This is a genomic window from Segatella sp. (assembly GCF_977051555.1).
This window is the reverse complement of record NZ_CDRSSE010000006.1, coordinates 1-57,671: the sequence shown is the minus strand read 5'-3', so window position 1 is coordinate 57,671 and position 57,671 is coordinate 1. Positions and strand designations below refer to the sequence as shown.

At 44.7% G+C, this 57,671-nt stretch carries 41 protein-coding genes and 1 rRNA gene (1 of these 42 running past the window's edge); 22 read left to right on the top strand and 20 right to left on the bottom strand.

The window, feature by feature from the left end:
• On the bottom strand, positions 1-1,590 hold the 5' portion of the coding sequence (locus tag ACWJAO_RS02485; protein WP_287859498.1) for a nucleoside kinase. It extends 72 nt beyond the left edge of the window; the window shows 1,590 of its 1,662 coding nt (coding positions 1-1,590); the start codon lies at positions 1,588-1,590; its stop codon lies off the left edge, out of view.
• A 170-nt stretch (positions 1,591-1,760) separates the two neighbouring features.
• Here ACWJAO_RS02485 and ACWJAO_RS02480 point away from each other — a divergent pair, with 170 nt between their 5' ends.
• From ACWJAO_RS02480 to ACWJAO_RS02425, 12 genes are all read left to right on the top strand, one after another.
• Entirely contained in the window at positions 1,761-3,470 is a 1,710-nt protein-coding gene (locus tag ACWJAO_RS02480; RefSeq protein ID WP_449139157.1) for a Na/Pi cotransporter family protein, read from the top strand.
• A 253-nt stretch (positions 3,471-3,723) separates the two neighbouring features.
• Positions 3,724-4,719, top strand: a complete 996-nt coding sequence (locus tag ACWJAO_RS02475; RefSeq protein WP_449139156.1) for an NAD-dependent epimerase/dehydratase family protein — start codon at positions 3,724-3,726, stop codon at positions 4,717-4,719.
• A complete protein-coding gene (locus ACWJAO_RS02470) occupies positions 4,710-5,729 on the top strand; it encodes a phosphatase PAP2 family protein (RefSeq protein ID WP_449139155.1) in 1,020 nt (339 codons plus the stop codon). Before ACWJAO_RS02475 ends, ACWJAO_RS02470 begins: the two co-directional genes overlap by 10 nt.
• Positions 5,730-5,782: 53 nt before the next feature.
• Positions 5,783-7,117, top strand: coding sequence for a tRNA (N6-isopentenyl adenosine(37)-C2)-methylthiotransferase MiaB (miaB, locus tag ACWJAO_RS02465; RefSeq protein ID WP_022110614.1), 1,335 nt, complete (start codon positions 5,783-5,785; stop codon positions 7,115-7,117).
• 124 nt (positions 7,118-7,241) lie between these two features.
• Positions 7,242-9,095: an ABC transporter ATP-binding protein gene (locus ACWJAO_RS02460; protein ID WP_287819550.1), complete on the top strand. Its 1,854-nt coding sequence runs from the start codon at positions 7,242-7,244 to the stop codon at positions 9,093-9,095.
• 77 nt (positions 9,096-9,172) lie between these two features.
• The gene (locus ACWJAO_RS02455; protein WP_449139154.1) at positions 9,173-10,096 is read left to right on the top strand and encodes a lysophospholipid acyltransferase family protein; all 924 of its coding nucleotides are present in this window, start codon (positions 9,173-9,175) and stop codon (positions 10,094-10,096) included.
• Positions 10,097-10,127: 31 nt separating this feature from the next.
• A complete protein-coding gene (locus ACWJAO_RS02450; protein WP_449139153.1) occupies positions 10,128-11,852 on the top strand; it encodes an ATP-binding protein in 1,725 nt (574 codons plus the stop codon).
• A gap of 333 nt (positions 11,853-12,185) precedes the next feature.
• Positions 12,186-13,505: an ATP-binding protein gene (locus ACWJAO_RS02445; protein ID WP_449139152.1), complete on the top strand. Its 1,320-nt coding sequence runs from the start codon at positions 12,186-12,188 to the stop codon at positions 13,503-13,505.
• A gap of 112 nt (positions 13,506-13,617) precedes the next feature.
• On the top strand, positions 13,618-14,676 hold the full coding sequence (locus ACWJAO_RS02440) for a CDP-glycerol glycerophosphotransferase family protein (RefSeq protein WP_449139151.1): 1,059 nt from the start codon (positions 13,618-13,620) through the stop codon (positions 14,674-14,676).
• Positions 14,677-14,763: 87 nt separating this feature from the next.
• Positions 14,764-15,837, top strand: coding sequence for a pyridoxal-phosphate-dependent aminotransferase family protein (locus tag ACWJAO_RS02435; protein ID WP_449139150.1), 1,074 nt, complete (start codon positions 14,764-14,766; stop codon positions 15,835-15,837).
• Between the two features lie 41 nt (positions 15,838-15,878).
• Positions 15,879-17,225: an adenylyltransferase/cytidyltransferase family protein gene (locus ACWJAO_RS02430; protein WP_449139149.1), complete on the top strand. Its 1,347-nt coding sequence runs from the start codon at positions 15,879-15,881 to the stop codon at positions 17,223-17,225.
• A gap of 147 nt (positions 17,226-17,372) precedes the next feature.
• The gene (locus ACWJAO_RS02425) at positions 17,373-18,938 is read left to right on the top strand and encodes a DUF6056 family protein (protein ID WP_449139148.1); all 1,566 of its coding nucleotides are present in this window, start codon (positions 17,373-17,375) and stop codon (positions 18,936-18,938) included.
• Positions 18,939-18,992: 54 nt separating this feature from the next.
• Here the strand turns inward: ACWJAO_RS02425 and ACWJAO_RS02420 are convergent, their stop codons facing one another.
• Genes ACWJAO_RS02420 through ACWJAO_RS02405 form a run of 4 tightly spaced genes read right to left on the bottom strand, consistent with a single transcriptional unit; the run spans position 18,993 to position 23,342 of the window.
• Positions 18,993-19,793, bottom strand: coding sequence for a glycosyltransferase family 2 protein (locus ACWJAO_RS02420; RefSeq protein ID WP_449139147.1), 801 nt, complete (start codon positions 19,791-19,793; stop codon positions 18,993-18,995).
• 11 nt (positions 19,794-19,804) lie between these two features.
• On the bottom strand, positions 19,805-20,593 hold the full coding sequence (locus tag ACWJAO_RS02415; protein ID WP_337501475.1) for a glycosyltransferase family 2 protein: 789 nt from the start codon (positions 20,591-20,593) through the stop codon (positions 19,805-19,807).
• Positions 20,590-21,363, bottom strand: a complete 774-nt coding sequence (locus ACWJAO_RS02410; protein WP_449139146.1) for a lipopolysaccharide kinase InaA family protein — start codon at positions 21,361-21,363, stop codon at positions 20,590-20,592. The genes ACWJAO_RS02415 and ACWJAO_RS02410 overlap by 4 nt, the downstream gene beginning before the upstream one ends.
• The gene (locus ACWJAO_RS02405) at positions 21,360-23,342 is read right to left on the bottom strand and encodes an RNA-binding domain-containing protein (protein ID WP_449139145.1); all 1,983 of its coding nucleotides are present in this window, start codon (positions 23,340-23,342) and stop codon (positions 21,360-21,362) included. Before ACWJAO_RS02405 ends, ACWJAO_RS02410 begins: the two co-directional genes overlap by 4 nt.
• A gap of 217 nt (positions 23,343-23,559) precedes the next feature.
• On the opposite strand from ACWJAO_RS02405, the gene ACWJAO_RS02400 reads away from it, so the two are divergent.
• Positions 23,560-24,546, top strand: coding sequence for a glycosyl transferase family 90 (locus ACWJAO_RS02400; RefSeq protein ID WP_449139144.1), 987 nt, complete (start codon positions 23,560-23,562; stop codon positions 24,544-24,546).
• 808 nt (positions 24,547-25,354) lie between these two features.
• Here ACWJAO_RS02400 and ACWJAO_RS02395 read toward each other — a convergent pair.
• Together ACWJAO_RS02395 and ACWJAO_RS02390 are read right to left on the bottom strand one after the other, a co-directional pair.
• The gene (locus ACWJAO_RS02395; protein WP_449139143.1) at positions 25,355-27,022 is read right to left on the bottom strand and encodes an RNA-binding domain-containing protein; all 1,668 of its coding nucleotides are present in this window, start codon (positions 27,020-27,022) and stop codon (positions 25,355-25,357) included.
• 126 nt (positions 27,023-27,148) lie between these two features.
• Positions 27,149-28,303, bottom strand: coding sequence for an AAA family ATPase (locus ACWJAO_RS02390; protein ID WP_449139142.1), 1,155 nt, complete (start codon positions 28,301-28,303; stop codon positions 27,149-27,151).
• Between the two features lie 587 nt (positions 28,304-28,890).
• Here ACWJAO_RS02390 and ACWJAO_RS02385 point away from each other — a divergent pair.
• Positions 28,891-30,189, top strand: coding sequence for a hypothetical protein (locus ACWJAO_RS02385; protein WP_449139141.1), 1,299 nt, complete (start codon positions 28,891-28,893; stop codon positions 30,187-30,189).
• An 88-nt stretch (positions 30,190-30,277) separates the two neighbouring features.
• On the opposite strand, the gene ACWJAO_RS02380 is transcribed toward ACWJAO_RS02385, so the two are convergent.
• Both ACWJAO_RS02380 and ACWJAO_RS02375 read right to left on the bottom strand, forming a co-directional pair.
• A complete protein-coding gene (locus tag ACWJAO_RS02380; protein ID WP_449139140.1) occupies positions 30,278-31,423 on the bottom strand; it encodes an AAA family ATPase in 1,146 nt (381 codons plus the stop codon).
• 153 nt (positions 31,424-31,576) lie between these two features.
• The gene (locus ACWJAO_RS02375) at positions 31,577-33,538 is read right to left on the bottom strand and encodes an LTA synthase family protein (protein WP_449139139.1); all 1,962 of its coding nucleotides are present in this window, start codon (positions 33,536-33,538) and stop codon (positions 31,577-31,579) included.
• Between the two features lie 141 nt (positions 33,539-33,679).
• Between ACWJAO_RS02375 and ACWJAO_RS02370 the strand changes: the two genes are divergently transcribed.
• A complete protein-coding gene (locus tag ACWJAO_RS02370; RefSeq protein WP_449139138.1) occupies positions 33,680-35,386 on the top strand; it encodes an ArnT family glycosyltransferase in 1,707 nt (568 codons plus the stop codon).
• Between the two features lie 106 nt (positions 35,387-35,492).
• Here ACWJAO_RS02370 and ACWJAO_RS02365 read toward each other — a convergent pair whose 3' ends face one another.
• Both ACWJAO_RS02365 and ACWJAO_RS02360 read right to left on the bottom strand, forming a co-directional pair.
• Positions 35,493-36,422 carry a glycosyltransferase family 2 protein gene (locus tag ACWJAO_RS02365; RefSeq protein ID WP_233401928.1) on the bottom strand — a complete coding sequence of 310 codons (930 nt, stop codon included), beginning with the start codon at positions 36,420-36,422 and terminating at the stop codon, positions 35,493-35,495.
• Between the two features lie 115 nt (positions 36,423-36,537).
• On the bottom strand, positions 36,538-38,655 hold the full coding sequence (locus ACWJAO_RS02360) for a helix-hairpin-helix domain-containing protein (RefSeq protein WP_449139137.1): 2,118 nt from the start codon (positions 38,653-38,655) through the stop codon (positions 36,538-36,540).
• A 191-nt stretch (positions 38,656-38,846) separates the two neighbouring features.
• Here ACWJAO_RS02360 and ACWJAO_RS02355 point away from each other — a divergent pair, with 191 nt between their 5' ends.
• Positions 38,847-39,485, top strand: coding sequence for a DUF4294 domain-containing protein (locus tag ACWJAO_RS02355; protein WP_006848148.1), 639 nt, complete (start codon positions 38,847-38,849; stop codon positions 39,483-39,485).
• A 286-nt stretch (positions 39,486-39,771) separates the two neighbouring features.
• On the opposite strand, the gene ACWJAO_RS02350 is transcribed toward ACWJAO_RS02355, so the two are convergent.
• The 3 genes from ACWJAO_RS02350 to ACWJAO_RS02340 all read right to left on the bottom strand — a co-directional run bounded on the left by ACWJAO_RS02350 (position 39,772) and on the right by ACWJAO_RS02340 (position 43,090).
• On the bottom strand, positions 39,772-40,800 hold the full coding sequence (locus ACWJAO_RS02350) for a M28 family peptidase (protein ID WP_006848149.1): 1,029 nt from the start codon (positions 40,798-40,800) through the stop codon (positions 39,772-39,774).
• Positions 40,801-40,804: 4 nt separating this feature from the next.
• On the bottom strand, positions 40,805-42,553 hold the full coding sequence (locus ACWJAO_RS02345; RefSeq protein ID WP_449139136.1) for a membrane dipeptidase: 1,749 nt from the start codon (positions 42,551-42,553) through the stop codon (positions 40,805-40,807).
• A 69-nt stretch (positions 42,554-42,622) separates the two neighbouring features.
• A complete protein-coding gene (locus ACWJAO_RS02340; RefSeq protein ID WP_006848151.1) occupies positions 42,623-43,090 on the bottom strand; it encodes an Lrp/AsnC family transcriptional regulator in 468 nt (155 codons plus the stop codon).
• A gap of 565 nt (positions 43,091-43,655) precedes the next feature.
• Here ACWJAO_RS02340 and ACWJAO_RS02335 point away from each other — a divergent pair.
• The 4 genes from ACWJAO_RS02335 to ACWJAO_RS02320 all read left to right on the top strand — a co-directional run bounded on the left by ACWJAO_RS02335 (position 43,656) and on the right by ACWJAO_RS02320 (position 46,451).
• The gene (locus tag ACWJAO_RS02335; RefSeq protein WP_449139135.1) at positions 43,656-43,841 is read left to right on the top strand and encodes a hypothetical protein; all 186 of its coding nucleotides are present in this window, start codon (positions 43,656-43,658) and stop codon (positions 43,839-43,841) included.
• 826 nt (positions 43,842-44,667) lie between these two features.
• On the top strand, positions 44,668-45,078 hold the full coding sequence (locus ACWJAO_RS02330) for a hypothetical protein (RefSeq protein ID WP_287839735.1): 411 nt from the start codon (positions 44,668-44,670) through the stop codon (positions 45,076-45,078).
• Between the two features lie 31 nt (positions 45,079-45,109).
• The gene (locus ACWJAO_RS02325) at positions 45,110-45,673 is read left to right on the top strand and encodes a hypothetical protein (protein WP_449139134.1); all 564 of its coding nucleotides are present in this window, start codon (positions 45,110-45,112) and stop codon (positions 45,671-45,673) included.
• 94 nt (positions 45,674-45,767) lie between these two features.
• The gene (locus ACWJAO_RS02320; RefSeq protein WP_449139133.1) at positions 45,768-46,451 is read left to right on the top strand and encodes a hypothetical protein; all 684 of its coding nucleotides are present in this window, start codon (positions 45,768-45,770) and stop codon (positions 46,449-46,451) included.
• A 463-nt stretch (positions 46,452-46,914) separates the two neighbouring features.
• Here ACWJAO_RS02320 and ACWJAO_RS02315 read toward each other — a convergent pair whose 3' ends face one another.
• From ACWJAO_RS02315 to ACWJAO_RS02300, 4 genes are all read right to left on the bottom strand, one after another.
• Positions 46,915-49,290 (bottom strand): glycoside hydrolase family 3 C-terminal domain-containing protein, encoded by a 2,376-nt coding sequence (locus ACWJAO_RS02315; protein WP_449139132.1) that lies wholly within the window; start codon positions 49,288-49,290, stop codon positions 46,915-46,917.
• A 212-nt stretch (positions 49,291-49,502) separates the two neighbouring features.
• The gene (locus ACWJAO_RS02310) at positions 49,503-50,477 is read right to left on the bottom strand and encodes an FKBP-type peptidyl-prolyl cis-trans isomerase (protein ID WP_449139131.1); all 975 of its coding nucleotides are present in this window, start codon (positions 50,475-50,477) and stop codon (positions 49,503-49,505) included.
• 36 nt (positions 50,478-50,513) lie between these two features.
• Entirely contained in the window at positions 50,514-51,389 is an 876-nt protein-coding gene (locus tag ACWJAO_RS02305) for an FKBP-type peptidyl-prolyl cis-trans isomerase (RefSeq protein WP_117587468.1), read from the bottom strand.
• Positions 51,390-51,474: 85 nt separating this feature from the next.
• Positions 51,475-52,077, bottom strand: coding sequence for an FKBP-type peptidyl-prolyl cis-trans isomerase (locus ACWJAO_RS02300; protein WP_006848156.1), 603 nt, complete (start codon positions 52,075-52,077; stop codon positions 51,475-51,477).
• A 174-nt stretch (positions 52,078-52,251) separates the two neighbouring features.
• On the opposite strand from ACWJAO_RS02300, the gene ACWJAO_RS02295 reads away from it, so the two are divergent.
• Positions 52,252-52,950: an NAD-dependent deacylase gene (locus ACWJAO_RS02295; RefSeq protein ID WP_287819578.1), complete on the top strand. Its 699-nt coding sequence runs from the start codon at positions 52,252-52,254 to the stop codon at positions 52,948-52,950.
• A 107-nt stretch (positions 52,951-53,057) separates the two neighbouring features.
• Here ACWJAO_RS02295 and ACWJAO_RS02290 read toward each other — a convergent pair whose 3' ends face one another.
• Positions 53,058-54,773 carry a Na/Pi cotransporter family protein gene (locus ACWJAO_RS02290; protein ID WP_287819579.1) on the bottom strand — a complete coding sequence of 572 codons (1,716 nt, stop codon included), beginning with the start codon at positions 54,771-54,773 and terminating at the stop codon, positions 53,058-53,060.
• Positions 54,774-55,104: 331 nt separating this feature from the next.
• Between ACWJAO_RS02290 and rnr the strand changes: the two genes are divergently transcribed.
• Positions 55,105-57,402: a ribonuclease R gene (gene rnr, locus ACWJAO_RS02285; RefSeq protein WP_449139130.1), complete on the top strand. Its 2,298-nt coding sequence runs from the start codon at positions 55,105-55,107 to the stop codon at positions 57,400-57,402.
• 193 nt (positions 57,403-57,595) lie between these two features.
• On the opposite strand, the gene rrf is transcribed toward rnr, so the two are convergent.
• Positions 57,596-57,671, bottom strand: a 5S ribosomal RNA gene (gene rrf / locus ACWJAO_RS02280); the annotation flags it as partial.

Below are 57,671 nucleotides of genomic sequence, written 5' to 3'. Positions count from 1 at the left end.
ACCCTTGAAATATTTCAGGAACTTAAGCAACCGGTAAGCCTCAGCATATTCCTCGCAATTCTCCGGAACCTGCTGCAGCAGCGGCTCTGCCTGCGTCTTAATCACAGCCAACTCATAAAGCATCGCCGTATTGAGCATCGCATCGGCATTCTCCTGGAACGGGAATATCCACTTGTTCTCACCCGCCCTTACCGAAGGCCAGCGATGAATGGTTTCCTGGGCAGAGACACCTCGATACTTGTAATCGCGGATGATGCGGCGAAGCAAACGGTTGTCTGTTGTCGGGATATAATTGTGATTATCCAGAAGAATCGTGGTCAGCGCCGAAGCATATACTCTGAATATCTGCTCCTGCGGGATGTGAGCCGTCAGTTCAGGGTTCAATGCATGAATGCCCTCTACCACCAGCACATTGTTATCGTTCATCTTCAGCTTGTTGCCGCTCTTTTTACTCTTTCCGCTCTGGAAATCATACTTCGGCAATTCTACCTCCTCACCACGGAAGAGGGCATTGAACTGCTCGTTGATCAAATCGAGATCCAGGGCATAGATGCTCTCATAATCATATTCGCCCGAAGCATCCTTCGGCGTTTTCTCCCTATCTACGAAATAATCATCGAGCGAAATCTGGAGCGGTTTCAATCCGTTTACGGCAAGCTGTATGCTCAGGCGCTTGCACGAAGTGGTCTTGCCCGAAGAAGAAGGACCTGCCAGCAGCACCAGTTTCACGCCCTTGCGGCTGGCAATCTCCTCAGCAATCTTGGCAATTTTCTTCTCCTGCAGCGCCTCGCTGATATTGATGATGTCGGTAGAATGATTGGAATCTATCGCCTGGTTAAAATCGCCTACAGTCCTGATGCCCAGGATACTCTGCCAGCGATGATGCTCCTTAAATATCTCAAACATCTTGTCCTGTCGGGTCATTTCGCCCAGCACATCCGGGTTCTTGAGCGAAGGAATGCGCAAGAGCATGCCATCATAATATTTCTCCAGTCCGAAGAGATAGAGCTGCGAGGTATTGGTGAGCAGCGTGCCGTAGTAATAATCTACATAATCACCTATTTTATAATAGGTAGTATAGATAGAGCCCGATGTCTTGAGCAGTTTCACCTTCTCAACATCCCCTTTCTCCTGGAACAGCGCAACAGCCTCTTCGGTAGGCACGGTGAAGCGGCGTATCGGCATCCTGGCATCGATAATCTCCTGCATGCGACGGCGGATGATGTTCACATCTTCATCTACAACAGGTCTGCCCAGGCGGATATCTACGTAGAAACCATTCGATACGGGGATATCAATCACCACATCTGTAGCAGGATAAATGTCCTGTACCGCCTTGCAGAGAACAAAGAAGAGGGTACGGGTATATGCACGCGAACCGGATGAAGAAGTCATATCAAGGAATTCTACATCTTTAGAATTATAAACACGATAATGCATGCCTTCAACCTTGTTATTTACCCTTGCAGACACCGGTCCGTGGGTCATTTTGAGGTCAAATGCAGAAAAAATATCAAAAAGTGTGCTTCCGATTTCTACTTTCTGAGATTTTTTATTATTTTTGCAACGGATTTGAATTGCTTGTTTCATTTGTATTAAAACTATGTTACAAAATTAAACTAATCTACCCGCTCTCGAAGCCCCCGAGGTGCTTTTTGAGCATCGGCTTACTCTTTTTAGAAGAGAGACGCCTACAGAGTGTAAAGTTACGAAGAAATTCGGAAACTTGATGTATTTGACAACATTAATTAAGTTATTATATGTCGATTTGGATATTTTTTAAGCTTATTGGAGCACTCGCCCTACTGATGTTCGGTATGAAGACCATGAGCGACAGTTTGCAGAAGATGGCAGGACCACAGCTCCGCCATGTGTTAGGAACGATGACCACCAACCGTTTGACGGGCATCCTCTCGGGTACGCTCATCACCGCAGCGGTGCAGTCTTCTACAGCCACAACGGTGATGACCGTATCATTCGTTAATGCCGGTCTCCTTACCCTAGCCCAGGCTATCTCCGTTATCATGGGCGCCAACATCGGAACCACACTCACCGCATGGATTATGAGTGCCGGTTTCTCGTTTAACATCACAGATTTTGTATGGCCGGCGTTCTTCATCGCCATCATCCTGATTTACAGCAAGAAGCGCAAGATTATCGGCGACTTCATCTTCGGTATATCCTTTATGTTTCTCGGTTTGGGAACTTTACGCCAAACCGGTATCGACATGGATCTGGCTCATAATCAGCCGGTTCTAGAATTCTTTGCAAGTTTCGATCCTCACAGTTTCCAGACTACTATCACCTTTCTGATTATCGGTAGCATACTCACTATGTGCGTGCAGAGTTCGGCAGCCGTCATGGCGATTACGATGATTCTCTGTTCTACCGGTGTATTGCCAATCTATCAGGGCATTGCGCTTGTAATGGGTGAGAATATCGGAACAACCGTAACCTCCAATGTGGCAGCGCTCACCGCCAACACCCAGGCCCGGAGAGCAGCGATGGCGCACATGGTGTTCAACATCTTCGGTGTGCTTTGGATACTCTGCGTGTTCCGCCCGTTCATCCATCTGGTTTGCGGCTGGGTAGGTTATGACGACATGATGGAGAAGACCGATCCTCATTTCGTAGCCAATGCCGCCAAGCTATCCTTTGTGCTTGCCGCCTTCCATACCACCTTTAACCTATCCAACACCTTTATCCTGGTTTGGTTCATTCCACAGATAGAGAAGCTGGTATGCAAGATTATCCGTCCTAAGAAGAATGCCGATGAAGACGATTTCCGCCTGCGCTTTATCCAGAGCGGTATCATGAAGACACCGGAAATCTCTGTCTTGGAGGCACAGAAAGAGATTCATTGCTTTGCCGAGCGCATCCAACGCATGTTCGGCATGGTGAAGACGCTTCTTGGCGAAACCAATGAAGATAAGTTTGTAAAACTCTATAGCCGCATCGAGAAATACGAGGGCATCTCAGACAACATGGAGATAGAGATTGCCAAGTATCTCGACCAGGTGAGCGATTCTCATCTTTCTGACGAGACCAAGGCAAAGATTCGTGCCATGCTCCGTGAGATTTCTGAAATCGAGAGTATCGGTGACAGCTGCTTCAACATCGCACGCACGCTGAACCGCCGTTTCAAGGGCAAGGAAGACTTCATCACTTCACAGTATGAGCACATGCACCAGATGATGGAACTTACCGACAATGCCCTTACCCAGATGAACATCACACTCGTAGGTCATAAGGGAGACAACGATGCCAACCTCTCTTTCAACATCGAGAACGAAATCAACAACTATCGCAATCAGTTGAAGAGCCAGAACATCAACGATGTAAACAACCATCTCTATACCTACGCCATCGGTACCATGTATATGGATATCATCCAGGAATGCGAGAAACTCGGCGACTATGTAGTAAACGTAGTAGAGGCCCGCATGGGTGTAAGACAGCATGAAGCTTAGAGAGAGTTTATAGTTAACAGTTTATAGGGCATGAAGTTCATTAGTGAGCTTCATGCCCTATCTTTATTTTCTACCTATATTAAAAATAGGACAAACAGATATGTTTTTAAGCAAGATACTTGATTCACAACAGCAAAGTTGCCATAAAGAAGTGATTTCACAAAGAAAAAGAAAGAATTTTGGCATAACATAGAGGATAACTCGATTTTTTGTTGTAATTTTGCAGCCGAAATTGCAATTTTATAAATAATTAATGAAGATTCTAGTAACGGGTGCGTCGGGCTTTATCGGCAGCTACATCGTGGAAGAGGCCTTAAGACAGGGCATGGAAACCTGGGCGGCAGTACGCCCTACCAGTTCCAGAAAGTATCTGCAAGACGAGCGCATCCATTTTATCAATCTCAATCTTTCTTCAGAGGAAGAGTTAGAGAAAGAGCTCGCCCCGCACGAGTTCGACTATATAGTGCATGCAGCCGGCGCAACGAAGTGCCTGCATGCAGAGGACTTTTATAAGGTAAACACAGAGGGAACCAAGCATCTGGTGAACGGCCTTCTGCGCCTCCAGATGCCTATCAGGCGATTTGTCTTTGTCAGTTCGCTCAGCATCTTTGGAGCCATCCGCGAAGAGCAGCCTTACCAGGAAATCTCAGAACATGATACTCCTAGGCCAAATACTGCATACGGAAAGAGTAAGCTGGAGGCAGAACGCTATCTGGACAGCATCGGCAATAACTTCCCTTATATCATCCTCCGACCTACAGGAGTTTACGGTCCTAGGGAGAAAGATTATTTTCTCATGGCACAGAGCATCAAGCAACATGTTGACTTTGCTGTAGGATTCAAGCGCCAGGACATCACTTTTGTATATGTACAGGACGTGGTACAGGCTGTATTCCTGGCTCTGGATCATGGAATGAACGGCAGGAAATACTTCCTCAGCGATGGAGAAGTATATCAGTCAGCTGCCTTCAGCGACCTGATAAAAAAGGAGTTAGGCAACCCTTGGATGCTACGCATCAAGGCGCCTGTCTGGGTGTTGCGCATCGTAACCTTCTTCGGAGAGTATCTCGGAAGGATGACGGGCAAGATGTCGGCCCTGAACAATGATAAGTATAACATTCTGAAACAGCGCAACTGGCGATGTGATATTGAGCCAGCCATGGATGAACTGGGCTATCATCCTCATTATCCACTGGAAAGAGGTGTGAAGCTCGCCATCAAGTGGTACAAGGATAACGGATGGCTGTAAATTATAAACTAATAAGAAGCGTGATAAAAGATTATTTCAAGATAGACAAGAACCCGAAGAAGGGACTGATGACACTGGAATGGGTCATGCTGGGATATATGGCAATCACCATTATCACCATGCTCTTTACCTATACCAAACTCGTAAACCCGGAAGCTATGCTCTGGGGACGACTGAGAGTGCTCGTCATGACCATAGCTCTTTGGGCAGTATACCGCATGATACCTTGCCGCATCACCAAGATGGCACGCATCATCGCACAAATGGGTTTGCTCGCCTGGTGGTATCCAGACACCTACGAAATCAACCGTATGTTCCCTAACCTCGACCATATCTTTGCAGGTTGGGAGCAGGCTCTTTTCGGATGTCAACCCGCCCTGCTCTTTGCCAAAGCCATGCCTTGGGCTGCAGTAAGCGAACTGATGTCGATGGGCTACTTTATGTATTATCCGATGATTGCATTGGTTACATTCTATTATTTCTTCTGCAGATATTATGAGGCAGAAAGAGCTGCATTTGTCATGCTCGCCAGTTTCTTTATCTACTATCTCTTCTACATCTATGTACCGGTAGTGGGGCCGACCTTCTACTTTGAAGCAGTAGGAATATCAGAAATAACCAAAGGCATCTTCCCAGCTTTGGGCGATTACTTCAATTCCCACACCAACTGCCTGCCGACACCGGGCTACACCGACGGAATCTTCTACCAGCTTGTAGAGGATGCCAAGAACGCCGGTGAGCGTCCTACTGCCGCATTCCCAAGTTCGCATGTGGGCGTCAGTACCATCTGCATGCTTCTGGTCTGGCACGCCGGCAACAGAAGAATGCTATACGTGATGCTGCCATTCTACATCTTCCTGTGTCTGGCTACCGTATATATTCAGGCGCATTATCTCATCGATGCCATCGCCGGCCTCATCTCTGCCATCGTCATCTATTTTGCACTGATGGCAGTATCGAAGGGAATGATAGAGCATCATGCTCCTTCTTCGCGACTGAGATTCAGATAAATACATATTTTAATTACAATAACATTATAAACGAATAGAATTCATCTAGAACAATGAAGAAACTATTTATTGAGACTTATGGCTGCCAGATGAACGTGGCAGACAGTGAGGTAGTTGCCTCTGTGATGCAGATGGCTGGCTACGAAATTTGTGAGAAAGAAGAAGAGGCTGATGCCATCTTCCTGAACACCTGCAGCATCCGCGAGAATGCGGAGAACAAGATTTATCATCGCCTCGACACCCTCCATGCTGAACAGAAGAAGGGAAGAAAGGTGATTCTCGGCGTTTTGGGCTGCATGGCTGAGCGCGTGAAGGATGACCTCATCCAAAACCACTATGCCAACCTGGTCTGTGGACCAGACAGCTATCTCAACCTGCCGGATATGATTGCGCAGTGCGAGATGGGCACCAACGCCATCAACATCGAACTTTCCAAGACCGAGACTTACCGCGACATCGTGCCTCAGCGCATCGGTGGTAACAGAGTAAGCGGCTTTGTAAGCATCATGCGTGGTTGCAACAACTTTTGCCACTACTGCATCGTACCTTATACCCGTGGACGTGAACGCAGCCGTGATGCAGAAAGCATCCTGCGTGAGGTTCGCGATTTGCAACAGCGTGGTTTCAAGGAAGTTACCCTGCTTGGACAGAACGTAAACAGTTACGGTCTCTCTCCATCGGGCAAGCGCGAAGAAGGCAGTCTTTCCTTCGCCGAACTCCTCCACATGGTAGCCCAGGCTGTACCGGATATGCGTGTACGCTTTACCACCTCTAACCCAGAGGATATGACCGAGGACATCCTCCACGCCATCGCCGAAGAGCCAAACCTCTGCAAGCACATCCACTTCCCAGCACAGAGCGGAAGCAACAAGATACTGAAGCTGATGAACCGCAAATACACCCGTGAGGAGTATCTGCAGCGCATCGCCGACATCAAGCGCATCATCCCGGGCTGCGGCATCACCACCGACATCTTCGTGGGTTATCACGACGAGACCGAGGAAGACCATCAGGAAACCCTCTCGCTGGTGAAGGAAGTAGGATTCGACAGCGCCTTCATGTTCAAGTATTCAGAGCGCCCGGGCACCTATGCCGCCAAGCATCTGCCAGACAACGTTTCTGAGGAAACCAAGATAGCCCGCCTCAACGAACTTATCAAGTTGCAGACCGAGGTGAGTGCCGAGCAGAACAAGAAGGATGAGGGCAAGGAGTTCACCATCCTCATCGAGAACTTCAGCAAGCGTAGCCGCGAGCAGATGATGGGTCGAACAGAACAGAACAAGGCGGTTGTCATTGATAAGGGTAACCACCATATCGGAGAGTTCGTGAAGGTTCGAATCACCGGTTCTACCTCTGCTACTCTCTTCGGAGAAGAAGTAAAGGAGTAACCCCAAACTCTTCAGAACAGCTTTTTCTGAATAAAAAGACTCTTCTGAAAGAAAAAACAGAATATAAACAAGAAAAACCGCCAAAATTTTGGCGGTTTTCTTAAAAAGCATTATATTTGCACCTATGAAGGAATTCTTGCAAATTTTACGCCGATTCGTCCCTCCATACAAGAAGTATCTGGGACTGTCAATCCTGTTCAATATCCTGTCTGCGGTATTGAACATCTTTTCGTTTGCAGCCTTGATACCAATCCTGCAAATCCTGTTCAAAGTAGATGGTGGTATCCGTGTCAACGAGTATATGCACTGGAATGGAGATTGGGGTAGCATCAAGGAGGTTGCAACCAATAACCTGTATTATTATATTCAGGAGTTTATTGTTGTCCATAGTGCATCAACAGCCCTTTTGGTCATCGGCATATTCCTAGCCTTCATGACATTCCTCAAGACGGGAACCTATTTCCTCTCGTCAGCCACCATCATACCTATCCGTACAGGTATCGTAAGAGACATCCGCAACCAGATTTACCAGAAGATAAACAGTCTCTCGCTCGGTTTCTTCAGCGAGGAGCGCAAGGGAGATATCATTGCCCGCATGAGCGGTGATGTGCAGGAAGTGGAGAACAGCATCATGTCGTCGCTCGATATGCTCTTCAAGAACCCTATTCTCATTCTCTTCTATTTCGTTACGCTGATCTGCATCAGTTGGCAGCTTACCCTCTTCACCATCCTCTTTGTACCACCTTTCGGCTGGTTCATGGGAGTAGTGGGCAAGAAACTGAAGGCACACAGTATCGAGGCACAGGCACTTTGGAGCGATACGATGAGTATGGTAGAAGAAACCCTAGGTGGCTTGCGCATCATCAAGGCGTTCTGTGCAGAAGAAAAGATGAACAAGCGTTTCAATCAGGTTAACAGCAGCTACCGCGACAACATCATGCGTGTAAATATCCGCCAGCAGATGGCTCACCCGATGAGTGAGTTTCTGGGAACTATCCTCATCGTAGTGGTATTGTGGTTTGGCGGTATCCTGGTTCTGGATTACGGCAGAATCGACGGTCCTACCATCATCTTCTATCTCGTGATGCTCTACAGCATCATCAACCCGCTGAAGGAATTCTCCAAGGCGAGCTACAATATCCCAAAGGGATTGGCAAGTATGGAGCGTATCGACAAGATTCTGCAGGCTGAGGTGGAAATCAAGGACAAGGAGAACCCTGAACATATCAGCAGCTTCGAACATCAGATAGAGTTCCGCCACGTTTCCTTCGCCTATACAGACCGAAAGAGCGCCGAACTGGTTTATGTATTAAAGGATATCAATCTCGTAATACCAAAAGGTAAGACTGTTGCACTTGTTGGTCAGAGCGGTAGCGGTAAGAGTACGATGGTAGATTTGATTCCTCGTTACTATGATGTACAGGAAGGCGAGGTGCTGATTGATGGCATTAATGTGAAAGACCTTGCCGTACATGACCTTCGCATGCTGATAGGAAATGTAAACCAGGAGGCTATCCTCTTCAATGCAAGTTTCAAGGACAACATCCGATTCGGCAAGACCGATGCTACGGATGAGGAAATAGCCAATGCAGCTAAGATAGCCAATGCTTACGAGTTCATAACCAAGTCGGAGCATGGTTTCGATACAAATATCGGAGACCGAGGCGGCAGACTCTCTGGCGGTCAGCGCCAGCGTGTCAGCATCGCCCGTGCCATCCTCAAGAATCCTCCTATCCTTATCCTCGATGAGGCAACATCAGCCCTCGATACCGAGAGCGAGCGCCTGGTTCAGGATGCCCTGGAGAGATTGATGAAGACCCGTACCACCGTAGCTGTGGCCCACCGACTGAGTACCATCAAACATGCAGACGAAATCTGCGTATTGCATGAGGGAAGGATTGTGGAGCGCGGTACTCATGAGGAGCTGATAAAAAAAGAAGGATATTACAAGAAGTTGCATGATATGCAGCAGGTGTAATATACTGTTAAGTGTTGAATGTTAAATGTTAAGTAGCATTCTTGCTTATATATAATAAGGTGTAAATCATAGGAGTTATGACAAAGATTGTTTATGCGCTGTTTTATGCAATATCGCTGCTGCCTTTCAGGCTGCTCTATTGCATCGCCGACTTCGAGTACTTCATGATGTATTACGTCATCAAGTACCGCAGAGGCATTGTGCGTAAGAATCTCACCACCTCCTTCCCTGAGAAATCAGAAGAAGAGATCATCGACATCGAGAAGAAATTCTACCGCTGGTTCAGCGATTACTTCTTCGAGGCGGTTAAACTTCTGAGCATCAGCGATAAGGAACTTCGCCGCCGATTCAAGGTATATAACAGCGAAGAAGTGGAACAATGTTTCCAGAAAGGTCAGGATGTGGCAGCCATCCTCGGTCATTACTGCAACTGGGAGTGGCTCTCATGTGTAGGCATCGAACTGCCCAAAAGCCGCATCATGGGCCTCATCTATCATCCACTGTACAATAAAGCTTTTGATGAACTCTTCAAGCGCATCCGCTCTCACGAAGAAAACGGAGTGCCTGTCCCTAAGAAGGACATCCTCCGATATCTCGTAGACTACAAACGCAAGAACATCCGCAGCATCTTCGGCTACATCAGCGACCAGGGGCCCAAGTGGGAAAACATCCACCTGTGGCTTCCTTTCCTTAACCATCCCGAAACTCCGGTATTTACTGGCGGCGAGAGAATCATGAGAAAGATGAACGATGCCGTGTTCTATGTAGAGATGTCCCGCCCTAAGCGCGGCTACTATACAGCAACCTACAAACTCATCACCCGCAATCCGAACTCCCTGCCGGAGCACGAGATAACCCGTCGCTTCTTCCAGATGCTGGAAGCCACCATCCGCCAGAATCCACCTTATTATTTATGGACGCATAACAGATGGAAGCGAACCAAGGAGGAGTTTGACAAGCGATACGAAGTGGTGAAAGGGAAAGTTGTGCCAAGAGAATAGAGTTTATCTTAAGAATAGAAAGGGTTACAAGATGATAGAAGCAAAAAGAGTACCTTATGGAGTCTCTGATTTCTTAAGAGTTATCAGAGAAAATCAGTATTACGTAGATAAGACTATGTATATTCCGTTGTTGGAGGGCCAACCCGACAACCTGATATTCATTCGCCCTCGCCGTTTCGGCAAGAGTCTGTTCCTCAGTATGCTCGAAGCTTACTATGACTGTAAGATGAAAGATCAATTCCAGGAAATCTTCGGAGGTCTCTGGATAGGCAGTCAGCCTACCCCTCTACAGGGTAAGTATCAGGTACTGACACTCGATTTCTCACAGGTAGGAGGAAACATTGACAACCTGGAAGAGCACTTCAACTCATATTGCAATATCTGCTTTGACGCTTTCATCAACAGATATGCACATTTTTATGATGAAGATGTCAGAAAGGCCGTTCTTGCAGAGGATGTAGCATCCAATAAGCTTGCTACTATCCAAAGATTCGCAAAAGAACACAATTATCAGCTTTATCTCATCATCGATGAATACGACAACTTCACCAACACCGTGCTCAATGAACAGGGTGAAAAAGTGTATCATGCGATGACGCATGCCAGCGGTTTCTACCGCGACTACTTCAAGAAGTTTAAGGGTTCATTCGCCAAGATATTCATGATGGGTGTAAGCCCTGTAACACTAGACGATGTTACCAGCGGTTTCAACATTGGCTGGCATATTTCAACCAAGCCCGAGTTTGACAAGATGCTGGGCTTCAGCACAGAAGATGTACGAGCCATGTTTACCCGTTATCGCGATGCGGGACAGATACCGGCAGATAGCGATATCGAGGCAATGATAGAAGAGATTAAGCCGTGGTATGACAATTATTGCTTCTCAGAGGCATGCTTAAGCAGCAAGGTCAGGGTTTTCAATTGCGATATGGTGTTATATTATCTCCGTAATTACATGGACGATGGTAAAGCCCCTAAGCAGATGATAGACCCAAACACGAAGACCGACTACAACAAGATGAAGCGACTGCTCCAGCTCGACAAGCTAGACGGCAACCGCAAGGGCATCATCCGCAGGATTACGGAGGAAGGCAGCATCGTATCGAATCTATACGAAACCTTCCCTGCCAGCGAAATCGTGAAGCCGGAATACTTCCCAAGCCTGCTTTTCTATTACGGCATGCTTACCATCAAGGATACTTTCGGCGACCAGTTGCTCCTGGGAATCCCGAACAACAATGTTCGCCGCCAATATTATGGCTATCTGCAGGAGCAATATCAGGAAATCAACCATATCAACCTGAATGAGTTTGGTTATATGCTCACCTGCATGGCGTTTTATGGAAAATGGGAAGATGTCTTGGGCTTTATGTCGAAGGCTTACGCCGAAGTGGCATCAGTAAGAGATGGCATCGAAGCCGAGCGCAACCTGCAAGGTTTCTTTATGGCATATCTCTACCTGAGCAGCTATTACATTACGGCTCCCGAGCTTGAGTTAAATCACGGCTATTGTGATTTCTTCCTCTTGCCCGACCTGACCCACTATCCTACCAAACATAGCTACATCATCGAACTGAAGATGTTGCCAGCCAAGGATTTTGAGGCAAAAGCCGAGGCACAATGGCAGGAAGCAGTAGAACAGATCAATCGTTATGCCGCAGCACCAAGAATAGAAGTCTTGCGCCAAGGCACGACATTGCATAAAATCATCATCCAGTTTGCTGGATGGGAAATGAAACGAATGGAAGAAGTATAAATATTCTTTGTTGAACTACCTAAAAGTGTTTGACAGGCAATATAAACCAACAAAAAATGCAGCGCACTGCAAATCTTGCGAATTATCAAAAGAAAATGCAGTGCACTTCATTTTTCTCGCTTACGATGGAGTTCAATGCCCTGATAGTAATGAAGTACGGCATAATGACCAGTTTTTCTTCACATCTGCTCTTTCTACTGCAAATTTAGTCGCAATTGCGACATTTTTTGCAGTAATATTTGGAATATTCAATATAAATTCTTATCTTTGCACTGCAAAAACAGTCGCAATTGCGACTAAATTTGCAGTACGAATCATAAAAGGCAAAGAAATATGGCTATAGAAAGAAGAGAATATGTCAATCTACTCATGCAAAAAAGATGGAATGGGAAGGTTAAGATTATCACAGGCATTAGGCGTTGTGGTAAATCTTTCTTGCTGAATACCCTCTTTAAGCAGAGATTGCTAGAAGATGGAACTCCTGAAGATAGCTTTGTCGAGCTAGCATTAGACAGAAAAGCCGACCTTCAATTCAGAAATCCCAATTTACTCTACGACTTCGTTCTAGAGCAAACCAAAGATATGAAAAAGAAGTATTACGTGATGATCGATGAAATTCAATTGTCATATAAGGTAAAAAATACGAATATCGATGAATCTTTGGTTCCAGATGAAGACAAAGATATGCTATATACAACCTTCTATGATGTTTTGAACGACTTGATGGTTCGGTCAAACCTTGACATTTATGTCACTGGTTCAAATTCCAAAATGCTATCAAAGGATATCGTCACCAATTTTAGAGACCGTGGCACAGAAATCAGAGTATCTCCTTTGTCCTTTAAAGAGTTTTTCTCATATTCTGGACTCGAAAAAACAGATGCCTTTGAACAATACATCATGTATGGCGGTATGCCTTTAGCTGTATTAGAACCTGATGAGCATGAAAAGGTCAAGTATCTTCAAGGACTCTTCACAAATGTATATATGAAAGATATTGTAGAAAGGTACAAACTAAAAGACGATATAGTCCTGAGTGCTTTGGTTGATGCCCTTTCCTCATCAGTCGGTTCGCTGACTAACCCACATAAGCTGGCATGTACTGCGGCAACACTATTAGATAAGACCACATCAGACCATACCATCAAGAACTATCTTGACTACTTGGAAGATGCCTTTCTATTTAATAGTGCCAAAAGGTACAACATAAAAGGCAGAAAGTATTTTAATACGATTCAAAAATACTACGCTGTAGATCTTGGATTAAGAAATGCCAAGCTAAACTTTCGTCAACAAGAGCGTTCACATTTGATGGAGAATATGCTATTTAACGAACTCATTCATAGAGGCTACAATGTTGACGTCGGGGTTGTTGAGGTAGAACAGATGATTGAAGGCAAACGCAAGAAAAGCCAATACGAAATAGACTTTGTCATCAACATGGGTAATGAAAAAGTATATATTCAATCAGCCCTCAACGTTGATACTCCCGAAAAGAAAGCGCAAGAAACATTCTCGCTTCACAATACGGAGGACTTCTTTCGTAAATTTGTTGTTCTCGATGGCAGCCAAAAGATATGGACAGATAATGACGGCGTAATATATGTCGGCATCATTCCTTTTCTGCTAGAAGACTATTTAACTGTAAATTAAATCCATCCGCACAGGCAAAATGGAGGAAATTGAAACATTCATAGTTGAACTACAAAAAAGTGTTCGACAGATGATACAAAATTAAAAACGGCAAAGTAATTCCTATAGAATCATGAGAATAGTTCTTTTCTGTGAAAACAAGTATGCCATAGACATACTTAATCCGATACAAGAACATGTGACAAAGCAGCATTTGCCACACGAGATATTGTGGTATATCCACAAACCAAAGATAGACAGTTTTCCATACGCCGACCAGGTGAAATGGACCAACTCTATTCAGGAAGTCTATGATTTCAAGCCAGAGGTGATCTATGTACCAGGCAACATTGTGCCTTACTATCTGCCAGGCGTCAAGATACAGGTATTCCACGGCTATGCCGCCGAGAAGAAGGACCACTGGATTATCCGTCGCTACTTTGACACCTATTTTACCCAAGGGCCTTACTTCACCTCCCACTTCGAGGCTCTGGCTAAGAAATATGGCGACTTCGAAGTATTGGAAACAGGATGGCCTAAGCAGGATTGGATTAAGGCAAACCTGCATAAATATGATGCCGACCGGGAAAAGCTGCTCAAGGAAAGCGGCAAGGAAGCACTGATTCTCTATGCCCCAACCTTCTCGCCAAAACTCACCTCCCTGCCTTATATCAAAGAAGAACTGGGCAAGTTAGCCAAGGAACGCAATGCCCTAGTGGTAATGAAGTTCCATCCGCTTACCCGCCAGGAATGGGTAGACGAATACCGTGAATGGGCTGCAACAAAGAAGGATGTTCTCTTCATCGACAAGGGAGAGAACGTGACGAAATATCAGCTCATGGCAGATACGCTCATCAGTGATACTTCTTCCACCATCTATGAGTTCCTGCTGCTCTCTCGCCCAGTCATCACCCTCGGTACCATTTCCAAGGATATCTACTGGGAGAACATCACAGAACCAAGCCAACTGATTGCCGCCTACGACCATGCCCTCACAGACCCAGAGGCGATAGCCAAGCGACAGTGGATAGTAGATAACTACGACCCATATCTGGATGGCAACGTATGCCAGCGCATGCTCGACGGAGCAGCAGACTACATCCGCCGCCATGGTGTGCCGAAGAAGAGAAAATTGAATCTCTGGCGTAAATATACCAGCATCAAAACATTTGGAAGAATAAAGAAAAGTTAAACTATTAGTATTATATAGGGGAAAGATGCAAGTTTTGCGTTCCAACTATGTTATATATTAATAACGTAATAAAAGACATATTAAGATATGATTAATTTTACAGTAGGACCAGTGATGGCAAGCGATGAGGTTAGAGCCATCGGTACAGAGCAGGTGCCTTATTTCAGAACAGCAGAGTTCTCCGCCATCATGAAGGAGAACGAACAATTGATGAAGCAGTTTTCCAAGGCGTCAGACGACGCCCGCACAGTATTCATCACGGGTTCGGGCACAGCCTCTATGGAAGCTGTGGTTATGAATGTATTCACTCCTGCCGACAAGGTACTGGTAGTGAACGGCGGTAGCTTTGGCCACCGTTTCGTACAACTCTGTGAAATTCATGAAATTCCACATACAGAAATCAAGCTTGAGATGGGTACTCCACTCACGGCAGAAGATCTCCAACCATACGAGGAACAAGGTTACACCGGCTTCCTCGTCAACCTGCATGAAACTTCTACCGGCGTGCTCTACGACATCCAGATGATCAGCGACTTCTGTCATCGCAACCATATCTTCCTGGCCGTAGATTCCATCAGTTCATTCCTCGCTGACCCATTCAACATGAAGGAACTCGGCGTGAACGTGATGATTACGGGTTCACAGAAGGCACTGGCGTGTCCTCCAGGCATCTCTGTCATCATTCTCGATGCAGAGGCAATCAAGCGAGTAGAGGGAAACAAGGTGAAGTCAATGTACTTCGACCTGAAGGATGCCTTGAAGAACGGTGAGCGTGGACAGACCCCTTTCACCCCAGCCGTAGGAACCTTACTGCAGATTCATACCCGTCTGAAGGAGATAGAGCGCAATGGCGGTGTGGAGAGCGAGAACCAGCGCATGAAGATGCTTGCCGAAGATTTCAGAAGCAAGATCAAAGACCTGCCGTTCACCATCATATCAAAGTCGATGTCGAATGCCGTTACTCCTCTGCATCCGCTGAACGCCTCTGCCTACGACATCTTCCTGAAACTGAAAGATGAGTATGGCATCTGGGTATGTCCTAATGGTGGCGAAATGGCAGAGAAGGTATTCCGTGTAGGTCATCTCGGCAATCTGAGTCCGGAAGACAATACTACCCTCGTAGATGCACTGAAGGATATGCAGGCTAAGGGGCTGCTATAATATATATAATAAGGTATAGAGAACATTCAAGAGAGAAACTTATGGTTAAAGTCATCACATACGGTACTTACGACCTGCTTCATTATGGTCACATCCGTCTCCTGGAGCGCGCCAAGGCTCTGGGCGACTACCTCATCGTGGGCGTAACCTCGGATACCTTCGATCGTGAACGAGGCAAAATCAATGTGCAGCAATCACTCATGGAACGAGTGGAAGCCGTACGTGCCACTGGCATTGCCGATGAAATCATCATCGAGGAATACGAGGGACAGAAGATTGACGACATCAAGCGACTGGACGTAGATATCTTTACCGTAGGTTCTGACTGGAGAGGCAAGTTTGACTATCTCAACGCCTATTGCAAGGTGGTTTATCTAGACCGCACTCAGGGCGTATCGAGCACGGAGATCAGAAGCGAGCAGCAGGTGGTTCGCCTCGGACTGGTTGGCGAATCACCTATCCTCAACAAGATAGAGCGGGAAAGCCAATATGTCAATGGATTGGAGGCAGGAAAAGTTTTCTCCCTCAACGACCAATATCTCTCAGAGAATCTGCAGGCAGCGGAAAAGCAGGCAGCCAGTTTTCAGGAACTCCTAGATGAAAGCGATGCGCTCTATGTTATCTCTGCCCCAAGCAAGCACTATACTCAAATAAAGGAGGCATTAGAAGCTGGCAAACACGTATTGTGCGAATCGCCTATCACTCTTCAGCCTCAGCAATGGAAAGAACTCAAGGCAATAGCAAAAGACAAGAAGGTAGTCTTGATGGACTCTATCAAAACCGCCTATTCCGTAGCCTATTACCGACTCTTGCTCTTGGCAAAGGGCGGTATCATCGGTGATATCATGTCGGTGGATGCCACCTGCACCAGTCTGGTAGACTTCGACCCTACCCAGGATTCCCAGAAGAGTCTCTACGAATGGAACAGTATCTGCGCCTGGGGACCAACAGCACTTCTACCTATCTTCCAGCTTCTGGGCACAAGATATAGCGGCAAGCAGATAGCCACCCACTTTCTGGACGAAACAAAGTGCTATGATGCCTTCACCAGGATATCCTTCCTCTATCCTCATGCCGTAGCTTCGCTGAAGGTGGGGCAAGGTGTGAAGTCAGAAGGCGAATTGATTATCTCAGGCACCAAGGGCTACATCTACGTACCAGCCCCATGGTGGAAAACCGATTACTTCGAGGTGAGATATGAGAACCCGCAGAACAACAAGCGCTATTTCTATCAGTTGGATGGAGAAGGCCTGCGCTATATGCTCCTCTCCTTTCTCAAAGCCATCCGCACCGGCAAGGACTTCTCGTATGTATCCAATGACATATCAGAAGAAATCGTCAGGACTATTGCAGATTTCGAGGCAAGAAGGGAAATGGTCATCATATAGTTTCGTCTACATGATGACCATTTCCTTTCTTAAAAGCTTTTTCTTATCAGGCTTAACGGTATTTACATGATTTAACTGCTATTAGTGCAAGGAAGTACAAGTTTCTCTGTTATTATACATATAAAAAAAAGCAAAAACAATAATACGATGAATCAGAAATTGTTAAAAAGCCATACGATATTGGCGATTTGTATTCTAATCTTATCCATCATCCCTGTTGTGGCAATAGGTCCCTATCTCCATCAGTTTGCGGATGACTATGTATTTGGAGCTCCAGTCTACAAGGCTTGGACTGCCACCCATTCATTTTGGACATGTATTCAGGCTGCCTGGGCTGAATCCATGCATATCTACCAGACATGGCAGGGTACCTATTCGGCATGTTTCCTGATGGCATTACAACCTGGAATTTTTGGCAAATACTGGCTTGTACCGATTATTCTATTGGGAAGCCTAATTCTTTCCACCTATACACTGGGATACACAATATTACGCAGATTGCTACATATCAGCAAATTGGAATACACTTTCATTTCTACTCTATTTGTATTAATGACCGTACAGTTCGTATGGTCGTTCTACGATGCATTCTGCTGGTATAACGGAGCGATGTACTATACCTTATATTATAGTATTTCTTTGTTTCTTGCCTCCCTACTCATCGAATTCCATCTTACAAAATCCATCATAGCGAAAATCATCATCACGCTGGTTTCCGCAGCACTCGCCATATTCATTGCCGGCGGCAACTTTGTTACCGGTCTGGGTATGCCAGCCATTCTCTTTATGGCAATCGTATGGATGAGGGTGGAGAGGAAGAAGACTCCTTTCTTCTTGCTTTCTATCCTTATCATTTATGCCTGCGCTTTTGCTTTCAGTGTATTTGCACCAGGTAATACTGTCCGCCAATCCACAGTCACCAGTCAACCGAATGTGGCTTCAGCCTTCTTTATTGCGATAGCAAAGGGCATAGAATTTCTCGCTGATGCTATTAAAATCACGGAAGTACTCATGTTTACCATTCTCGTACCTTTCCTGGCAAGACTAGCCAAGGCATCTCACTTCAGGTTTTCTCATCCATGGCTTTATCTGCTCATCTCTTTCCTGCTCTATTGCGCCTTCTTTTTTCCAAACAGTTATGCCATGGGAACCAAAGGAGCTGACAGAACACAGAATGTATACTTCTATGTGCATCTGTGGATGATCTGCTTCAATATCTACTATCTTTCTGGTGCCCTTCAGCGCAGAGCGGCTGATCAGGAACCAATAAGCGTTGCTTTTGTGAACCTGACAGAAGCTATCAGGCAGAAATATAACAGATACTTCAAATGGCTACCGGTATATTACTGGCTGGTATTGGTACTTTCTATCTCAGCCAAGCCAACGACTACCAACAGAACACTATCCTTACTGCGTAGGGGAACAGCACAGAAGTTTGACCAAGAGATGCAGCTGCGTGAAATTGCCGTAAAGCAAAGCAAGGCAGATCATCTGGTATTGAATCCGCTCACCGTAAAGATGCCATCCGATGCTTTCCACGACATCACCATCTATCCAGGTTACTGGATAAACCGAGGTATGGCAAACTATTATGACAAGAAAACAGTAGTAGCATTACCTTTCGACGATGGCGAAGAAACACCAGCCAAACTCTTGAAACGCTGCCGGGAGGAAGTAGGACCAGGCGGAATGACCTTCATCGAAGAAAAATAAAACAGAAATCAACTATATCATTCATCCAATAAAAAAGGTAAGTAGCCGAAACTGCTACTTACCTTTTTTATTTTTCAACCGATCTTCTATAATCTTGCTGACAGCAACAAACTGATAGATGCCTTCATAGCAGGCACATACAAATCCTTCCTTACCATCACGGAAGCCACCCTTCTGAATATAAGCACGGAAGAAACGCACCAACGGACGATAGAACAAAGCTGCCATTCCATAATTGCGGTCCTTCTTCTTTTCTATTTCATTCGCTGTATACTGGTTGATCTTTCCCATCCTGCTGGCAATACTGTCATCTGCCAGATGAACAAGTGCCATATCAGCATGAGCCGCCGGTATCTTTTCTATTCTGCCCTTGATAACAGGATCGGCATGAATGATGGCTGGCCATACGGTATCCTTCCTGATAAAGAAACGCAACTGGTAGTCGGGATAGAAACAATGCATGAATCGTCCCATAAAGCGACTCTTGCGTGGAACATACAAACCCTGTGGAGCATTCTCCTTCTCTATCAGGGAATAAAGATATTCCTTCAGTTCTGGAGTTACCAGTTCATCAGCATCAACCACCAATACCCACTTGCAGGAAGCAGCATCTATGGCAGTCTGACGTGCCGGTTCACAAATCTGATAGTTTCCTCTAGGAAAGACAACTATCTTGCAACCATTACGCTTTGCTATATCCAAGGTGTCGTCAGTACTTTCCATGTCGCAGACAACCACCTCGTCAAAGCCCTTCACTGTATCCAGCACCTGCTGAAGATGGCAGGAGGCATTATAGGTATTAATAACCACCGAGATGCCATTTCCCTGCTCTTGTTCTACACTTGTCTTATCCATATATCTATGCTCTATAAATATTGATCGATACCATTTGTGCAACGAACCAAACGCTCCTTCTTCACCTGGTTCAAAACATCTTTATGCATGTTCTCTTGGGCTTTAGACGCCTCCTTGTGATAAAGATGGTACATGATTCCTCCCATCTTCAGAGCCTTCTTCCGAACGCCAGCAAAATGGAGGCGATAGGCAAACTCGGCATCCTCATGTCCCCATTCCAGCAAATCCTCATTGTAACCATTTACCTTGATGGCATCCTCTCTCCAATAAGCCATGTTGCAACCTCTGAGATGGTCGATTCTACGGGCATAGCGAAAAGCCAGCAATCTGCGGAACACATGAGAACGGAAGCTGTTGCTTACATAACTGAAAGGCATGTTCCAAAGATTCACATTGACTACCTTTGTATCCAAAATTTTTTTGGAAATCTGGGCAGACAGCAGCACTCTACTTCCACAGACGAAACATCCTTTCTGAGCCATTTCTATATGGTCTTCTACAAAATGAGAACTCAAAACAACATCTCCATCAACTTGGATGATATAATCACCCGTAGCCTTTGCTATTGCCTTATTCAAAATGGAAGTTCTTCTGAATCCCTTATCTTCCTGCCAAACCCAAATTACCGGTACTGGCATTTTTACAGCATAACGGTCTATCAGTTTTTTAGTCTCTTCGGTAGAACCATCGTCAGCAATAACAACTTCATCAGGCATAACATGCTGATGCAACACGCTATACAACACGAGTTCTAAGGCTTTAGGCCAATTGTAAGTCGTAATCAATAATGTTGTTTTCATAAACCTAACCTTTTTTGTTTAAAATAATGCAAGATACCTTTGCGATGTGCCCATCGCCAATCATGTATCTTCTTTGCTCCTATTATTTTTTGTAATATTTTCTCATCCATTCCCCGCAGTTTCACATACTCTCGTGCCACACACTCGAAGACATCCATTCTTCCGGTAAACCTCGTCAGGTTTTCCACACATTCCTTCATCGGCGGATAGCCTGAGTAAAACCTCATACGATTGATATCAATAAGCGAGAACGTATAATGACCATCAGCTTGAAGCTGATACAGCACATTGCCGGCATTCAAGTCAATATCGATGATGCCTTTCTGGTGCAATCGATTCACAAAGTGCGCATAATCTGCCGCCATCACCCTATTGAATTCCTCTGAGGAGTTCAACTGATCGTTGATAGGCATACTGTTATCAATATCAGAGACAAAGTAGCAATAGTCAATAAGTCCCTTTACCCTCGTTTCAATATATCCAAAGCCTTCGGGAGTGGCAAAGCCATCTGCCATCAGCCTGAGGGCATTTTCATAGGCACGACAAGCCTTGGTAGAGCGGAAGAAGCTATATCCTATCTTCTGAATGAAATTAGGCTGCTTGTATCTCTTCACCACAACTTCTTTCTCTTTTCCATCAAACTTTACATGAAAAGCCTTGATCATATTTCGACCTTCAAAGATGCAACGTCCCTCCTGCTCAAACACATCCGGAATGCGTTCGATGAAACTTCTCATCTCTTCGTATTTTGGGTTTATCTTTATCTTCATTTGTTTACTATACTTTTATATTTTTGCCTAGGATGATTAGGAACACCAGGGAACATCATTTCCAAACTCTTGTCGGCTAACATCCGTGGAATGACATAAATCTTTAAATAAGTCTTATTTCTATTAACTTGGAGTGCCAATTCATCTAATGACTGCCAATCCGAACAAACCAAACATATAAGCTTCTTCAATTCTTCAAAAGATAATTTCTTTTTCTTTCTCAAAGATTCCATGTTTGAAATGCTGGTATTCGGACTTGGTATATTTGAACTTAAGCTTGCAACCTTAGAGCCTGAACTTGCAATATTACTTGGTATATTTGAATCAGAACTTGGTATATTTGAATCAGAACTTGGTATATTTGAATCAGAACTTGGTATATTTGAATCAGAACTTGGTATATTTGGGCTTAAACTTGCAACCTTAAAGCCTGAACTTGCAATATTACTTGGTATATTTGAGTCATCGTTTGGAAGATAATATTTCGTTCCTCTACCATACCCATCTTGCACCAACAATCCATCTTGGCACATATCTTTCAGCAAATCAGCAATCTCTGCTTTATGAATATCCAACACAACTCTAAGGCTCTCATTAGTAACATAGCCATCAACGCAAGCCGCATTAAGTGCCAACAAACGCTTTTGCCCAATTGTCGTGATTTTTGGACCAAATATCTGAGCAAGCCTTTCCTTCGTAGCATCATCCATCAATGACTCCATCATCATTGTCAGCTCTACAATATCAGGCTGAGTTAACAATCTCAACATCGGTGCCCGCCAATTCGCAAATCGCCAACCTGCCAGAATCTTATCGACCCCACTTCCCGCTTTTTCTGCCGAACCAATCTGCATAAACATCTTTTGCAGAGTCGTATTGCGACAAACGCTTGTACTCTCCTCGTAATACTGTGTCTTGGAAACCAACAAGGTACCAGGATTAGAAAACACCATTTTATTCGGAAACAAACGCACCACCATCGTTGCATCTGCCGAATAATCGGTATGGATACAAAGATTTACCAATGCCTCACGTACAGCTATATGAGCTGGGGTTTCATCTCGGCGAATATTGTCCTCCAAAATGAAAGGCTTTGGCAAAACTGCACACAAACGAGGGAGGACACGCAGATAAAACTGAAACAAGTTTGTTTCCCAAGTTCCATCTGGGCAAATTCTATTTGTCCATCTTATCTCAGGATTATCCAAAAGTTTTTCCCGATAATCAGGGAAAAAATTAGGGCAGCACTCAGTATCCATAATTGCTTCTTCCTTACCAAACATCAGCACACCTGCAAGCGTAAAGCCCTCTTCCTTCGTACTACGTTCTATACGATAAGCACCTAACTTTTTAAGAAATTCAAAATCGGAGAGCTGTAACCAAGGATGACTTGGCTTTGCCAATTTAAAAAGTTGGCGATACTGTGCTATGGATTCCGTATCAAAGTCATCCATTGAGTAATTTTTCAGAATGCGACTGTCAGCAGGACGTGAGACATCTGCATCGGCAAACATACGCTGTACTTCTTTTTCCGTACATTTATAATCACCTTCATGATTGCGCTTAAAAGTACCATTGTAGGGTTGAGACGTTCTATAAACAGGACGCTGTTCTCTGGATGCACGAGGAATAAAGAATAACATAAGTTTATGACCTTTGTAATCTTCTACCACGACATCTTCTGTTTTTAACAGGTTACAACTAACCGTAGCTCGATTATTCACATTATTCCAAAAGTCCTTTGTATATTTCTCGATCTGTTCATCAGATAGATTATCTATATAGAACTTACCTTTTCTTTCTATAACTCCAAGCACGATAACTCCTCCTTCGCTATTGGCGAAGGCTGAATAGGTATCCCAAAAGCTGCCAGGAAATCCACCGGCAGCACTTTTAAACTCCAAGTCATCACTCTCTACACTATTCAAAAGTGAATCCAGATAATCCTCGAAGTTTAATCTATCACGTACTTCTAACATACTATTCTTTTATATTCTTAAACTAGATACCATCCAGATATCTCATAGGTTGCAAAGATACGAAAAACTATCAGAAAAGCAAAATTTTAGGGAAATAATCTTTCTTCCTTTATTGATACTTGCTTTTTTTTATCTATTTTCTTGCAAGTTTAAAGTATATTTCGTAATTTTGTAGCCAACAACATCATTATAGTTTTCATAAAAAATAAGAAATCCAATGAATATTCAAAAACTGAAATATAAATTCCATAGCGGAAAAAACAGCAAACCCTGGTATTACATCAAGGAATACGCCCGTCTTTATACTCCTGCCTGCATCCTGATATGGAGGGGACAGCGTTTACTAGCCAAAGCCAAGAAACGCAAAGATTATGACTATATTCTAAGCCGAGTAAACTACTACAACAAGCTTACAGAAAACAATCTTCATCTCAACAAAAATCTGTGGGAAAAGAAAGCTGTAAAAGTTGCAGAACAGCCGATGACCCGCCAGAAGGTATATTATCTGGATACTTTGGAATATGCCCGCTGTTTTGACGGCAATAACAAATGGAATCTCCTCCCTGGTGACATCACGTATGTGGAAGATATTCCTACTATTGTAAAGAGCCGCCCGATTCATGGAGAAAACCAGAACTCTGTATTGCTCAAGATGGACAAGGTGCGCCATTTCATCTTCGTAAAGGACAAACTTTCGTTTGCTGAAAAGAAAGACCAGGCTATCTTTAGAGGAAAAATAGCCTGCAAGGACATCCGTGTGCAATTCGTAGAGAAGTTTTTCGGTAATCCTCGCTTCGATATCGGAACCATAGATCTGATTAAGCCAGAATGGAAGAGCGACAAGATTTCCATCTACGACCATCTGAAGTACAAATACGTGATGGCTCTGGAGGGAAATGACGTAGCAAGCAATCTGAAATGGATTATGTCTTCCAATTCCATCGCCGTGATGCCTAAGCCATATTACGAAACTTGGTTTATGGAAGGTACTCTGAAGCCAGACTATCATTATATAGAAGTAAAGCCTGATTTCTCTGATCTTGAGGAAAAGATGGACTACTATACTGCTCATCCAGATGAAGCGCAAGCTATCATCAACCACGCTCATGAATATGTAGAGCAATTCAAGGATAAGCAGCGTGAGGATATCATCTCGCTGATGGTTCTGGACAAGTATTTCTCTCTATTAAAATCCAAAGATTAAGCAACTTAACAGGTTCTTTAAATAAGAAAAGGTAAAATCAGAAAAGCCCCTTCAGCCTTCCAAGTTTTCATATACCTGGAATACAGAAGGGGCTTTTTGCATTTATGATTCCTTCCACACTCTTCTCTTCAGCCGAATTACATTGGCAGTAATACCAAGGCGACATTTTTTAGATGAAACCACCACTAAACAGCGGATTATAGATTTTTGAGAGCTTGCAATATTAAAGAACGGAACTTGCAATATTAAGCCGTGAACTTGCAATATTAAGCCACGAGCTTGCAATATTAAGAGCCGAGCTTGCAATATTACTTGGTATATTTTAACTAGAGCATGGTATATTAGAGTCTGAGCTAGCTATATTAAGTCACGAACTTGCAACCTTAGAGACCAGAGCTTGCAACCTTAAAGACTAGAACTTGCAACCTTAGAGACTAGAACTTGCAACCTTAGGGACCGGAAGTTGCAACCTTACGGAACGGAAGTTTACAATATCCTTCTGTTTTTTCGTCAATAGCACTCTTTTAGTATCATGGTCTTCGACTTGGCTACTTTTTCCTCACCAAACCATGATGACAAATTCCAGTGTCTTGTCTTATTTAGCCTTTAACTCTTCCGTATTTCACGTAAAAATTCGCGTAATTGATTTTAAATTACGCGACCCACATCCTTATGATTATCAGGCAGTTAAAACTAATTCTCGGGTAATTCTCGGGTAATTCTCGGGTAATTCTCGGGTAATTCTCGGGTAATTCTCGGGTAATTCTCGGGTAATTCTCGGGTAATTCTCGGGTAATTCTCGGGTAATTTACGTCAACTTCCACTCTCTGTTTTTGGTTGTTTTAATAGTTCCTGCAATACGAAGTCTTTTCAACAAGTTACTTATTTTGGTTACTTTCTGTTCATCACTCAGCACATCAGACAACTTATCTTTAAGCAATAAATCGATATCTTTTCTAGATGCCGTACCAAACTTCTCAAGATAGTTAAGAATCAACTTGCGGAAATAGTCATCATCAAAACTTTTGTTCTTAACATACTGACTCTTTAAATCAGAATTCTTACTTGCTGCCACAACTTCGTATGACAGATAATACTTTGGCTTTCGTCCTTCTATAAACTTACATTTACGCAGATACTTTGCCTGAATATCACCAATAGACATTCCCTTCTGCACTTTATCTAAAAGCATAATATCATTCAAGCTAAGGTCAGGATTAGCAGAAAGAATCTTAGCAAAATTCTCATCCTTCACTTTACCTTCAATAGTGAGCTTCACCTTTCCATCTGATAAATCATACTCAGGAAGGGGGAAGAATCTAACACTTTGCTTTAAGAACATCTTACGAATACCGCCACCTTCTGTCTCTATCATATTCAGGTTTCGCATAGCTTCCACCAAAAAACGGTTACGATAAATAGACTCCGGACAATCACTCTCCACAACTTCCTCTATGCTCTTTGGCAAGAAATGACCGTAATTCTGAAATATAAGATGATCATCCTCATATTCTACAACATCTATTCTGGCACATTTGGTATAATCCTGATGAGCAATAGCATTGTTCAGTGGCTCACGAATATTGAACATATCATAGCGGAGCATCTCGTCTGGAAAAAGCGTATTAGGACGCACCAAACGATATTTCACATTTCTCACCTTATTATACAATCTATCCACAGACAAAAGCAAAGGAATAGAAAAGACATCATAGTCCTTGTTCAGAGGTTCGCCAACAACTCTAAGAGACCATCGTATCTTTGCCACATACGGACTAAGCAAATGCTCAGAATCTTCTTTACCTAGCAACACCAAAGTGGCACGGGTAATCTTGCCACGAATCGTTAGTTTTGCCTTATCCAAGAACTTTGCATCATCCCATGTCTGCACCTCCTCCTTTTTCAAAGGATTTCGCTTAACAAACTCCTTTCTGGCTTTCTCGATTGCCTCTGCATCCAAATCATCTATAGTTGCATCTTCCACTATGACAGCACTCCAATCATCAGTCACTTCTATCTCTGATAAGATTGCCTGAAGACGATCGGAACGCATTTCCACCAATGAATCTCCAGTACGCTGCCATGCCTTATTATGTGCATAAACAGGCAACTTTGCATGATGTTTAGGAATTGTCAATACCCAGACGATTTTTGCGGTATCATCAGCTTTCAATTCCATAATATCAAAATCCTCCAAAGGAAGATTTCTACATTTCTCTGCAATTCGAGCTTTGGCCGACTCGACATTATATGAACCAAGATTCTGAATGCCGATAACCTGAAACGTACCATCCTCTACACCAATAATAAGAGAACCTCCATTCATATTGGAAATGGCTGACACGTAAGATACCACATCATCAGCCTCATGTCCACAGAGGCTATTCTGCAGATTCTTATACTCTTTCCATTCACAAGACTCGTTTTCCTCAGGAAAGCGAACGCCTATATATTCTCTGATTTCTTGTTCTGTCATTGCCTAATTGCATTATTATGTTTGATCGCGTTAACTATAGATTGCAAAGGTACGAAAAACTATCAGAAACGCCAAATTATTTGAAGACTATCTTGCTTCAGATTTTTCCGACACCTTGAAATTCTCTTATGCTTCCTTCCACACTCTTCTCTTGAGCCACAACGCCAAAATAGGGTCGCTCATTTCCAGATGCTTAGGTGCTGATATCGTAATCAGGTCTTTCACCATCAAGGATTTCTTGAGGCGGGTAACATTGGCGGCAGTACCCAAACGATAGGTTTCCAATATTGCCGTCTGAGTGAAGCCGGTATGTACTCCATTGGTGATGGCATGCAGGAAATTCATCTGATAGGCAGAAAGGTCTTCGGTCTGTTGGATAAACAAGGGCTCACAGGCATCCAGCAACCTGTCTATTCCATATTTCAAGTCCTCTTCTGTAGCTGCTGATTCATCTTGCACACGCAGCCATACAAACCATGCCAACTGCTGTACATAAGAGGAATACCTATCTGTTACCTGACAGATTTCTCGAGCCAACTCTTCTGAGATATGCTTGCCGGTAGATTCGAAACGCTGACTGATATACTCCACCCAGTCTTTCTCGCTAATCTTGTTCAGATAGAAGAAATCTCCAAAGCGATAAAATGGGTAACTGGCATTCTGGAACATCTGTTCCATCATGTGTTTCTTGCTTCCATAAAGGCAGTAAGAAACATGGCTCTGTAATTGCCATACGCTGCGGAGCTTCTTCTGGAAGGTCAAGGAATCAGGAAAATCACCTATCTGCTGAAATTCATCGATACAGACTACTATATGACAACCTTTTGACCGAGCTATCATTTCAGAAAGTCTCAAAACTTCTTCTGTCGTATTGTTACCAGCATTATACTCCAACGCCAAAGAGAAATCTGTCAAAGGATCTTGTCCGATACTGATTTTTGGAACGAAACGGCTTAAGAATACCTTGGCATTCTCCATCCATTCTTCCCATTTTGAAGAAGTAGCCCGAACCACAGCCGTGGCAAAAGCATTGATAAAATCATTCTCCGAACGACAGCCAAAGGCATCTATACGAGCTATCCTGATGTCCTCGCTCTCAACGAGCGAACACACCTTATCCACCAATGAAGTCTTACCCATACGACGAGGTGAAATCAATATCGTATTCACTCCATACGTAAAGTTCGCCTTCAGGCGTTCTGTTTCCTCTCTTCGATCGGTGAAAGAATCCCCCTCCACACGAACACCGAACACAAACGGAGCTTCTTTACTTTTTCTCATAATCACTACCTTATTTTATACTATACAGCTTTTCTTCTGCAAAGATAGCAAAAAAAAACAAATTAAACAAGGTTGTTTTAAACAAAGTTGTTTGAAATCATCACTTTTATTACGAATTAACTAATAATCAATGGATTACGGGTACTACGCCAAAGAACTAAACGGGGTAATTTTTAAAACACGGACAAATTGAATTTGTCCGGATGGTTGTCCGATAGCTTTGTAATCAAAAGAAAATCAGCAAGTTATGAGCAGCCAGGCAATTTGTCCGGACAAATTCAATTTGTCCGTGTTATTTTTTTATGAGAAAGAAAGAAGAAGAAAAAGGAGGTCACGGATTGAGACGAGAACCTGTTATCCGAGAAGCTATAATACGGCATTCGAGAAACAATGATTTAGCACATAAGAACCTATGTTTTCTGACCCACAAAACTATGACTTAGATTTTTTAATACAATTTGCCCCGAATGACTGCTGAATTTCGGGCCTTATCACACGGTCAAATTTGGCGGTTACAGAAGATAGTCGTATTTTTGCCGCCGTTTATCGGATATTCCGACAAACTAACTTTTAAACATTAAATAATTATGGAGAATAAGATTGTTAAAAACATAGAGAACCTTTTAGCCGCTAAGGCAAGTACACAACCACTTTACGAATTCCCTGTAGACCAGCTTCCACTCGGACTCCGCGACTCGCTCTCTGGCGTAGCTGCAGAGGCACGCGTGCCTGCCCTCTTCTCTGCCCTTCCTATTGCCGCAACCTACGCAGACCGTCTGAAGGCGAAGTATTGCGACGGCAGCGAGACTCCGATGGCTCTCATGTCTATCATCATCGGCGAGCAGGCATCGGGTAAGGGGGTATGCCGCCGCATCGAGAACATCTGGGCGAAGAAGATGGATAAGGACGATGAGAAACCTCGTGAAGACGAAGCCTGGTACCAGCAGCACAAGGGCAAGAAGGGTGTAGTGGATCCGAAGCCTTGCATCCGTCACATTGGCGATACCATCTCGAAGTCGGCTCTGATGCGTCGTCAGCTCTGTGCTGACGGTCACACCATGTATATGTTCAGCGAGGAGCTCGGTTCGATGAAGAGCGTTTGGAAGGTGTTCGGCGACTACTTCCGTAAGGCGTTCGACCAGAGCGAGGTGGGGCAGGACTACATCACAGCCACCAGCGGCGTAACCCACGCCCAGCTCAACTTCACCGGCTGCTGTACCCAGAACATCTTCCAGAAGTTCTTCACCGATGATAACATCGAGGATGGCTCTTCTTCAAGAATGATGCTCGCCAAGATGCCCGATACATCCTTCGCACCCCTCAGTCAGCACCACGGCTACACCGAGGAGGAGCAGGCCAACATCCTCAAGGCGGTAACTCTCCTTGAACGTAGTCACGGCGTGATGGAGCTGCCTCGTATGTGCGAGGAGTTCTGCCAGTGGCTCGAAGCGAAGAGACAGCTTGCCCTGGCGAATGCCGACCGTGTGATGGATGTGTATCGTCGCCGTTCTGCCGTCATCGGCTTCCGTTGTGGCGTCATCTTCCACATCCTGGAGCAGACCGGAGAGGAGACTGATGCCTGCATCCGTTTTGCCAAGGCTGTAGCCGACTACGTGCTCGCCATGCAGATGGAGATGTTTGGCTTGCGTCTCGACAAGCAGCAGCAGGACAACGAGGCTATCCCTGTCTATAAGTCTCGTAACACCCTGCTCTTCGCCCAGCTCCCTGAGCAGTTCACCCTCTTCGATGCCAGCCGTGAGCGTGGCGACGGAGCCAGTCGTGAAACCATCCGTAAGATGATAAGCCGTTGGACCAAGCGTGGTCTCTGCAAGAAGCTGAAAGGTGGCGACACCGAAATCTGGCAGAAGCTTACCCTCTCAGCATAAAGTCTCTTGAATCTCCTAAAACAGTTAATCCCCCATCACGCTTTGGCTGCGTGGTGGGGGATTACTGTTTATATAGTTTTTCTGTATTTTATTGAGGTAAGATGTTGCAGTATTCCCGTTTGAACCAGAGTTCGAAGACGGGGTCAACCATATTGAAGCCATCGCCCGATTTCTCAATAAAGTCTCTTTCTACAAGAGTCTTTTTGTTCTTGGTGATGGTGCGTGGAGCACCGAGTCCATATTCTGCTACTACCTGTTGGGCATTGAAATGAGTCTCCCCCATGCAGACGGCACGCAGGAATGCTATCTGAGAGGCAGGCATGCCATCAATATCGGTAATGAACATATCGGCATTGGTATCCAGGAGCTTGGTGAGCTGTGACTGATAGATTTCCTCTGTCACCTCTGTTGCCGTACGTGTCCAGATGAGAAAGCAGAATTGCTGCATGTACCATGAATGGCATTGCACGGCATTGCAAATTCGCTCTATCATATCATCGCTGATAGACTTGCCGTGATTGTAGAAACTGTCGTGAATAAAAGGTTTCCAGTATTCCTTGGCTATCTTCTTCAAGGTCATCATCTGTCCAAAACGATAGAATGGATTCTTCGAGTTGCCGAATATATCCATCATCATATGGCGTTTACTGCCATAGAGACAGTAGGTCGTACTGTGTTGTCCTTGCCATACCGAACGCATGGTTCCTTCCAGTCTCTTCCAGTCGGGCAGGTTTGCCAATTGTTGGAACTCATCAATACACACGATGACATGGATGCCTTTTGCCTTGGCAATCTTTTCTGGTAGATTGAGAATTTCCTCAGCACTTTCCTTCAAAGGTTTGAAGTTTAGATTTACTTCTACGGCATTCACCGGGTCGCTATTGATGGTAAGGCTTGGAGATATGGATTGGACGAACTTTACGATGTCGGCCCATCTCTTTTCCATCGTGGAAGAAACTCCTTGGAGTATTGCACTTGCAAACTTGTTGTAGAACTCTTCCTCGGAGAAAATCTTGAAGGCATCCAGATAGCATACTCTTATGTCCTTCTGCTCTTGCTTCAGCTCTTCCATTGCTGCTTTGACAAGTGAAGACTTGCCCCATCGTCTTGGAGAAATCAGCATCACGTTGATGCCTCCTCCAAGAAAAGTCTTGAGGTCTCTTCTATCTTCGATTCTATCAATGAAATATTCATTTTCTGCGATAGAACCATATTCAAATGGTATCTTGTTCATATGCTTAAAGTCTTGATTCTCTGCAAAGTTACAAAATTATACCCAAAGGTATTATACCCTAGGGTATAATTTATGAAACTTTATATTTTATCTCCATCAGAAACAGTAAATCCCCCATCACGCAGCCAAAGCGTGGTGGGGGATTTCTGTTGTTTATTGCTGATGTCGCTCGATATATTCAGCAGCCTGGATATTCGAGAACACATAGTTCTTCAAATCCTGGAACTTAGATTCCTGCTTGGTTTCCTTCAGATTGCCATTCGGTAACACATCATAGCAGAAACTGCGATTCATCGACGGATTATAGATGAAGCAACGCTGATGGTCTCTTGCCACAATCTGGTTATCTGCTGAATAGAATACCATCGGGCGCTGCTGCTTCAGCAGATCCACTCCGAAGCCCTCGTACTCATAATTCAGATTCATCAGACCGAAAAGCGTAGGCATCACATCCACCTGCATGCCCAAGCCCGCATACTGCTGCTGCGGAACACCAGGACCGAAGATGATGAGCGGAATGTGGTTGTAAGACTGCGGCAACTCGCCCTCGCTTTTACCCACCAGCTTGCCATGGTCTGCCTGAATCACGAATATCGTGTTCTTATACCAAGGCTCCCGGCTTGCCTTCTTCAGAAAATCGCCTATCGCCCAGTCGGCATACTCTACAATCTGCGTTTCCTTCTCCTTGGTCTTCGGCTTGAAGAAATCAGGAATGATATATGGCGGATGATTGCTCACGGTGAGGATGGTAGCCATGAAAGGCTTGCCCGTCTTCGCCTTCTGGTTGATGGTGTTAAGGGCGTAGCCCATCTCGAAATGGTCGCTCACGCCAAAGCTGTTCACCACCTCGCTCTTAGGATAGTTCTCCTGAGAGAAGATGTCATCGTAGCCATTGGTCTGGAAGAAGGCCTTCATGTTGTCATACTGCGCCTCGTGGGTCATGAAGAACATGTTCTCGTAGCCATACTGCTTCAATACCGTAGCGATACCCTTGCGGCGTGGAGTTACCGTTCCCTTCATCAGGTTTCGGAACATGAGGGCTGGGAAACTGTAGAGCGTAGCCGTCATACCGTGGTTGGTATGGATGCCGGCACTATAGAAGTGGGTAAACGCCAGAGAATGATTGTAGAGCGAATCGAGCGTTGGGGTGAGCGGCTGCTGATTGCCGAAAGTGCCCAACAGGTTTGCCGACATCGACTCCATCAGTATCACCACCACGTTAGGATGATTCTTCTTTGCAGAAGATTGCCCCATCTTGATCACCAGGGAATCATTTACCACCTCACGCTTCAGAATATTCGTGCTATCCACCTTTCCCGTGATACCGAGCCACTGGCGGGTATTCGTGATAGCCTCAGCGTATGGCATGAGATGCAACTCCTTATTCTCCTTGCGCATATCGTCGAGCGCAGAAGTTAGAAGATTGAATGCCGGATTGATGCCAAGCTGGTTGAGGAAAGAATCCTCGCAATAGTAAGCCTGGCTCACCTTGATAGGGTTATAGCCCATTCTGCCACGGATGCCGAAGAGACAGGCACCTATCATCGCAGCAGAAATAAGGAAACGGCTGACAACCAGCACCAGATGCATATTATCCTTAGGCAACTGGAAGAGCCCCTCGAAGTAGCGGCGCAGACGGATAAGCGCATAGATGAACGCCCCCGTGAATACGAAATAGAGGGCGATATAGAGCCAGTAGGAAGACTCCTGCAAGAGCATGCCCGATGTGGTGGCTACATAGCCGAACCACCCGAAGATGCTGGAATTGATGTTCTTGAAGAAATACTGAAAATAAGGAGTATTGGCTGCCGAAGGCATGAAGGCGATGGCAAACCATACCGCATACCAGATGTTGATGCCACGCAGCAAACGGCGATGACACCACCCCAGGCTGGCTGCTATCAGGAGCACAGCCACAGGCAATACCGAAATATAACAAGCTATGACATTGTCAAACCATACACCCTTGACAAACGCCATTACCCTACTCGCCTCTGCATCAACAATCATGCCATGCAGGGCGATGAATTCTACCAATCTGAACAGAGTCATCACCAGTAATGCCAATACATGCACCGAAAGGAGATACCCAAAAGCCTTAAAATATCGTTTCATTTTTATTCTACTTTAGAAATCGGGTGCAAAGTTAATAATTATATCCCAATAAAAGCAAAATTTCCTGCCTTATTCTGTCTATAAACGAATAATTATATGTAACTTTGCAGCCAAAATAACATAATAAGACTTCGATAAGACATGAACATCAAGTACAACAAAGCCCTATGGCTCATCATCATCCTGGCTATCGTGATGATGATTCCGTTCCTCGGACTCACAGATTTCAATACCAAAGGAGAGCCTCGCGAGGCTGTGGTTGCCTACACCATGCTGGAACATGGCAACTGGATTCTGCCTATCAACAATGGTGGCGACATCCCTTACAAACCACCATTCTTCCACTGGAGCATCGCTTTCTTCAGCCTCTTCATCGGCCATGTAAACGAGTTCACCTCCCGTTTGCCATCTGCCGTATCGCTGGTATTGATGACCATCGGCGGTTTCGTGTTCTATGCCAAACGCAAGAACACCCAGACCAGCCTCATCGCAGCCATCCTCACGCTCACCGCTTTCGAGGTGCACCGTGCGGGTATGAACTGCCGTGTAGATATGGTGAACACCGCCTTTATGGTGGGAGCCATATATCTGCTCTACCGCTGGTGGGAGAAAGGAAAGCACCAGCTGCCTTGGCTCGCCATCCTCTGTATGAGTGGCGCTACGCTTACCAAAGGTCCTGTGGGCATCATCCTGCCTTGCTTTGTGATGGGCGTATTCATGCTTACCCAGCGAGAGAACTTCTGGGGCATCGTATGGCGCATGGCTCTAACCGCCCTGCTCTCGCTCATCATCCCATTTTGCTGGTATTATGCAGCCTATCTGCAAGTTGGCGACGAGTTCCTGCGCCTGGTGAAGGAAGAAAACATCGACCGCTTTACCGGCAAGATGGTATACGAATCGCACGAGAACCCGGCGTGGTACAACCTGCTTACTCTCATTACAGGCTGGTTGCCTTACACCTTATTATTATTGTTCTCGCTCTTCATCCTGCCATGGAAGAAGTTCTCGAAGAGCCGTTTCCTGGAGAATGCGAAGAAGGCTACTCCGCTGCAGGTATTCACCTGGCTCGCCTTCCTCCTGGTACTCTTCTTCTACTGCATCCCAAAGAGCAAGCGCAGCGTTTATCTGCTGCCATGCTATCCGTTCATGGCTTATCTCATCGCCGAATACATCGTCTGGATGATGAAGGAGAAGATGGGAGCCTTGAAGGTTTATGCCGGAGTGATTGCTTCGATAACCCTGATTCTCAATATCGCCCTGCTGGTGGTAAAAAAGGGTTGGGTGCCAGAAAGCATCTTCCACGGCAAGCATGCCATAGACAATATCGCTATGCTCCATGCGCTCGAAAACAACGATTTGCTCATCCCATGCAGCATCTTTATGGTTATCACTTTGGGGGGAGTTTACCTCATCTTCCGGGCACTCAAGAAGAAGAATTCAGGCAATATTGTTTCGTATACTCTTGCCACCATAGTGGGACTCTTCCTGATGCTCGACTCCAGTCTGCAGCCACCTGTGCTCAACACGAAGGCCGATAAGCATCTGGCACCGGTTATCGAGAAGAAGTTTGATACCAATAAACTCTATTCTTATATAGCGGTAGATATGCTGCATTTCTTCAGCCTCAACTTCTATCTGGGCGATAAGATCCAGCAGTTTGACAAGGTGCTGCCACAAGATGGCGTGCTGATGATTCCGGAAGAACACATGCCTGACTTCCTTGAGAAATATGGTAAGGACTATACCTTCCAGAAGGTTTGGGAAATAAGAAAGACGGTAGAATGGCACAACAAGGTAGGCTTCTACCGGTTTGTAAAGACAAGCGCCAATATCGCACTCAACAAATGAGTAGTGAGTAGTGATTAATGATTAGATACAGAAATAGCATCGAGACTTATAATCCCGATGCTATTTTTGTATCTATCAAATTGATATTCTTCTTATATTCTTTAAATTATACTCTTTCTTCGATAAAGTATCGAGGGCGGCGCTTCACCTCTGTATAAATCTTGCCGATATATACGCCCGTAATGCCTACGCCCGTGGTGATGATGCCTCCGATAAACCACATGGAAACAAGCATGGAGGTCCAACCCTGGATGGTCTTGCCCTGGAAATATTCTACCAAGGCAAAGATAATCATGATGACTGCCACCAAAGTCATCGCCAAACCCAGGAAGGTGATAAACCTAAGAGGTGCTACGGAGAACGAAGTGATGCCATCTATGCTGAAACTCAGCATCTTGGTAAACGGATACTTGCTCTCACCCGCCTCACGAGCCTTGCGATCGTAATAGACGAATCCCTCCCGGAAACCCAACTGGCGTACGATGGCTCTAAGGAAGAGATTGCGCTCTGAATACTGCATCAGCGCCTTTAGGGTGCGATTGGTCATCATGCGGAAATCGGCATGATTGTAAACCGTCTCCTTATCCACACTCTGCATCAGCTTATAAAAAGCCTGGGCGGTAAAGCGCTTAAAGAAGGTATCGGTCTTGCGCTCCTTGCGCACACCATAGATGATATCCTTGCCTTCCTGCACCTGGCGCACCATATCGATGATTACATTTTCATCGTCCTGCAGGTCGGCATCGATACTTACCATCGCATCGCAATGGTCTACCGCAGCTTCCATACCTGCCCAGAGCGCATTCTGATGGCCCCGGTTATGCGACAGTTTGATGCCATGCACATACCCATGTTCCTTGGCAGCATCCGAAATCATCTGCCAAGTATGGTCACGACTGCCATCGTCGACAAGCAGCAGTTCTGTGTCGGCATCAGTCTCTTTCTTAATCTTTCTGATCAATGCCCCCAGCACATCTAAGGTCTTAGGCAGCACTTCTTCCTCGTTATAACAAGGGATAACTATCAATATCTTCATTTGTAAGCCAGTATTTATTCAGATGCAAAAGTAACTCATTTTTTCTATTTAAACAAGAAAAACGTTTAATATTTTTTATTCTTGATATATATTTCCCGTTTTTCTCCATTCTTTCTTACCATTTCCACTTTACCTGTATCTCCAGATCGGTTTGCGAAGAGCGGGAGATTTCCTGCAAACCAGAAGAGATGTGAGAGCGGTCGAAATAATCGGTTGTACCCAATTTGGCGATAAGCAGCAGATGGGAACCTATCTCTGAGCGTGCCACCAAGGCATAACGGATGCCCTCGCCGTAGTAGCTGCCGAAACTCATCTGATAGAGCAGACCGGGCTCATAAACATAGATACGGGAGGCGAAATCGGAAGTATGAAAATAGCCCAGGCAGCCTCTCAACGTTCCTTTCAACTGCTTCTTCCATTTCCATTCCCATCCTATATGCTCGCTCACCATATAGCCTTTACTAAGTTCATCGCCCTCATTCTTCATTGCGCTTTCTGCCTGGCTCATCGTATAGTCGAAACTGGTTTTGGCGCTCCATCGTTTTTGGGATATTGTGGCATAGAGGCGCAGACGGCCGGTCGTGGTTCCCGCCTTATCCTTATAACGGAACCTTCCTCCTACCGTCAGCACTCTTGAAGGCTGGAAGAGAATATTCACCAGATTATCCCAACTCTGTGTGCTCTCCCTGGTCTGGTACTTAGGCCAGGCGAAATAGGCGAAATCGCTATAGGCTGTGATACTCCAATGATGGGCAGGAATCCAGGTAAAGCCCAGATATACGCCGTTTTCATCCTGCACATCGCTCCCCTCGGAAAAGCTGTTGCTGAAGAGAGAATAATATCGGGCAGAATAGAACCTGTGAAGAGCCATGAGCGTGAAATGGTCGGAACAGAGATAGGAGGCTGCATTGAGCGTGGCTATGGAACCGCAATCGCCCGTAGCCGTTTCGCCGGAGAGGGTGAGGCGATGGGAGATGTAACCATAGCTGATGCTGGCATTCCAGAAGGCATTCCCCTCTGGAGCAAAACGCTTGTAAAGCTGGCTTTTATTAGGCGTGAGCGGAAGGGAAAAAGAGGTATAAAAGGCTGTACCTCCGATGTGCCAGCCCTGATGTCGGTAACTGATGTTGCCTCCCACAAGTGTATTGGATGCTATCTTCTGTTTGGCAATCTCATTCACCGTGCGATGCAAACCGGTCTTCAGGATGGTCTTGATGCCCCCGCCGTCAGCAGAAAGCGTAGCATCTATCTGGCGATAAGAAAGAAAGCCGGTCAGTTCCAGTCCTTTTAATAAGGTATAGGTGGCTGCTGCGCCTTGCAGATAATTAGCAGAGGAGCGGGAGGAATGACCGCGGATGATGCAGGAAGATGATCTGCCCAAGGTGGTTAAGGCTGAGAGTTTGCCGAAGCCGAAATCATTATTGAGTATCAGTCCTAATCCTGCGTTCAGTCTGTATCTGCCCAGGGTGATATTCTTCCATCTGCCCAAGTTCTTTACCTGAAGATAGAAGGAATAGAAGTCGTAACCCATCGTGTTCCTGCCTCCGAAGAATGGTTCGCCGGCATCCTGAGAAGCTACGAATCCCAGCTTGACGGAATTGCCGTAGCGAAACTGGTAGCGCAGTCCGTGCTTATAAGGATAACCCAGATAGCCGCCAGTTCCGCTCGCATCGCCCTTGCGCTCATAAAAAGGAACCTTCAGCATGCCCATCACCTCGTGCTTGCCATACTGGGCGATGTTTTTAAGACTGGGGAAAGCCGGCTTGCTCCCGTCATCGGCCACATAGAAGAAACAACTCATCAGCTGGCGCTGGTACCAGTCGATGCTGCTTATCAGGGTAAGCTCGCTCATACTCTTCAGCTGGCCATAGCGGTAAATATAGAACAGGATGTCTTCTACCTGCGATGCAGTAAGAAACGGCATGCGCTCCAGTTCTTCTCTCGTTGCCGTATTCAGATTGACGGGATGCTGCGCCATCTCCTCCAAATCTTCTTCATAATCCTGCCAGGCTACATACTCGAAATCTTCGGATGAAGAAAGGTCGGACAGCAGTTGCTGCCAAGGGGGCGAAGCGGAAAGAGAATCTTCAGGTGCGGCGCCCTGTTCTGAAAGAGAGGAAGATTGGGCTTGAGCCCATGAGGCACAGAAGATTTGGGAGCTGCCTACGAGAAACAGTTTCAACAAGAGGGATGTTATGGAATGAGCATGCTTCATCTGCAGTAGGCACTTCATTTATTAAATTAAGACAAAGTTACTGCTAAAATATGAAAAAGAGAAAGAAAAAGCCAAGAATCTTTCTCAATTTGAGAAATAATCTGTAATTTTGCGGCGTAATTAGTAACACAAAGGGGCTTACACCTCTTTATATATAGAAGAAGCTCCACGAAAAAAGGAGCTGGCCAAAGAACTTTGAGGAGATTTACATGAAACAGAAAATATGCTTTTTACTGGCGATGCTCTTCTGCATCACCCTGCAAACCATGGCGCAGACCGATGGCGACAACCCTGAAGACAGGGAGGTGGACATGGATACTCCTACCTTTGAACCGATGGTGAAGGTAGGAAAAGTGCTCCTGGATCATGACAGCGTGCAATATGTTCAGGTGAACAACGTGTACGTTTATCCGCAGCCGGTATTCAAGAACGCCAAGGAGCGAATGGCTTACAACCGTTTGGTATACAACATCAAGAAGGTGCTGCCGATAGCCAAAGAGGTAAGAAAGATTATCATCGAAACGGGTGATTATCTGGAAACGCTGCCTAACAAGAAGGCAAAGGACGCACACATGAAACTGGTGGAGAAAGGTATCAAACAGGAATATACCCCAAGAATGAAGAAACTCACCTATGCACAGGGTAAACTCTGCATCAAACTGGTATATCGTGAGTGCAATTCCTCATCCTATCACCTGATTCAAGCCTTTCTGGGTCCTATCCGTGCCGGATTCTATCAGGCATTTGCAAGCCTCTTCGGTGCCAGCCTCAACAAGAAGTACGACCCGAACGGCGTTGACAGATTAACAGAAAGAGTGGTAAGACAGGTAGAATCGGGGCAGATTTAACCAGCTCATCTTATTCAGAAAGCTCATACACTTAGGTATAAAAGCATTTCCTGTCAATAGGAATTGCTTTTATACCTAAGTTTTTTTGTTGATACAAGCAGAAGAAATCTCCATTCATAGACGTTGAACCGCCGTTCAGTGTCTTTGAACCGACATTCAATGTCTTTGAACGGCGGTTCAATGTCTATGAACGAAGATTTAAACAGGCTGAAAAAAGAAATGTTCCTAAGAAAAGCAACAACTTTTCCTAGGAACATTTCCTTTTATATTCGAATGGGATGCCCACCTATTCCTCAGTATAAAGCACCTGAATCATAGTCTGGCCAACCGCCTTAAGCACATTCTTATCCAGATGAGCCATATCATCGCTCACGGTGTGCCAGGTAGGACCGAAACTGCTCTGCTGACAGTCTGGATAATAAGCAATCACATCTACAGTAGGAATCTTAGCCTTCTCGTTAACCGGAATATGATCATCAGTAATCATTCCGCCATCGCTCTTAGGGAAGTAAGAGCCGAAACCAGCCTGACGGGCTGCAGCCCAAACCTTCTTCACGATGCCACCGGCATACTGCATAGACATACCTTCACGATAGAACTTGGCTCCCTGTCCGCCCACCATATCGAGGAGGATTCCGAAACGAGGATTATATCCCTCAGGCTTGTTCTCACTCCAGTACTGGGCACCCAAAGCCCAAGTATCGCCATCGTCCTGAACATCAGCCCACTGAGGTGTTCCCCAGTCTTCTGTATCGAAACATACGAAATCTACGCCGATGTTAGGATTCAGCTTCTTGTCTGCCTGAAGCTGGCGGGCTATCTCCAACATGACGGCTACTCCGCTGGCTCCATCGTTGGCAGCCATTACAGGCTTGCGCCAGTTGGTGCTGTCGGGGTCGTTGTCAGCCCAAGGACGGCTGTCCCAATGAGCACAGAGCAAGATGCGGGTTTCAGCCTTCGGGTTGTAATGGGCGATGATATTGGTATTCTTCAGGATGGTACCATCATAGCCCTTGAGGTCAGCCTTCTGGGTTTCTACCTCACAACCAAACTGCTTGAACTTGCTCACAATCCATTCGCCACACTTGTCGTGCGCCTCGCTGTTCATGACGCGAGGACCAAAATCGCATTGTGCGGCACAATAAGCCAACGCCGAATCAGCATTAAAGGCAGGACCTACAGGATTCAGCTTCTCTGCTTCCTCTACTTCCTGGATTTCCGGCGAACTGGTGTTGGCATTCTTATAGCTGATAGCTCCAGCTACCACTCCGGCAGCAACTACCAAGCCTAAAATTATCTTCATTTTCTTCGTCATAACATTAATGTTTAAAGTTCTGCACCTGCGTCATCACTCTGAGCCAGTTGCCTCCCCAAATCTTGACAATATCCTGCTCGCTATATTTGCGGCGCAACAGCTGAAGGGTGAAATTGATGAGTTCAGAAGAGTCGGCGAGACCTCTGATGCCGCCGTCTCCATCAAAGTCGGTACCCAGACCTACATGGTCGATACCCATCACATCGATGGCATGCTCAAGATGGGCGATAGCGTCCATGATGTCGGCTTCACCCTCTTTACGCAGGAATCCGTGATAGAGCGTGGTATGAGCCACACCACCCTTTGCTGCGAGGGCACGCATCTGGTCATCGGTCAGATTGCGGGGCACATCGCAAAGCGCACGGCTGCTGCTATGACTGCAGACAATAGGCGTCTGGCTGATATCAAGTGCATCGTAGAAACTCTTCTCGCCACCATGACTCAAATCTACCATGATGCCCAGGCGGTTCATCTCACGAATCACCTTCTCGCCAAAACTGCTCACACCATTATGGGTATTGCAGCCACGGGCACTATCGCAGATGTCATTATCGCCATTATGGCAGAGCGTGATATAAACGATGCCGCGCTGGGCGAAATGCTTCACGTTACTGATATCGTGCTCCAAGGCGAGACCGTTCTCTATGCCGAGCATGATGCTCTTTCTGCCTTTCCGCTTATCGCTGTAAAGATCGGCAGGAGTGCGGGCTATGCTGAGATACTGTCTGTTCTTACTCACAATCTCTTCAATCTTATCGAAGATGAGGTCGGCATACTGCGCAGGACCCTTTACATCGAAAGCCACCTTGCTGCTGAAGCTCTCGCCTATCTGAGGCTGTGGCAGGTAAGCCACCATCGTGGTAGCATCCTGATGACCGTCGGTCATCTTATGGAGATCAACCAGGATGCGGGAATCGCGATGATCAAACCTGATGCCTTGAGGGAAGAACATCGGAGTATCACAATGGGTATCGAGCGTAAGGATGCGCTTATGCAACTGCTTGGCTGCATAAAAGTTGTTAGCCTGATTAACCAGCCATTGGAAAATCTTCAATCCTTCTTCCTCCAGCCATTCCGGATGCCATTGCACACCGAGAATCTGCTTATATTCGCTACTCTCTACAGCCTCGATAATATGGTCAGAAGATTTGGCGATGGTACGCAGATGCTTGCCCGGCTCGCTTACCGCCTGATGGTGGAACGAGTTGACAAAGATCTTCTCCTTATTATATATATTATATAAGGTGGAATCTTTCTTGATTTCTACGATGTGGGTAGGTTCGGTACGGTCGGCATCCTGGCTGTGCTTTACCAGCTGCTTGATATCCTGACACACCTTTCCGCCCAGCGCAATGGCGAGGGTCTGGATGCCCCGGCAGATGCCAAGCATCGGAATCTGACGGTTGAAAGCCAATCGGGTAATCATCAGTTCGGCAGCATCACGTTCCTGATTGATGTTGTGAAGACGGGGAGAAGGCTCTTCGCCCATCCACAGCGGATTATGGTCGCCGCCACCCGTCAGAATCAATCCGTCGAGATGCTCCAGGGTATTGACGATGACCTGAGCATCGGCAACAGGAGGAATAATGACCGGCGTACCGCCAGCCGCTATTACCTGCTTATAATAACGATCACGAAGCGTAGCATCGATACCTTCGTAATTGGCAGTAAGTCCAATTACAGGCTGATGCTTCGCTTCGGGAAATCTAGAGTATGCATCCTGGAGATGCGACTCTAAGTCAAATGTTTCCATTTGTTTTATCTTTCAATAAATAATGATTCAAGATCTTCTAAAAATCGTACTCAGGTATGGAGACTCTTATTAATCTTCATCCAGAAGTACAGGAATCTCACGCTTGATGCTCTGCTCAAGAGAGATGAGCGTTTCGGTAGAAACCACACCAGGGATAGCCTGGAGCTTATTGTTGAGCAAATCCATGAGCTGCTCGTTGTCGCGGGCATAAAGCTTGATCAGCATGGTGTATGAACCGGTTGTAAAGTGGCACTCTACGATTTCAGGAATGTTCTGCAAGCGCTCTACCACCTTTTTATACATATTACCGCGCTCCAAGTTCAAACCTACATAAGTGCAGGTAGAATAACCCAGGCTTTTAGGGTTTACATCAAAACCGCTACCGGTGATGAAACCATCCTCCATCAAGTGCTGAACGCGCTGATGGATGGCTGCACGAGACACGCCACATTCTGCGGCTACGTCTTTGAAAGGAATACGGGCATTCTTGGAAAGGATGCCGAGAATCTTTCTGTCTAGATTGTCTATTTTCTCCATTTCGTTATGTTTTATATTATTCAATATATAAGGTACTCTTCTATACCAGATAGCAAAATTAATAAAATCTATTGAAACAACAAACAAAATGCATGATTTTTTTGCAATATCCGTGCATTTAGTTGTTTTTTATACTGTTTTTAACCAAAAACCTTGGCATTTTGCTAGTTTTAAAAGAAAATAACGCCTAAAAAAACAAAAAATAGCAGAATGATGCTTTTAGTTTGAGTTTCAAGTGGTTGTGGCAGTCGTTGGCTTTAAGTGGCATAGACTAGGAAAAGCGAAAAACACAGATTGGAGAAATAGAAACGCTTTCAAATCATTACCTCGCAGAAACGCCCTAATAAGCATTTTTAACGGTGGCGGTTCATTTTGTAACTGACGAACTCCATGAGAAAGTGCAGCGAATGGAGGACTGTCACAGCCAGCAACTCGGTGATATGCAGCAGAAACACCAAGCAGAGGTTGCTGATTTGAAAGCAAGCACGCAACAGAGGTTTCTTTACTCAACGACATCATCAGCAAAGCCAAGCGTTGGTTCCCGATGTTGGAAGCACGCTTGCAAATGGAAGACCTGTGCAAGAAGATTGGTTTCACTGTCGAGCAGGTCAGAGTACTCCTTACAGGAAAGGCACTTAACTTTAGCGGTTCACTCTATTCCGAGGAGTACAGAAGGAAGTTCAATGTGGTGAATGCAGAAATCAAGATATTCTCTGATTCTACCAAGCCGAACCAACTGTTTTGTATATAAATAGACAGCCTATTGTTGAATGGTTCAAGGAGCAATGGAATAATCTGAAGCAAACACGTTGTCGATTTAAAATTTGATATACTTACTGCAAAGAAAAGTTCAAAAATCATTTTTGTTGCCTGTATTCCTGAAAATATCTTAATTTATTTGGTGGTTTGACAAATATTGCTTAATTTTGAGGCGGTTTTCATGAAATTTGCAGTCGCATATAGCATAGTGAGTAGAGACTCACTTCTGAAAATGTTACTTGTGTTGCAATACCTACGCCGACAAGATGTTCTCACAATGCATTATTGCATGTGGGGGTACAGCATAGGCAAGGGGGCCAATCACAGAGGTAATGAGAGCCACTATTTATGGGAAGCGTTTATCATGCGCTTTGTAACTTGACGTCTTGAAATTCTCGCAAAGTTTCAAAATGATTCAGTCACGTGACAAGGCAACGATAGATGCTCATGGGATGTTTTTATAATGCCCTGATATCATTCAGTACATCTTATATTATATAAGGTGTAATTGTATGGTATGATGGGACAATTATATCAACTATCGGCGTGGGTTTCTGTTCGTTGCTCGTTCTTGACTGGATGGGCAATGCGAGAAGCCTCAAGACGTAGGACGAGTGACAAGATCAGACTCCTACGCTTTTTCGTTTATAGTCGATAACTTTTTCATGTTATATTTTTGCCGACACTTGGGAGTCAATAGGCTATTGTAAACATATATGAAAAAGATTGCGTTTACATTTCTATTGTTAGCAGGTAGCATTGCTTCTATGCATGCACAAGCTAAGTTTGAACATGCCCAAACTCGTATCCAAGAGGGTATGTCTGAGTTTTTTGTGCGCCCTATGGTTGCAGAACTTCAGATGATAAACAAAGACTGTCAGGAATGGTCTTTTAACATCTTCCCAGGAGTTTCCCTTTCCGACATCAGTACCGCAATGCTTGAGAATGCAAAAGCTAACGCAGCTTTCAAAGCCGCAAAACTTGCTGGCGCAGACATTATCCTTGGTGCAACGTTTTATGTTATCAACAACGAGAAGACCAAAGGCTTGGATGTTACCGTACGTGGCTATCCAGCCAAGTATGTAAAGTTCCATAATTATGGTGAAGGCCAGATGGGCTCAGATGATTCTAAGTGGATAGACCCTTTACAGAATGGTGCTCGCATCCGTGCCATATCTGTTGACAACAAGCAGAACAAAGCTGTTGGCAATGAGACACGAAATAAGTAAATATCAATATTAATTCTAAAATTTCAAGACAATGAAAAAGTTATTAATTTTGGCAATCGCCTCTATCATGAGCCTTGGTGCTTCTGCCCAGCTCATCACCTCAAACACTGTTACATATAAAAAAGGTAGTGGCTACAACCGCATCGGTGTTTCGTATAACTCTATTAGTTCAAGTGCTGAAGGTTCTGAATCTGTTAGTGGAGTTTCTCTGTCATGGACTAAGGGTATATCCGTTGCAAAAGACATGCCTCTGTTCATTGAAACTGGTCTTGGTGCAACCTATGCTTTTGACGATTTGAATGCTCTTACTGCAACCATTCCTTTGAATGTAACTTATAAGTGGCCTGTAACGGAGAGCATTAAGATTGCCCCTTTGGCAGGTCTTACTTTCAATGGAAACATCACATCAGACGTTAAAGACGTGAAGTTCTTTACACTTGGTTGGCAAGCTGGAGTTAACGTGGAGTTAGGTAAATTCTATCTTGGTGTAACTTACGGTGGTGGCTTGACTGATTATTGTAAGTTCGATGATGGATACGATTCTTATAGCTTCAAGCTGAACAATCTTGCAGCAACAATAGGTCTCGTGTTCTAAAAAAGACATAAGTTCTTTAATGTGGTCTGCCTAATATCTGTTGTCATGACGGATGTTGGGCAGATTATTTGTTTAACAATAAAAGGATGAATATATGAAAACCATGATTTTGGCAGTAATGATGATACTATCTGCTGCCTTTTCATACGCACAAGATGGCTACTTGCTGACAAAAGAAGGAAGTAGCTATATTTGCAAGGGGTCCAAGCCATGCAGAATTGATGAGAAGACAACCTTTGGAAGTGCCGCTCTTTGGGCAATTGAAAAATCCAGCAACGTTGTTGAGAATACATTGAAGTGTGATGCCAAGAAACTATCATTAAGCGTCAACTGTAATATTGCAGAAGACGAGAACTCTGACAAGGTCTATACCTTTCAACTCAACATTGCGGTGAATAAAGGTAAGATAGAATTCCTTGTAAAAGACATAAAATGTGCCCCAAAAGGTGTTTTGGCGGTTTTTAAGACGGTATCACTTGACAAATTAAATTTAGAAAAGAAGCCTCAAAATAGAGAATATGTCGATAAGTTTTCTGTTTTGTGTAGTCGTTTTATGCAACAAACTATGCAAGAAATACTTGCCTCAAAAGTTGATTTGTCTCATTGGGAAGCCATAGTAGAAGGACAAGTTGTGAAAGGCATGAATACCAATGAAGTAATCTTGGCAAAGGGAAAGCCTCTTACCATTACGGAAAACTCACAACGTATCATGTGGTCATATGAATCTGGTGCAATTGTTATGATAGAGAACGGAATTGTAAGCGGTGTCTTAAATTAAGAGATAGTGCGCGGAAATGCGGCAATATCATAGGTTGGCAAGGCGGACGCAGTAAAATGCGTTCGCCTACAAAAACATCAGCATACATCTCAATCTAACAGGCAATGCAGAAACAATAGCCCTCTATATCATAAAATCTTTTGTTGGAAATGCCTATCATTTGGAATATAACAAAAAGCAAACTCCCATTGTGAATTGCTTTCTATACAAGTGAAGAAGAGAGACTGATAGAAAGCAATTCACAACTGAAAATAAAAATGAAAAACGAAGATTTATTTTGATTATCAACAAATATGTTGTACCTTTGCGGATAAAAAGAGTTGTTAAGCAGCAAACGTATGCAGTTTGCAGAATTCAGAATTATTGCCAAATCATTACCTCTATTGAAGAGAGAAACTCATAAATAGCTCATTTTAAGCTATTCAGCAGATTTTAGCGTAATTTTAGTAGAAAAATCATACGCTTATCTGATAACCTCGGAGAAGTAATGATCACGCAAAGGTTTCACCACTTTATCACCCTTCAAAACTATCTGCTGCTTAAGGCGGATATCTTGAGAAGAGGCTCCAATCTTCAGTTCATACGTTCCTGGAGCTATGTTCCATTGACGATTGCCCTGATGAGAATAGTAACCAAACTGATCGGTATAGAACTTGATGCACACTCTCTTGGTTTCGCCAGGATTGAGAGAGATGCGGGCAAAGCCTTGCAACTGGATAGGATGAATCTGCTGGTTGCTCTGAGTTGGCGACAGATATACCTGCGCTATCTCATCGGCACGGACCTTACCCGTATTGGTAACCTCAAAGTAGATATTGCTCGACTCTGAAGCCGTAGAGAGCTCCTTAACTGTCTGCAAGTTCTTATAGGCAAAGGTTGTATAGCTCAATCCATAACCGAAAGGCCACTCTACACGGGCATCCTGCCGGGTGGAATAATTATAGCAGATAGGCTCATAAACCTCAGTATTAGGATAGCTGACACTCAGCTTGGCTGATGGTGAAATCTTGCCATAAAGAATGTCAGCCACAGCTGTACCACCCTCTTCGCCAGGATACCAAGCCTGGATGACTGCTGCACAACGCTTGGCTATCTTGGAGATAACCTGCGCACGACCGCCGAAGACTACCAGGACTACAGGTTTGCCCGTAGCCAAGAGTTCCTCAACATATTCCTCTTGCTTACCAGGAAGCTTGAGTCCATCTCGCTCACGGTTCTCGCCACAGAGCATCACATTCTCGCCTACGGCAGCAACGATAACATCGCTTTCCTTTGCCATCGCCAAAGCTTCAGCCTTATCAGCCTTCTCGCCAGAATCAACCTTGCGATGCAGGAGCTGATACTCCCAAGCACGCTTATCGCCAGACTCTTCAAACTTGGTCTCTATCTCCTCTGTCCAGTCGCAACCACGAGAGTACTTAATATTAATACCCTCAGGTTTACCAGCCTGCATTGCCTCTAGCAATTTAACGATATGTGGCAAGTGGCTATCATCCCATTTTTTCTTCCAACTCTGCCAGAAATAGAACATTGAAGGGAAAGAGTAATCGCCACACATCGCCCAGATGGAATTGGCATTAGGACCTGTGAGTAAGATATTCTTAACCTGCTTGGCACTGTTAACATCAGCCTCCTTCACAAGAGGCAAAACACCATTATTCTCCAACAAGACGATAGACTGGCTGGCAATATCGTAAGCCGTCTGCCGTTCTTCCTTGGTATCAAGTTTTACATCCTCCGTACTATACAGATATGGATTCTTGTCCATCAGTCCTGCACGAATCTTATAACGCAGAACATCCTTTACTGCACGCTCAAAGACTTCTTCCTTAACAAGTCCCTTATCCAAGGCTTCCTGTAAATACTGATAATTTTCGCCTCTAGGGAAATCAACATCATTGCCACCATTGATAGCAGCCACAGCTTTCTGAAGAGGAGTATCAAGTCCCGGCAACTGGTCAATGGCAGTATAATCGCTCACCACCATTCCATCGAATCCGAGATAACCGCGCAGAATATCATTGAGAATCTCACTATTTGCCACGCACTTGGTAACATGAACAGCATGATAACCCGGCATCAAAGCCTTGCAACCTGCTAAACGAATCATCGTCTCATGAGGCAAAAGGATATCTTCCATCATCTCCTTCTCATCAGCATCACCGCCACCACCATATCCCAGATAGTGTTTAGAGCAAGCTCCCACTCCCTTCTTGAGGTCGCCCTGCTGAAGGCCCTTGACAAAAGCAGTACCCATAACGGCTGAAAGATAGCCATCCTCACCGTATGATTCTTCCAGACGATTAAAACTTGGAGTACGGCAGACGTCTACCATAGGAGAAAGCGACAATACGCCACCCATCTTGCGAAGAGCGGTACCTGTCTGCAAAGTCTTGAGCTCAGCCAACTCTGGATTGAATGAACAAGCCTGACCTATCTGCTGTGGATAGACTGTTGCATCTTGCGTATTGATACCCGAAAGAACTTCCTCATGAAAAAGAGCAGGAATACCGTTTGGGGTATGATGTATCAACCAATCTTGTACAACAGCCACACGCTTTCGCAAGAAATTGGCATCAACCAATTCCTGACTGGCGTACTGAGAAAAATGTCCAATACCATAAGGAATGAGCTGTTTGCATTTGACGGTATCCAAATTGCCTTCCGCATCAAAAAGTTCATCCATATACCCACTTCTCAACTGAGCGATACGCTCTGGCTGTGACATTCTGCTGTAGAGTTCATCTACTTGTTGGTTCACTTGCTGCTCCGTATTGTTTATGTTACCGCAACTAGCCATCAGCATGGTTGCACATACGGTTGTTGTTATCTGTTTCATTATTTCCATATAGGTTAAAACTATGATTAAAAAGTTGTTTATAGTTGCTTATAATAGCTGCAAAGATAATACAAAAGTACAAATTAACAGATTTCTTTTCCCGTTTTTTACAGAGAAGCAACAAACACAAACACAAAAGAAACAAAAAGAGCCGGAGATAGAATTCTATCTCTAGCTCTTACCTTAATTATATATATTACCTTATATATATATTACTTTCTCTTTCTGGAAGCAGCTTTCTTGCCGTTTGACTTGGCAGAAGCCTTAGCCACCTTCTTCTCTGCTCCTACGGCTACATCTTCCTTCAACTCGCCAGCAGGCTCAGCCTTAACCTCAGGCTTTACGATGCTGACAAGCTCCAGGTCGAAAATCAAGGTTGAATATGGAGGAATCTGACCAGCCTGACGCTCGCCGTAAGCCAACTCGTAAGGAATGTAAAGCTGCCACTTACTGCCCACAGGCATCAGAGTAAGCGCCTCGGTCCAACCCTTAATCAAACCATTGGCACGGAACTTATCTGTCTTGCTGCCACCATGCTTGGATGTAGCATCAAAAACGGTACCATCAATCAGACGACCCTCGTAGATAACTTCTACCTCATCGCTAGCCTGAGGCACCTCGCCATGACCTTCGGTAATCACCTTATACTGCAAACCGCTAGGCAACACCTTTACACCAGGTTTCTTGGCATTAGCAGCAAGGAACTTCTCGCCGGCACCAGCCAAAGCTTCCTTCTGGAAATCGGCAGCAGCCTTAGTGGTAAAGAATGTTGTATCATTAGCCAAAGCTGCGATAAAACCATTCTGGAACATAGCATGGCTGATAGAATCGCCTGTACTCTTCAACTCTTCCTTTGTGCCAGGATATACACGCTTCTCTACCAGCTTGGCAACCTCCATGCCTGCAGAATAAGCTACGGTCTTAGGATTGATACCCATGGCAAGCGCATCCTTGTAACCACGAAGGAAATTCTCCATATAGGCAGTATCTACCTGAAAACTCTGCTGGATATAAGGAATCAGACCACGAGTGGCATTCATACCAGCTACATAACTCAAAGAATCGGCTGATGATTTCAACTCAACAAGAGCAGCCGCCTTCTTAACCTTCTTCTTGCTTGCAGCACTAGCTGTAAACAAAGAAGCACCCGCCACGAGGACGAGTGCTGTCATTAATATTTTCTTCATTTATAAGTCCTCTATAAAAATGAGTTCCCACAAAAATTACTTGCCACCTACTGAAATCAACTCAATCTTGAAGATCAATACAGAGAATGGCTTGATCTGACCCTGCTCGCGCTCACCGTAAGCCAACTGCTGAGGAATGTAAACCTCCCAAACAGAACCTGCTGGCATGTGAACCAAAGCATCAGTCCAACCCTTGATAACCTGGTTAGCACGGAGATCTACGGCCTGACCACGCTTGAAAGAAGAATCGAATACCTTGCCGTCGATTGTCTTACCCTCGTAGTTAACCTTAACCATAGAGGTATCCTTTGGCATAGGGCCGTTACCCTCCTTAATTACCTTGTACTGAACACCTGAAGGCAGAGTAACAACTCCTGGCTTCTTCTTGTTGGCAGCGAGGAACTTCTCACCAGCAACCTTGTTAGGACCATATTCCTTCTCCATGTTCTTAGCCTTGATAGCCATCATCTTAGCCTGAGCTATCTGAGCAGCCTGCTCAACAGTCATCAAGCCCTTCTTGCCTGTAGTACCTGTGATGAAACCAGCCATGAAGTTCTTCAGAGAGATAGACTTTGTAGAATCCTCACCGAATACCTCGTGGTTGATACCCTTAACCATCTGGTTGCTGATCTGCTGACCAATCTGGATACCTGCATAGTAAGCAGCCTTCTTCTTGTCGTCACCAGCGTTGGCACCATCGTTAAGACCTTTGATGAAATCATCCATGTAAGCAGTATCAACGCCCATGCGCTCTACCATAAACTCCTTCAGACCCTGAGTCTGAGACATACCCATAGCATAACTCATAGTATCTACATCAGTCTTGAGATCTGCCTTAGGAGTAGAATTGCCACAACCTACGAATGTAGCAGCAGCACAAGCCACGAGGGCTCCGAAAAATAACTTTTTCATTTCCTTATTTATATTTTAAATCTTTATTTTTATCTATTATATTCCAGGATTGCCTTTACTTCATTTAAATATATCTACTAACAGATTACTTAACGGCAACGAGCTCAACATCGAAAATCAAGGCTGAGAATGGAGGGATAGATGCACCAGCACCACGCTCGCCATAACCCAACTGATAAGGGATGAAGAAACGGAACTTGGCACCCTCGGTCATGAGCTGAAGACCCTCTGTCCAACCAGCGATAACCTGGTTCAATGGGAAGGTAGCAGTCTGACCACGGTCGTAAGAACTGTCAAACTTAGTACCGTCGATAAGCGTTCCCTCATAGTGGCACTCAACCTGATCGGTAGCCTTAGGAGCCTTGCCATTACCTTCACGCAAAACCTGATACTGCAAACCGCTCTTAGTAGTGATGATACCATCCTTCTTGCCGTTCTCGGCGAGGAACTTCTCACCAGCTTCCTTAGCAACCTTGCCCTTCTCGGCAGCAGCAGCCTGAGCCTTAGCCTCCTGCTCTGCAAAGAAGTTCTGTACCAACTCCTGAGCTTCCTGCTCGCCGAGCTGAAGCTTACCGGCGATGGCATCCTTTACAGCCTGTGCAAAATCATCAATATTCAAACTCTCTGCACCCATAGAAGCCAACTGGCGACCGATGCCGATGCCCAAAGCATAACTTACTTTATCCATAAAATTTATTTATAATAATGTATTAATAATCTTAAAATGTACTTTTTGTCCTTAAAACGAGTGCAAAGATAACATTTTTCTCGCTTAAAACGATGTTATTTGCAGAAAAATTGCTAAATTTGTGCATTCTTAATAAAAAGATTAAGAAAATATGAATAATTAAAACGTGATAAGATGAAGAAACTCGTATTTTTAACCGGTGCAGGCATGTCTGTGGAGAGTGGTTTCAAAACTTTCCGTGGCAATGATGGATTATGGGAAAACTATCCTGTAGAACAGATAGCTACCCATGAGGGATGGGAAGCTGACCCTACCCTAGTAACAAACTTCTATAATATGTTGCGCCATAAACTCTATGCTGCGCAACCTAACGAGGGACATAAACTTATCAAGGAGCTGGAAAAAGACTTCGATGTGACGGTAATCACCCAGAATGTAGATAATCTGCATGAGAAGGCAGGTTCCAAGAATGTAATCCATCTGCATGGCGAACTATCAAAGGTTTGCTCTTCACGCGACCCTTACGACTATCGCTACATCAAGGAATTACCTGAGGATGAATGCGAGGTAAAGCCGGGAACCGAAGCTGGAGATGGAAGCCTGTTGCGCCCATTTATCGTTTTCTTCGGCGAAAGCGTTCCTATGATTGAGCCGGCAGCCGAAGCTGTACAGCAAGCCGATATCTTCGTCATTATCGGAACCTCACTCAACGTTTATCCTGCTGCAGGTCTGATTTCATATACCAAGCCTCACATTCCTATCTATCTGATAGACCCGGGTGCCGTAAACACCAATGGATATTACAAGATAGAGCACATCATGAAAGGGGCTTCAGATGGTATGAAGGAACTGAAGGAAATATTGGAAAAATAAAAACATTCAGAATACCTAAACAATAAAATCAAACGGGGAAGCATCCATTGATACTTCCCCGTTTGCTTTTATTACTTTTATTTTCTTTCTATCAATAACAATCTGCATTACACAGCCTCAGATGTTCTGACTCCCATGCGAGCCTCGGCGACATTAACCACATAATCACCCAGTTTTTCGCATTCCTGAATGATATCCATATACAATGTACCTACACCATAGGTATAAAGATGGTTATCCACATCATCCAGGTTCTGGTTTCTCAACTGAGTACGATAATTATTAATCTCAGTCTCGATATTGTACGTATGGTTGAGATTGATAGAATGGCGTTCATGAGCAAACATATAGTTCATCTGAGTCAGCGCCTCATCTACCAACTTAAACATCTGATGAATGTTTTCACTCTGCTTGGCAGTAAACTCCTCCTTGTTTTCACCCTTACGCTTAATGGTACGGGCAAGATTAAAGCAACTGTCACCAATACTCTCGATTTCAGAAATCTCACGCAACATCGCACGGATCTTCGCCTTGGTATCATCACTCAGATGAGCATCGCTCACTTGATCAAGATACTTGGCAATCTCTATCTCCATATTATCAGAAATACCTTCATACTTCTCGATACGCTCATAGAGTTTGTCGAAAGTCTTGGAATCCTGAGTTTCCAGCAACTCTCTCACCATACCAAACATACGATGGATGCGCTCGCCGAAACTGCCGATTTCCTGCTGTGCCTCGAAGACAGAAAGTTCTGGGGTCTTCATGATGCCAGCCTGGATAAAGCGCAAACGGAAATCTTCATCCTCCTTATCTGCCTTAGGCTTGATAAGTTTGCAGACAACTTTTTCCAACTGTGGGATAAACCAAATCAGAATGCCTGTGTTACAAACATTGAAACAGGTATGGAACATCGCCAGGACAATTGGCAACAACTTCGTCTTCTGTGCCGCAGACATACCACCATCAGGATCATACCCCACGATAGAGCAAACGAAATCTACAAATGGATAGAACAGGCAGAGAACCCAGATTACACCAAAGACATTGAATACCAGATGGGCCAAGGCTGCACGACGAGCCTGGGCATTGGCACCCAAAGCGGCAAGATTGGCAGTAGCGGTAGTTCCGATATTCTCACCCATCACTAAGGCAATACCCAGATAGATAGGGAGTACGCCTGTAGAACAGAGTAAGATGGTGATGGCCATCACAGCTGCCGAACTCTGTACGATACAGGTTATAAGTGTACCGATCAGGAGGAAGACTACAATCGTGAAATGACTCTTTGTATCAAAAGAACCAAAGAAATCGATAACCGCCGGATTATGTTCCAGATCAAGAGCCTTACCCGCACTACTCAACAGAACGAGCGAGAAGAAGAGGAAGGCGATACCAAAAAGGAAATCTCCGAAATAACGGCGCTTCTTACTATAAATCAGCATAATGCCGAGGAAGAAGGCAGGGAATACGACAATCGTTAAATCTACATTATAACCCAGCGACATAATCCATGCCGTAAACGTAGTACCAATGTTGGCACCCATAATAACGGAAATAGCTTGGGCTAAGGTCAGCAAACCTGCATTTACAAAAGAAACCGTCATAACGGTAGTTGCAGAGGAACTCTGAACGGCACAGGTAATAAAGGTACCTGTAAGCATTCCCGTAAATCGGTTGGTTGTCATAGCACCCAAAATGTGGCGCAACTGAGATCCTGCCATCTTCTGCAAGGCCTCACTCATCACCTTCATACCATAGATGAGCAAAGCTAAAGAACCGAGAATCTGAAAAAAAATCACAAGATATTGACTTGTATCCATATTCATTTGTATTTGTGGAAATGTTTGTTACGTTTCGGTTGCAAATATAATAAGAATTTCCGTTATTACGAAATATTTGTTACCGATATTTCAAGTTGTAACAGTATTGTAACATCCAAGACCCCCTAAACACAATTTTGGAAAAACTACGTTTACGAACAGACAAACTGAATTAATAAGCTAATTCTGCTCTGAAATATGAAAAATGAAGAAATATTATGGTCTGTTTTGCCTCATATTTAATAAAAAACGAAAAAAGATGCCAAGAAACTTTGTTTTCTCCTTTTTTTTTTGTTTCTTTGCCTTATAAAACTAATAATAGTCATAATTTATGGGAAAAGGTAAAAAAGGTGGCAAAAGAATGAACAAAGCGCAGCTCACTGAGATGCTGCAGGAATTCTTTGCCGAAAGACCGGGCGAAACGCTCAGCTTTAAAGAGATATTCCGTTCCCTCCATCTTACGACGCATCCGCTCAAGATGCTGGCGATTGACATTATGGAGGAAATGGCATGGGATGACTACCTGGCTAAGGTAAGTGATAATTCTTATCGCCTGAATCAAAGCATACAGGTGATGGAAGGTAAATTCGTTAGAAAGGCAAATGGCAAAAACTCTGTTATCCCTGATGATAGCGAGAAGCCTATTTTCGTTTCTGAACGTAATTCGATGGGAGCACTTAATGGTGACAGGGTGGAATTCACCTTCCTGGCTCGTCGTAAGAATCACATCAAGGAGGCACAGGTCAACAAAATCCTTGAACGCGCTAAAGATACCTTCGTAGGACGTCTGAAAGTAGATAAGGATCTGGCTTACCTCGTGACACCTGGCGATGTCTTTGCTCACAACATCATCATTCCTAGAAGAAAGGTGAAGGGAGGAAAGACCGATGACAAGGCAGTAGTACGGATTATCGAGTGGCCGGATGGAGAAAACAAGAGTCCTATTGGCGAGGTTGTTGACATTCTTGGCCAGATGGGTGATAATGATGTTGAGATGAATTCTATTCTTGCTCAATATGGATTACCTTATAAATATCCAAAGAATGTAGAAGATGCAGCCAACAAGATAAGCGGCGAAATCACAGAACAGGATTACAAAGAACGAGAGGACTTCCGCAAGGTATTCACTTGCACCATCGACCCGAAGGATGCCAAGGACTTTGATGATGCCCTCAGTATCCAGAGATTGGAGAATGGTAACTGGCAGGTAGGTGTTCATATCGCAGATGTGTCACATTACGTCACAGAGGGCAGTATCATCGACAAGGAAGCAGTGAAACGTGCAACATCTGTATATCTCGTAGATCGCACCATCCCGATGCTCCCAGAGCGTCTCTGTAACTTTATCTGCTCGCTTCGTCCTAATGAGGAAAAACTTGCGTACAGCGTCATCTTCGAACTCGACAACAATGCCGAAGTCAAGAACTATCGCATCGTACATACCGTCATCGAGAGCGACCGCCGATATAAATATGAAGAGGTACAGGAACTCCTCGAAGCAAATGGTGTGATTGATGGTACTGGCGAACCTGCTCCAGCAGAAACCAAGGAACATCCTTATCAGGGAGAAAACGCACTTCAGCTCATTACGCTTGACAGACTGGCTAAGAAACTGCGTGCCGCAAGATTCAAAAATGGTGCTGTTAAGTTTGACCGCGAAGAGTTGCATTTCGACGTTGACGAAAAGGGGAAACCAGTAAGCTGCTACTACAAGCGCTCTAAGGATGCCAATAAACTCGTAGAGGAATTCATGCTACTCGCCAATCGTACGGTGGCAGAAAGTATCGGAAAGGTAAAGAAAGGAAAGAAGCCAAAGACGCTTCCTTATCGTATTCATGACAATCCAGACCCACAGAAGTTGGAAACCTTGCGTGAATTCGTTGTGAAGTTTGGTTATAAGATGAAAACAGAGGGTACGAAGGGCGCTACAGCAAGAAGTCTCAATAAGTTGATGTCAGATTGCGAAGGCAAACCAGAGAACAATCTCATCCAGATGGTTGCACTCCGTGCCATGATGAAGGCAAAGTACTCTGTTCACAACATCGGACACTTTGGACTGGCTTTCGAATACTACACCCACTTCACCTCACCTATCCGCCGTTATCCGGATACGATGGTTCATCGCTTGCTTACCAAGTACGCAGATGGTGGCAGAAGTGCCAACGAGAAACATTACGAAGAACTCTGTGAGCATTGCTCTGAAATGGAACAGATTGCACAGAATGCAGAACGTGACAGTATCAAATATAAGATGGTAGAATTCATGGGAGATAAACTCGGCGAGGAATTCGATGCCCATATAAGCGGTATTACTTCTTACGGAATTTATGCTACCATAGACGAAAACCATTGTGAAGGAATGATTCCGATGCGCGACATTGCTGACGATTATTACGACTTCGACGAAAAGAACTTCTGTTTGATTGGTCGTCGTCACCATAATAAATATCAATTAGGCGACGCTATCCGCATTAAGGTGGCGCAAGCCAACCTGGAAAAGAAACAACTAGATTTCACCCTATCCGGCGATTCGGCTCCTGTACGCAAGGAAAAGCCTGCAGCTAACACTTCTTCCAGCAAAGCGAAAAAGTCAAAGCAGAAGACACGAAATCGCCGTAAAAACAAATAATATCAAATTGGGCTGACCTTACTGGTCAGCCTTTTTTATTTTGAATCTATACACATTTACAAAATCCAGGACCAATAGGTAAAAAGATAAAAGGAGCCGCGTAATCTGTGGGATAAAGCTGCGATAAGAAAGCAAAACTGCATGAAAACAAAAAAGCCTCAGAAATCTTTCGAAATCTGAGGCTCTTGATAAAAGGAGGCGGCTACCTACTCTCCCGCATTGCATTGCAGTACCATCGGCGCAAGTGAGCTTAACTTCTCTGTTCGGAA

Coding starts and splice junctions, on each gene's coding strand:
- rnr (WP_449139130.1), top strand. CDS start 55,105: ATGGGAAAAGGTAAAAAAGGTGGCAAAAGAATGAACAAAGCGCAGCTC.
- ACWJAO_RS02410 (WP_449139146.1), bottom strand. CDS start 21,363: ATGAAGATAAAGATAAACCCAAAATACGAAGAGATGAGAAGTTTCATC.
- ACWJAO_RS02420 (WP_449139147.1), bottom strand. CDS start 19,793: ATGGATAAGACAAGTGTAGAACAAGAGCAGGGAAATGGCATCTCGGTG.
- ACWJAO_RS02330 (WP_287839735.1), top strand. CDS start 44,668: ATGTCTGAGTTTTTTGTGCGCCCTATGGTTGCAGAACTTCAGATGATA.
- ACWJAO_RS02380 (WP_449139140.1), bottom strand. CDS start 31,423: ATGAACAAGATACCATTTGAATATGGTTCTATCGCAGAAAATGAATAT.
- ACWJAO_RS02350 (WP_006848149.1), bottom strand. CDS start 40,800: ATGACGAAGAAAATGAAGATAATTTTAGGCTTGGTAGTTGCTGCCGGA.
- ACWJAO_RS02290 (WP_287819579.1), bottom strand. CDS start 54,773: ATGGATACAAGTCAATATCTTGTGATTTTTTTTCAGATTCTCGGTTCT.
- ACWJAO_RS02435 (WP_449139150.1), top strand. CDS start 14,764: ATGATTAATTTTACAGTAGGACCAGTGATGGCAAGCGATGAGGTTAGA.
- ACWJAO_RS02400 (WP_449139144.1), top strand. CDS start 23,560: ATGAATATTCAAAAACTGAAATATAAATTCCATAGCGGAAAAAACAGC.
- miaB (WP_022110614.1), top strand. CDS start 5,783: ATGAAGAAACTATTTATTGAGACTTATGGCTGCCAGATGAACGTGGCA.
- ACWJAO_RS02405 (WP_449139145.1), bottom strand. CDS start 23,342: ATGTTAGAAGTACGTGATAGATTAAACTTCGAGGATTATCTGGATTCA.
- ACWJAO_RS02315 (WP_449139132.1), bottom strand. CDS start 49,290: ATGAAACAGATAACAACAACCGTATGTGCAACCATGCTGATGGCTAGT.
- ACWJAO_RS02370 (WP_449139138.1), top strand. CDS start 33,680: ATGAACATCAAGTACAACAAAGCCCTATGGCTCATCATCATCCTGGCT.
- ACWJAO_RS02395 (WP_449139143.1), bottom strand. CDS start 27,022: ATGACAGAACAAGAAATCAGAGAATATATAGGCGTTCGCTTTCCTGAG.
- ACWJAO_RS02345 (WP_449139136.1), bottom strand. CDS start 42,553: ATGGAAACATTTGACTTAGAGTCGCATCTCCAGGATGCATACTCTAGA.
- ACWJAO_RS02305 (WP_117587468.1), bottom strand. CDS start 51,389: ATGAAAAAGTTATTTTTCGGAGCCCTCGTGGCTTGTGCTGCTGCTACA.
- ACWJAO_RS02425 (WP_449139148.1), top strand. CDS start 17,373: ATGAATCAGAAATTGTTAAAAAGCCATACGATATTGGCGATTTGTATT.
- ACWJAO_RS02480 (WP_449139157.1), top strand. CDS start 1,761: ATGTCGATTTGGATATTTTTTAAGCTTATTGGAGCACTCGCCCTACTG.
- ACWJAO_RS02355 (WP_006848148.1), top strand. CDS start 38,847: ATGAAACAGAAAATATGCTTTTTACTGGCGATGCTCTTCTGCATCACC.
- ACWJAO_RS02335 (WP_449139135.1), top strand. CDS start 43,656: ATGGAAGACCTGTGCAAGAAGATTGGTTTCACTGTCGAGCAGGTCAGA.
- ACWJAO_RS02445 (WP_449139152.1), top strand. CDS start 12,186: ATGGCTATAGAAAGAAGAGAATATGTCAATCTACTCATGCAAAAAAGA.
- ACWJAO_RS02310 (WP_449139131.1), bottom strand. CDS start 50,477: ATGAAGAAAATATTAATGACAGCACTCGTCCTCGTGGCGGGTGCTTCT.
- ACWJAO_RS02450 (WP_449139153.1), top strand. CDS start 10,128: ATGATAGAAGCAAAAAGAGTACCTTATGGAGTCTCTGATTTCTTAAGA.
- ACWJAO_RS02440 (WP_449139151.1), top strand. CDS start 13,618: ATGAGAATAGTTCTTTTCTGTGAAAACAAGTATGCCATAGACATACTT.
- ACWJAO_RS02475 (WP_449139156.1), top strand. CDS start 3,724: ATGAAGATTCTAGTAACGGGTGCGTCGGGCTTTATCGGCAGCTACATC.
- ACWJAO_RS02325 (WP_449139134.1), top strand. CDS start 45,110: ATGAAAAAGTTATTAATTTTGGCAATCGCCTCTATCATGAGCCTTGGT.
- ACWJAO_RS02455 (WP_449139154.1), top strand. CDS start 9,173: ATGACAAAGATTGTTTATGCGCTGTTTTATGCAATATCGCTGCTGCCT.
- ACWJAO_RS02415 (WP_337501475.1), bottom strand. CDS start 20,593: ATGAAAACAACATTATTGATTACGACTTACAATTGGCCTAAAGCCTTA.
- ACWJAO_RS02365 (WP_233401928.1), bottom strand. CDS start 36,422: ATGAAGATATTGATAGTTATCCCTTGTTATAACGAGGAAGAAGTGCTG.
- ACWJAO_RS02385 (WP_449139141.1), top strand. CDS start 28,891: ATGGAGAATAAGATTGTTAAAAACATAGAGAACCTTTTAGCCGCTAAG.
- ACWJAO_RS02470 (WP_449139155.1), top strand. CDS start 4,710: ATGGCTGTAAATTATAAACTAATAAGAAGCGTGATAAAAGATTATTTC.
- ACWJAO_RS02295 (WP_287819578.1), top strand. CDS start 52,252: ATGAAGAAACTCGTATTTTTAACCGGTGCAGGCATGTCTGTGGAGAGT.
- ACWJAO_RS02430 (WP_449139149.1), top strand. CDS start 15,879: ATGGTTAAAGTCATCACATACGGTACTTACGACCTGCTTCATTATGGT.
- ACWJAO_RS02340 (WP_006848151.1), bottom strand. CDS start 43,090: ATGGAGAAAATAGACAATCTAGACAGAAAGATTCTCGGCATCCTTTCC.
- ACWJAO_RS02375 (WP_449139139.1), bottom strand. CDS start 33,538: ATGAAACGATATTTTAAGGCTTTTGGGTATCTCCTTTCGGTGCATGTA.
- ACWJAO_RS02390 (WP_449139142.1), bottom strand. CDS start 28,303: ATGAGAAAAAGTAAAGAAGCTCCGTTTGTGTTCGGTGTTCGTGTGGAG.
- ACWJAO_RS02460 (WP_287819550.1), top strand. CDS start 7,242: ATGAAGGAATTCTTGCAAATTTTACGCCGATTCGTCCCTCCATACAAG.
- ACWJAO_RS02360 (WP_449139137.1), bottom strand. CDS start 38,655: ATGAAGTGCCTACTGCAGATGAAGCATGCTCATTCCATAACATCCCTC.
- ACWJAO_RS02320 (WP_449139133.1), top strand. CDS start 45,768: ATGAAAACCATGATTTTGGCAGTAATGATGATACTATCTGCTGCCTTT.
- ACWJAO_RS02300 (WP_006848156.1), bottom strand. CDS start 52,077: ATGGATAAAGTAAGTTATGCTTTGGGCATCGGCATCGGTCGCCAGTTG.